The sequence below is a fragment of the Providencia sp. 2024EL-00732 genome (assembly GCF_044006275.1).
Classification (GTDB): Bacteria; Pseudomonadota; Gammaproteobacteria; order Enterobacterales; family Enterobacteriaceae; genus Providencia; species Providencia huashanensis.
In genome coordinates this window covers 115,344-173,014 of record NZ_JBIPDG010000004.1, presented here as the reverse complement: position 1 = coordinate 173,014, position 57,671 = coordinate 115,344, and the positions used below count along the sequence as shown (strand labels likewise).

56 protein-coding genes and 1 riboswitch (2 of these 57 cut by a window edge) are annotated in these 57,671 nt (G+C 39.6%); of the genes, 25 read left to right on the top strand and 31 right to left on the bottom strand.

What is annotated here, in order from left to right; translation table 11 throughout:
- Positions 1–84, top strand: partial view of an outer membrane permeability protein SanA gene (gene sanA, locus ACHB7C_RS09160; protein WP_042846578.1) — the 3' portion only. 621 nt of this gene lie to the left of the window's left edge; 84 of the gene's 705 nt are visible here — the last part of the coding sequence; its start codon lies beyond the left edge, outside the window; the stop codon is at positions 82–84.
- 41 nt (positions 85–125) lie between these two features.
- Here the strand turns inward: sanA and yeiB are convergent, their stop codons facing one another.
- The 3 genes from yeiB to ACHB7C_RS09145 all read right to left on the bottom strand — a co-directional run bounded on the left by yeiB (position 126) and on the right by ACHB7C_RS09145 (position 3,314).
- A complete protein-coding gene (yeiB, locus tag ACHB7C_RS09155) occupies positions 126–1,268 on the bottom strand; it encodes a DUF418 domain-containing protein YeiB (protein WP_042846579.1) in 1,143 nt (380 codons plus the stop codon).
- 3 nt (positions 1,269–1,271) lie between these two features.
- The gene (folE, locus tag ACHB7C_RS09150; protein ID WP_042846580.1) at positions 1,272–1,931 is read right to left on the bottom strand and encodes a GTP cyclohydrolase I FolE; all 660 of its coding nucleotides are present in this window, start codon (positions 1,929–1,931) and stop codon (positions 1,272–1,274) included.
- A gap of 201 nt (positions 1,932–2,132) precedes the next feature.
- Positions 2,133–3,314, bottom strand: a complete 1,182-nt coding sequence (locus ACHB7C_RS09145) for a YbfB/YjiJ family MFS transporter (RefSeq protein ID WP_048606549.1) — start codon at positions 3,312–3,314, stop codon at positions 2,133–2,135.
- A 261-nt stretch (positions 3,315–3,575) separates the two neighbouring features.
- Between ACHB7C_RS09145 and moeA the strand changes: the two genes are divergently transcribed.
- From moeA to ACHB7C_RS09130, 3 genes are all read left to right on the top strand, one after another.
- Positions 3,576–4,817: a molybdopterin molybdotransferase MoeA gene (moeA, locus tag ACHB7C_RS09140; RefSeq protein WP_395347058.1), complete on the top strand. Its 1,242-nt coding sequence runs from the start codon at positions 3,576–3,578 to the stop codon at positions 4,815–4,817.
- A 5-nt stretch (positions 4,818–4,822) separates the two neighbouring features.
- The gene (moeB, locus tag ACHB7C_RS09135; protein WP_370661212.1) at positions 4,823–5,575 is read left to right on the top strand and encodes a molybdopterin-synthase adenylyltransferase MoeB; all 753 of its coding nucleotides are present in this window, start codon (positions 4,823–4,825) and stop codon (positions 5,573–5,575) included.
- Positions 5,576–5,761: 186 nt separating this feature from the next.
- Entirely contained in the window at positions 5,762–6,097 is a 336-nt protein-coding gene (locus ACHB7C_RS09130) for a zinc ribbon domain-containing protein YjdM (RefSeq protein ID WP_042846644.1), read from the top strand.
- Positions 6,098–6,208: 111 nt separating this feature from the next.
- On the opposite strand, the gene ACHB7C_RS09125 is transcribed toward ACHB7C_RS09130, so the two are convergent.
- The 3 genes from ACHB7C_RS09125 to ACHB7C_RS09115 all read right to left on the bottom strand — a co-directional run bounded on the left by ACHB7C_RS09125 (position 6,209) and on the right by ACHB7C_RS09115 (position 9,125).
- Positions 6,209–7,807, bottom strand: a complete 1,599-nt coding sequence (locus tag ACHB7C_RS09125; RefSeq protein ID WP_042846584.1) for an ABC-F family ATPase — start codon at positions 7,805–7,807, stop codon at positions 6,209–6,211.
- 250 nt (positions 7,808–8,057) lie between these two features.
- Entirely contained in the window at positions 8,058–8,516 is a 459-nt protein-coding gene (locus tag ACHB7C_RS09120; protein ID WP_042846585.1) for a GNAT family N-acetyltransferase, read from the bottom strand.
- Positions 8,517–8,549: 33 nt separating this feature from the next.
- Positions 8,550–9,125 (bottom strand): TIGR00730 family Rossman fold protein, encoded by a 576-nt coding sequence (locus tag ACHB7C_RS09115; RefSeq protein ID WP_042846586.1) that lies wholly within the window; start codon positions 9,123–9,125, stop codon positions 8,550–8,552.
- 310 nt (positions 9,126–9,435) lie between these two features.
- Here ACHB7C_RS09115 and rhtA point away from each other — a divergent pair, with 310 nt between their 5' ends.
- Together rhtA and dps are read left to right on the top strand one after the other, a co-directional pair.
- The gene (gene rhtA / locus ACHB7C_RS09110) at positions 9,436–10,323 is read left to right on the top strand and encodes a threonine/homoserine exporter RhtA (RefSeq protein WP_042846587.1); all 888 of its coding nucleotides are present in this window, start codon (positions 9,436–9,438) and stop codon (positions 10,321–10,323) included.
- A gap of 326 nt (positions 10,324–10,649) precedes the next feature.
- Entirely contained in the window at positions 10,650–11,153 is a 504-nt protein-coding gene (dps, locus tag ACHB7C_RS09105) for a DNA starvation/stationary phase protection protein Dps (RefSeq protein WP_042846588.1), read from the top strand.
- A 148-nt stretch (positions 11,154–11,301) separates the two neighbouring features.
- Here the strand turns inward: dps and dinG are convergent, their stop codons facing one another.
- Complete coding sequence (gene dinG / locus ACHB7C_RS09100) at positions 11,302–13,410, bottom strand: ATP-dependent DNA helicase DinG (protein WP_131680499.1); 2,109 nt, start codon at positions 13,408–13,410, stop codon at positions 11,302–11,304.
- Positions 13,411–13,659: 249 nt separating this feature from the next.
- Between dinG and ACHB7C_RS09095 the strand changes: the two genes are divergently transcribed.
- Together ACHB7C_RS09095 and sseA are read left to right on the top strand one after the other, a co-directional pair.
- Positions 13,660–13,821: a hypothetical protein gene (locus ACHB7C_RS09095; protein WP_164975526.1), complete on the top strand. Its 162-nt coding sequence runs from the start codon at positions 13,660–13,662 to the stop codon at positions 13,819–13,821.
- Positions 13,822–13,858: 37 nt separating this feature from the next.
- Positions 13,859–14,698, top strand: coding sequence for a 3-mercaptopyruvate sulfurtransferase (gene sseA / locus ACHB7C_RS09090; protein ID WP_198861186.1), 840 nt, complete (start codon positions 13,859–13,861; stop codon positions 14,696–14,698).
- A gap of 91 nt (positions 14,699–14,789) precedes the next feature.
- Here sseA and ACHB7C_RS09085 read toward each other — a convergent pair whose 3' ends face one another.
- From ACHB7C_RS09085 to rhlE, 3 genes are all read right to left on the bottom strand, one after another.
- Positions 14,790–15,038, bottom strand: a complete 249-nt coding sequence (locus ACHB7C_RS09085; protein ID WP_042846591.1) for a GlsB/YeaQ/YmgE family stress response membrane protein — start codon at positions 15,036–15,038, stop codon at positions 14,790–14,792.
- A gap of 158 nt (positions 15,039–15,196) precedes the next feature.
- Positions 15,197–16,138 (bottom strand): tRNA dihydrouridine(16) synthase DusC, encoded by a 942-nt coding sequence (gene dusC, locus ACHB7C_RS09080; RefSeq protein WP_198861185.1) that lies wholly within the window; start codon positions 16,136–16,138, stop codon positions 15,197–15,199.
- 301 nt (positions 16,139–16,439) lie between these two features.
- Positions 16,440–17,765 carry an ATP-dependent RNA helicase RhlE gene (gene rhlE, locus ACHB7C_RS09075; RefSeq protein WP_042846593.1) on the bottom strand — a complete coding sequence of 442 codons (1,326 nt, stop codon included), beginning with the start codon at positions 17,763–17,765 and terminating at the stop codon, positions 16,440–16,442.
- A gap of 283 nt (positions 17,766–18,048) precedes the next feature.
- On the opposite strand from rhlE, the gene cecR reads away from it, so the two are divergent.
- The 5 genes from cecR to ACHB7C_RS09050 all read left to right on the top strand — a co-directional run bounded on the left by cecR (position 18,049) and on the right by ACHB7C_RS09050 (position 23,895).
- On the top strand, positions 18,049–18,747 hold the full coding sequence (gene cecR, locus ACHB7C_RS09070; RefSeq protein ID WP_173424819.1) for a transcriptional regulator CecR: 699 nt from the start codon (positions 18,049–18,051) through the stop codon (positions 18,745–18,747).
- Between the two features lie 151 nt (positions 18,748–18,898).
- Positions 18,899–19,894 carry a secretion protein HlyD gene (hlyD, locus tag ACHB7C_RS09065; protein ID WP_042846595.1) on the top strand — a complete coding sequence of 332 codons (996 nt, stop codon included), beginning with the start codon at positions 18,899–18,901 and terminating at the stop codon, positions 19,892–19,894.
- Positions 19,895–19,903: 9 nt separating this feature from the next.
- Entirely contained in the window at positions 19,904–21,643 is a 1,740-nt protein-coding gene (locus ACHB7C_RS09060; RefSeq protein WP_048606502.1) for an ATP-binding cassette domain-containing protein, read from the top strand.
- On the top strand, positions 21,640–22,779 hold the full coding sequence (locus ACHB7C_RS09055) for an ABC transporter permease (protein WP_198861184.1): 1,140 nt from the start codon (positions 21,640–21,642) through the stop codon (positions 22,777–22,779). Before ACHB7C_RS09060 ends, ACHB7C_RS09055 begins: the two co-directional genes overlap by 4 nt.
- Positions 22,780–22,788: 9 nt before the next feature.
- Positions 22,789–23,895, top strand: a complete 1,107-nt coding sequence (locus ACHB7C_RS09050) for an ABC transporter permease (protein ID WP_042846598.1) — start codon at positions 22,789–22,791, stop codon at positions 23,893–23,895.
- A 207-nt stretch (positions 23,896–24,102) separates the two neighbouring features.
- On the opposite strand, the gene ACHB7C_RS09045 is transcribed toward ACHB7C_RS09050, so the two are convergent.
- From ACHB7C_RS09045 to moaA, 5 genes are all read right to left on the bottom strand, one after another.
- On the bottom strand, positions 24,103–24,810 hold the full coding sequence (locus ACHB7C_RS09045) for a Bax inhibitor-1/YccA family protein (protein ID WP_048606499.1): 708 nt from the start codon (positions 24,808–24,810) through the stop codon (positions 24,103–24,105).
- Positions 24,811–24,944: 134 nt separating this feature from the next.
- Positions 24,945–25,397: a molybdopterin synthase catalytic subunit MoaE gene (gene moaE / locus ACHB7C_RS09040; protein WP_042846600.1), complete on the bottom strand. Its 453-nt coding sequence runs from the start codon at positions 25,395–25,397 to the stop codon at positions 24,945–24,947.
- 1 nt (position 25,398) lies between these two features.
- Positions 25,399–25,644, bottom strand: a complete 246-nt coding sequence (gene moaD / locus ACHB7C_RS09035) for a molybdopterin synthase sulfur carrier subunit (protein ID WP_042846601.1) — start codon at positions 25,642–25,644, stop codon at positions 25,399–25,401.
- Complete coding sequence (gene moaC, locus ACHB7C_RS09030) at positions 25,644–26,120, bottom strand: cyclic pyranopterin monophosphate synthase MoaC (protein ID WP_042846602.1); 477 nt, start codon at positions 26,118–26,120, stop codon at positions 25,644–25,646. The genes moaD and moaC overlap by 1 nt, the downstream gene beginning before the upstream one ends.
- Positions 26,121–26,144: 24 nt before the next feature.
- Positions 26,145–27,125, bottom strand: coding sequence for a GTP 3',8-cyclase MoaA (moaA, locus tag ACHB7C_RS09025; protein WP_042846603.1), 981 nt, complete (start codon positions 27,123–27,125; stop codon positions 26,145–26,147).
- Positions 27,115–27,254, bottom strand: a riboswitch (molybdenum cofactor riboswitch). Its footprint overlaps the gene before it by 11 nt.
- A 651-nt stretch (positions 27,255–27,905) precedes the next feature.
- Here moaA and yvcK point away from each other — a divergent pair.
- From yvcK to glsA, 3 genes are all read left to right on the top strand, one after another.
- Entirely contained in the window at positions 27,906–28,814 is a 909-nt protein-coding gene (yvcK, locus tag ACHB7C_RS09020) for a uridine diphosphate-N-acetylglucosamine-binding protein YvcK (protein ID WP_042846604.1), read from the top strand.
- Between the two features lie 188 nt (positions 28,815–29,002).
- Complete coding sequence (locus ACHB7C_RS09015) at positions 29,003–29,935, top strand: AEC family transporter (protein WP_129466766.1); 933 nt, start codon at positions 29,003–29,005, stop codon at positions 29,933–29,935.
- A gap of 43 nt (positions 29,936–29,978) precedes the next feature.
- Complete coding sequence (glsA, locus tag ACHB7C_RS09010; RefSeq protein ID WP_395347052.1) at positions 29,979–30,914, top strand: glutaminase A; 936 nt, start codon at positions 29,979–29,981, stop codon at positions 30,912–30,914.
- 82 nt (positions 30,915–30,996) lie between these two features.
- On the opposite strand, the gene uvrB is transcribed toward glsA, so the two are convergent.
- The 5 genes from uvrB to bioB form a co-directional block, all read right to left on the bottom strand.
- On the bottom strand, positions 30,997–33,015 hold the full coding sequence (gene uvrB / locus ACHB7C_RS09005) for an excinuclease ABC subunit UvrB (RefSeq protein ID WP_048606492.1): 2,019 nt from the start codon (positions 33,013–33,015) through the stop codon (positions 30,997–30,999).
- Between the two features lie 628 nt (positions 33,016–33,643).
- Positions 33,644–34,324 (bottom strand): dethiobiotin synthase, encoded by a 681-nt coding sequence (gene bioD / locus ACHB7C_RS09000; protein ID WP_071547846.1) that lies wholly within the window; start codon positions 34,322–34,324, stop codon positions 33,644–33,646.
- Entirely contained in the window at positions 34,317–35,102 is a 786-nt protein-coding gene (gene bioC / locus ACHB7C_RS08995) for a malonyl-ACP O-methyltransferase BioC (RefSeq protein ID WP_129466769.1), read from the bottom strand. Before bioC ends, bioD begins: the two co-directional genes overlap by 8 nt.
- Positions 35,080–36,237: an 8-amino-7-oxononanoate synthase gene (bioF, locus tag ACHB7C_RS08990; RefSeq protein WP_395347049.1), complete on the bottom strand. Its 1,158-nt coding sequence runs from the start codon at positions 36,235–36,237 to the stop codon at positions 35,080–35,082. Before bioF ends, bioC begins: the two co-directional genes overlap by 23 nt.
- A complete protein-coding gene (gene bioB, locus ACHB7C_RS08985; RefSeq protein ID WP_042846611.1) occupies positions 36,237–37,274 on the bottom strand; it encodes a biotin synthase BioB in 1,038 nt (345 codons plus the stop codon). Before bioB ends, bioF begins: the two co-directional genes overlap by 1 nt.
- 92 nt (positions 37,275–37,366) lie before the next feature.
- Between bioB and bioA the strand changes: the two genes are divergently transcribed.
- Positions 37,367–38,635 (top strand): adenosylmethionine--8-amino-7-oxononanoate transaminase, encoded by a 1,269-nt coding sequence (bioA, locus tag ACHB7C_RS08980; protein ID WP_166696849.1) that lies wholly within the window; start codon positions 37,367–37,369, stop codon positions 38,633–38,635.
- Positions 38,636–38,815: 180 nt separating this feature from the next.
- Here the strand turns inward: bioA and pgl are convergent, their stop codons facing one another.
- Positions 38,816–39,802 carry a 6-phosphogluconolactonase gene (gene pgl / locus ACHB7C_RS08975; protein WP_042846613.1) on the bottom strand — a complete coding sequence of 329 codons (987 nt, stop codon included), beginning with the start codon at positions 39,800–39,802 and terminating at the stop codon, positions 38,816–38,818.
- A gap of 287 nt (positions 39,803–40,089) precedes the next feature.
- On the opposite strand from pgl, the gene ACHB7C_RS08970 reads away from it, so the two are divergent.
- On the top strand, positions 40,090–40,908 hold the full coding sequence (locus tag ACHB7C_RS08970) for a pyridoxal phosphatase (protein ID WP_395347048.1): 819 nt from the start codon (positions 40,090–40,092) through the stop codon (positions 40,906–40,908).
- 65 nt (positions 40,909–40,973) lie between these two features.
- On the opposite strand, the gene ACHB7C_RS08965 is transcribed toward ACHB7C_RS08970, so the two are convergent.
- The 4 genes from ACHB7C_RS08965 to modA are packed head-to-tail and all read right to left on the bottom strand — an operon-like array spanning position 40,974 to position 43,817.
- Positions 40,974–41,282 carry a hypothetical protein gene (locus ACHB7C_RS08965; protein WP_129466772.1) on the bottom strand — a complete coding sequence of 103 codons (309 nt, stop codon included), beginning with the start codon at positions 41,280–41,282 and terminating at the stop codon, positions 40,974–40,976.
- Positions 41,257–42,324 carry a molybdenum ABC transporter ATP-binding protein ModC gene (modC, locus tag ACHB7C_RS08960; RefSeq protein ID WP_166685367.1) on the bottom strand — a complete coding sequence of 356 codons (1,068 nt, stop codon included), beginning with the start codon at positions 42,322–42,324 and terminating at the stop codon, positions 41,257–41,259. The genes ACHB7C_RS08965 and modC overlap by 26 nt, the downstream gene beginning before the upstream one ends.
- A gap of 1 nt (position 42,325) precedes the next feature.
- Positions 42,326–43,015 (bottom strand): molybdate ABC transporter permease subunit, encoded by a 690-nt coding sequence (gene modB, locus ACHB7C_RS08955; protein WP_042846620.1) that lies wholly within the window; start codon positions 43,013–43,015, stop codon positions 42,326–42,328.
- Positions 43,016–43,040: 25 nt separating this feature from the next.
- Entirely contained in the window at positions 43,041–43,817 is a 777-nt protein-coding gene (modA, locus tag ACHB7C_RS08950) for a molybdate ABC transporter substrate-binding protein (protein ID WP_131680490.1), read from the bottom strand.
- 278 nt (positions 43,818–44,095) lie between these two features.
- Between modA and ACHB7C_RS08945 the strand changes: the two genes are divergently transcribed.
- Positions 44,096–45,127: an ElaD/SseL family deubiquitinase gene (locus tag ACHB7C_RS08945; protein ID WP_166685368.1), complete on the top strand. Its 1,032-nt coding sequence runs from the start codon at positions 44,096–44,098 to the stop codon at positions 45,125–45,127.
- Positions 45,128–45,217: 90 nt separating this feature from the next.
- Here ACHB7C_RS08945 and ACHB7C_RS08940 read toward each other — a convergent pair whose 3' ends face one another.
- Positions 45,218–45,370, bottom strand: coding sequence for an AcrZ family multidrug efflux pump-associated protein (locus tag ACHB7C_RS08940; RefSeq protein ID WP_004256731.1), 153 nt, complete (start codon positions 45,368–45,370; stop codon positions 45,218–45,220).
- Between the two features lie 215 nt (positions 45,371–45,585).
- Between ACHB7C_RS08940 and modE the strand changes: the two genes are divergently transcribed.
- From modE to ACHB7C_RS08915, 5 genes are all read left to right on the top strand, one after another.
- The gene (modE, locus tag ACHB7C_RS08935) at positions 45,586–46,374 is read left to right on the top strand and encodes a molybdenum-dependent transcriptional regulator (RefSeq protein ID WP_129466774.1); all 789 of its coding nucleotides are present in this window, start codon (positions 45,586–45,588) and stop codon (positions 46,372–46,374) included.
- Positions 46,375–46,513: 139 nt separating this feature from the next.
- The gene (gene modF / locus ACHB7C_RS08930) at positions 46,514–47,983 is read left to right on the top strand and encodes a molybdate ABC transporter ATP-binding protein ModF (protein ID WP_395347044.1); all 1,470 of its coding nucleotides are present in this window, start codon (positions 46,514–46,516) and stop codon (positions 47,981–47,983) included.
- A 206-nt stretch (positions 47,984–48,189) separates the two neighbouring features.
- A complete protein-coding gene (locus ACHB7C_RS08925; protein ID WP_042846625.1) occupies positions 48,190–49,017 on the top strand; it encodes a CPBP family intramembrane glutamic endopeptidase in 828 nt (275 codons plus the stop codon).
- A 181-nt stretch (positions 49,018–49,198) separates the two neighbouring features.
- Positions 49,199–49,951: a 2,3-diphosphoglycerate-dependent phosphoglycerate mutase gene (gene gpmA, locus ACHB7C_RS08920; RefSeq protein WP_042846626.1), complete on the top strand. Its 753-nt coding sequence runs from the start codon at positions 49,199–49,201 to the stop codon at positions 49,949–49,951.
- 178 nt (positions 49,952–50,129) lie between these two features.
- Positions 50,130–50,870, top strand: a complete 741-nt coding sequence (locus ACHB7C_RS08915) for a hypothetical protein (protein WP_042846627.1) — start codon at positions 50,130–50,132, stop codon at positions 50,868–50,870.
- A 63-nt stretch (positions 50,871–50,933) separates the two neighbouring features.
- Here ACHB7C_RS08915 and ACHB7C_RS08910 read toward each other — a convergent pair whose 3' ends face one another.
- From ACHB7C_RS08910 to ACHB7C_RS08890, 5 genes are all read right to left on the bottom strand, one after another.
- Positions 50,934–51,956 carry a hypothetical protein gene (locus ACHB7C_RS08910; RefSeq protein WP_198861178.1) on the bottom strand — a complete coding sequence of 341 codons (1,023 nt, stop codon included), beginning with the start codon at positions 51,954–51,956 and terminating at the stop codon, positions 50,934–50,936.
- A gap of 361 nt (positions 51,957–52,317) precedes the next feature.
- Positions 52,318–53,373 carry a 3-deoxy-7-phosphoheptulonate synthase AroG gene (aroG, locus tag ACHB7C_RS08905; RefSeq protein WP_042846629.1) on the bottom strand — a complete coding sequence of 352 codons (1,056 nt, stop codon included), beginning with the start codon at positions 53,371–53,373 and terminating at the stop codon, positions 52,318–52,320.
- Positions 53,374–53,739: 366 nt separating this feature from the next.
- Positions 53,740–54,462, bottom strand: coding sequence for a nicotinamide riboside transporter PnuC (gene pnuC, locus ACHB7C_RS08900; RefSeq protein ID WP_042846630.1), 723 nt, complete (start codon positions 54,460–54,462; stop codon positions 53,740–53,742).
- A gap of 85 nt (positions 54,463–54,547) precedes the next feature.
- Complete coding sequence (nadA, locus tag ACHB7C_RS08895; protein WP_042846632.1) at positions 54,548–55,588, bottom strand: quinolinate synthase NadA; 1,041 nt, start codon at positions 55,586–55,588, stop codon at positions 54,548–54,550.
- 675 nt (positions 55,589–56,263) lie between these two features.
- The gene (locus ACHB7C_RS08890) at positions 56,264–57,103 is read right to left on the bottom strand and encodes a hypothetical protein (RefSeq protein WP_395347040.1); all 840 of its coding nucleotides are present in this window, start codon (positions 57,101–57,103) and stop codon (positions 56,264–56,266) included.
- Between the two features lie 403 nt (positions 57,104–57,506).
- Between ACHB7C_RS08890 and ACHB7C_RS08885 the strand changes: the two genes are divergently transcribed.
- Positions 57,507–57,671: the 5' end (the start) of an aminoglycoside 6-adenylyltransferase gene (locus ACHB7C_RS08885; RefSeq protein ID WP_272678134.1), read on the top strand. The gene runs 705 nt beyond the window's last position; only the first 165 of its 870 coding nucleotides appear in the window; it begins with the start codon at positions 57,507–57,509; the stop codon falls past the right edge of the window.

The window sequence follows — 57,671 nt, the reverse complement described above, 5'->3', positions numbered from 1 at the left end:
TCTATACCTGCTCCAATAAAAATGCCGGATGGTATTAAAGGCTATCCAGCGGTTTCACCCGAAGAAATAAATAAATTAAACTAACTGACCTAAGTGAATAAGCCATCATTAAAGTCGATAACCGCTTAACGATACAACTTTTCAGTTAACGTACGCCAGCACCATTCAAGTGGCCCTTGGCGAAATACTCGCAACCAATAATGAGAAAATAATAAGTTTATAGCCCAAATTATTGGAATAAAAAGCAGTAATTCAACACGGCTGAATACCCCAAAATACCCTAGGTGATAAAATATTGTCGTACAAATCAGGGTTTGTAAAATATAGTTACTTAATGCCATTCGCCCCACATTCTGTAGGTAATCAACCAATTTACTAGACTGGATTTTACCCCAAAAGCCATATACTAATGCGATATAACCCAATGATTGAAAAGGGGTAACTAACTCATTAATAATGTACCCTACAATTGAAGTAGCAAAATAGCTCCAATTTAATTGGCTTTGTGCATATAACGCGATAATTTGCACCACCAGCGCAGGAACAATAAATAATTTAGCTATTTTCCGGTAATGTTGTGGACTAAATTGCCCTTTAAGCCAACCATTTTTAATTAATAACGCCCCAATGACCATTAGCGCTAATAATTGCCAGCCATATTGGATGACCAGCATTTCTACCATGATAAACATTTCTGTTGTGCGGTAAATAACCCCTTCGATTCCCCCCGCAATTCTTACCATTTGCTCATCAGCTACCTGTTGCGCTGAAATTTGCCAAAAATGGCTCGGGTCAACGCCACTACCTAAAATAAATAATATAATCAAACCAACTAAATAAATGGTAACAGCGAGGTTTAACAATACTCGGTCACTATAATAATTAATTAGATACACAGCGACTAACCCTGTCAATGCATAAGCAAGAAGAATGTCTCCATCCCAAAAAAGCACACCATGAATAACTCCAAAGATAGCTAAGATAAAAAGCCGGCAATGATTCCATCTCAATGTTCGCGACTGTAATAATGCTAAAGTCGCCCCAAATAAAATAGAAAAAATGGCCAAAACCTTGCCTTGAAACAGCACATTGAAAACAACCCAGATATAGGCTTCTGAAGGAGAGGTCGTTGACGTGTAATAGGGGTTTAAATAAGCTGCTTGTGGCAAAGCAAACCCAAAGATATTCAAAAGAAAAATACCTAGAATTGCCATGCCACGAACAGTGTCAAGCTGCGCTATACGCCTTGACGATGCCGCTGTTACCATAACTTATAAGTGGCGAACAGCACGTAGAAACTCTTGCCTTGTGTTTTGGCTCGACTTAAATAACCCACCTAACGATGTCGTCGTTGTCGCGCTGGTGGCGTCGCGTATACCACGTGCTTTAACACAATAATGCACGGCATCAATGGAAACAGCAACGTTCGTCGTTCCCAACAACGTTTGTAAGGCGACTAAAATTTGCTGAGTTAAACGCTCTTGAACTTGCGGGCGCTGAGAGAAAAACTGCACAATACGATTAATTTTTGATAAACCAATGACTTTATCTTTTGGAATATAAGCAACCGTCGCTTTACCATCAATGGTCACAAAGTGGTGCTCACAGGTACTGGTTAATGTGATATCCCGTACCGTTACCATCTCATCGACTTTCATTTTATTTTCAATCAATGTGATTTTTGGGAAATTAGTATAATCTAAACCTGAAAAAATCTCATCGACGTACATTTTTGCAATACGACGAGGGGTGTCAGCTAAGCTATCATCAGATAAATCCAGATTCAGTAGCTTCATGATCTCTGTCATATGCCCTTCAATCAGTTGCTTACGCTCTTCGCCTGATTTCGGCTGGATACGCAAAGGCGTTTCTAAGCCTCTAGCTTCCAAAGCTGCATGAACTAATTCGGCCTCTTTACTCAGAGATGGCATGGGTTCCTCCACAAATGGTGTAACTATTATTATAAAAATGCAGGTGTGCGCTTTACTCTAAAACAGCAGGTACAGATAATCCAGTATAACCTCAACTGCGGGAGTGAAATATTTGCATGTCCATAGGCAACTTTCTTCACCATAGTAATCCTATGATTTAAAATCACTATCACATATATAATATGCTGAACTAAATATTTATTAACGAAGCTCACGTTTAGGGTAACGATAAACCAATAATCCGCCTACTACCAAGGCGATAAGTGCGATATATAGCGCGGGTTCCAATCGCCCTGTTAAAGACGTGGATATAAATGATAGCGTTGGCCCTATTAATTGCCCAATAGCATAAAATGTTGTCAATAACCCTGCCATAAAACGGTTATGATCGGGTGCAAGTTCACGCCCTAATTGAAGCGCTAACTGCACCGTACACATAAAACCTGAACCGACCAATACCGCAGAAAATGCTAAACCTGAAATGTCGGGAACCACTTCCGCAATCAAAATACCGAGCCCTTGTAACCACAAGCTAATCGCTAAACGATTACGGGTTGTTGACAAATTTCGTAGTAGCATAGCTAATACAATCCCAACAACCGCTGATGCCCCAAAAATAGGCCAAACAAACTGGGCAAATAAGCTATCCGGGAAACGCTGTGCTGCCATTTGCGATAAAAATGTAGCAGGTAAAATATAACCAAAACCAGCCAACCCATAACACCAAACCAAACGTTTAATTTCTGGGGTTAGTATTAATTTTTTTATTTCACCAGAAGGCCTTTCCCACTGCCCTTTGCGGGGTAAATATCGGCTAATATATAAGCTTAAGATCAGCGCTAGTACCCCATAAATAATCCAAGCTTGGCTAGCCGTTAAATGCCAACTTTGGATAGCAACAGCCAGCACACCACTAATAAAAATCCCAGCACCTGTGCCCGCAAAAACAGCAACACTGAGTGCTGGCCTATTTAACCGAGCAAGGGTTTCATTCGCCCATGCTGCGACAAGAACTAATGCTATTCCACTCGCCCAACCAATCACAAAGCGGGCAACGCTGTGTAAAATAGGCCCATTTAACAACGCGCTAAGCAGAGTTATCACTACCGCGCCCCAAACACCTAACCACATGCGCTTTTCAACGTGTGAGCGTGCTCTCATCGCATCAAATGAGCCAAGTAAATAACCAAGATAATTACAAGCAGCAACAACACTGGCAGTCGATAGTGTTAACTGATGTTCTTTGATCATTAAAGGCACTTGAGGGGTTAATGTAAATCGCCCTATCCCCATCACCACGATTAAGGAGAGAAACCCCGTAAATGCGATATGAAAAGCCTTTGCGCTATGGCTTGGAGAAAAAGTTATTGGTTTTATTGACACTATATTCACTCATATTAAGCCTGAATATTATTGTTATATAGAATAATTCAATTTCCAACTTTTAACATCATTTCAACAAATCAAGTATGCTTTTCGTGCAGTTTATTATCGCTTAATTCATTGCTCACTAATATAAATCTGACTAAAAGCTATTTGTAATCAATTTCTATTCATTCACCCAATCAGGTATTTCTGCCATAATATGCATTACCAACACATTTTTAGCCTCAAGGCATATAACAATAATGAGGGTTATTATTTATGGATCAGTGTCATACTAACGATTTGATTTCTCTAGAGCTTGCATTAGAAAAGCTACTCTCTAACACTAAAACCGTGACAGGCACAGAGATCATTCCACTGACCAGCTCAGCTCAACGTATTATCGCCACTGACCTGATTTCCCCGATTAATGTTCCACCATTTGATAATTCTGCGATGGATGGATATGGTTTATGTTTTGCTGATTGGGATGGCAAAACCCCATTGCCAGTTGCCGGTAAATCTTTTGCAGGTAAACCGATGGAGGGGGAGCTTAAAGCAGGTTGCTGTATCCGTATTATGACCGGAGCTCCAATTCCCCAAGGCGTTGATACCGTAGTTATGCAAGAATCAACAGAGCAAACTGAGCAGGGTATTATATTCACACAGCCAATTAAAAAAGGCAGTAATATTCGTAAAGCGGGGGAAGATATTGCCCAAGGTAGCGCAGTGTTCCCTGCGGGCACATTACTGACAACAGCGCAATTACCCCTTATTGCGTCATTAGGCATTTCTGATGTGACCGTCTATCGCCGTTTAAAAGTTGCCGTTTTCTCCACCGGAGACGAGCTACAGGCTGTTGGCCAACCATTAGCTGACGGGCAAATTTATGACACTAACCGTTTTACCGTTCGCCTGATGCTCGAAAAACTCAACTGTGAAATATTAGATTTTGGCGTGATCCCCGACTCCCCAGAGAAACTAAAACAGACTTTTATCGAAGCCGACCAACAAGCAGATTTAGTGATCAGTAGCGGTGGTGTTTCTGTGGGGGAAGCTGACTATACCAAACAAATTTTAGATAAGCTTGGTTCGATTGGCTTTTGGAAGTTGGCAATAAAACCGGGGAAACCTTTTGCTTTTGGCAAACTCAGCTCTTCATGGTTTTGCGGTCTACCAGGAAACCCAGTTTCTGCTGCATTAACCTTTTATCAGTTGGTACAACCGCTGATCGCCCGCCTCTCAGGGCACAGCCAATGGTATACACCGCTGCGTTTTAAAGTACCAGTCACTACACCACTGAAAAAGACACCGGGCCGCCTTGATTTCCAACGTGGTATTTTAACGGCCGACGAACAAGGGCAATTACACGTCGCCACTACTGGCCACCAAGGGTCGCATGTATTTAGCTCATTTAGCTTAGCGAACTGTTTTATCGTATTAGAAAGAGAACGCGGTCGAGTTGAAGCGGGAGAAATGGTCGAAGTTGAAATGTTTAACTACTTATTGAAAAGCGAATAATTATCGTGCAAGAACTCAGTGATGACGAAATGCTGCGTTACAACCGCCAAATTATCTTACGCGGGTTTGATTTTGACGGGCAAGAAAAACTCAAATCCAGCCATGCGCTCGTTATCGGTCTAGGTGGCTTAGGTTGCGCAGCGACCCAATACCTTGCGGCAGCTGGAGTCGGTCACTTAACCTTGGTTGATTTTGATACGGTGTCATTATCAAACTTGCAAAGGCAAATTTTGCACCGCGATGCAACTATTGGTGAGCCTAAAGTTAATTCAGCTAAATCGCAGCTTAGTGCTATCAATCCGCATATTCGTATTGACACAGTTAATATGCAATTAGATGACCAACAGCTTGATGAATTAATTAAACGCCATGATGTGGTCTTAGACTGCACCGACAATGTAGCCATTCGTGAGCAGTTAAATCGTTTATGTTTACCTCATAAAAAACCATTTATTTCCGGTGCAGCTATTCGCATGGAAGGTCAATTGTCCGTTTTTACTTATCAAGATGATACCCCATGCTATCGCTGCTTAAGCCGGTTATTTGGAGAAAATAGTTTAACTTGTGTCGAGGCTGGTGTGATGTCGCCTTTAGTTGGCACTATTGGTACCTTGGAAGCGATGGAAACGATTAAATTACTGGCTAACTATGGCCAAGTAAATTCGGGGAAAGTGTTGCTATTTGATGCTATGACTATGGATTTTCGCCAATTTAAGCTAACTAAAGACCCACATTGCGAAGTATGCGGTCAACACTAATAATCAAACCAAGTTCAATTAGGCGGGAAGTTTCTCGCCTTTCCATTACACTTGCAGTAAATTAAGAATAATCTGAAAAAATATTTTTTTTGCCCTTTCACCTTATACTATCCCTCTTTTGTGGCATTTACGGCTAGCGCTGTTACCACAGTTTATTATTTTGATAACGTTACTGAGAGTATGAATATGCAATTCCCTCCTTGCCCTAAATGTCAGTCTGAATACACCTATACTGATAATGATATGTATATCTGCCCTGAGTGTGCGCATGAATGGAATGATGCCGAGCCTGAAGCTGATATTGATGAGCTCATTGTAAAAGATGCCAATGGCAACCTATTAGCTGATGGCGATACTGTCACTGTAGTTAAAGACCTTAAAGTCAAAGGCAGTTCTTCAATGCTGAAAATCGGTACCCGTGTGAAAGGGATCCGTTTAGTCGAAGGTGACCATAATATTGATTGTAAGATTGACGGTTTTGGCCAAATGAAGCTGAAATCTGAATTTGTTAAGAAGAACTAAGTAAGCATTAGCTTTCTTTAAATAAAAAAGCCCCCCAAATGGATTGTCCAATAATTGGGGGGCTTTTTAGTGACTGAGCATACTCAATCGATACTAAAAGTTAAAATATGATTAGAGCACTACGCCTTGGCTAGTTAGATACTCATCATAACTTCCTTTGAAATCAATAACTTTATCTTCTTTGATTTCTAAAATGCGACTTGCTAGTGAACTTACAAATTCACGGTCATGGGAAACAAATATTAGCGTCCCCTTATACATTTCAAGGGCTAAGTTTAATGACTCAATAGATTCCATATCCAAGTGGTTAGTGGGTTCATCCATAATTAACACATTCGGCTGTTGCATCATCAACTTACCAAACAGCATACGGCCTTGTTCACCACCCGATAATACTTTAACTTTTTTCTTAATATCATCTTGAGAGAACAACAAGCGACCTAAAATACTGCGTACCGCTTGCTCATCATCACCTTCATTTTTCCACTGGCTCATCCAGTCAAAAACAGTTAGGTCTGTTTCAAAATCTTCGGCATGGTCTTGTGCATAATAGCCTATCTTACTGTTTTCAGACCATTTAACCACACCACTGGTGGCTGGTTGTTCGCCCATCAGTGTTTTTAAGAAAGTCGTCTTACCAATACCATTGGCACCGATCACGGCCATTTTCTCGCCCACTTCCAACAGTAAATTGACATTTTTGAATAGTGGACCTTGGTCATAACCATTTGTTACTGCTTCTAATTCAAGCGCATTACGGAATAGTTTTTTCTCTTGCTCAAAACGAATGAATGGGTTTTGACGGCTAGAAGCTTTAACTTCATCAAGCTGAATTTTGTCAATTTGACGAGCCCGTGAAGTTGCTTGCTTCGATTTAGAAGCATTTGCACTAAAACGGCTCACAAAAGATTGTAGTTCAGCAATTTGCGCTTTTTTCTTCGCGTTATCAGAAAGTAAGCGTTCGCGAGCCTGTGTCGCAGCAATCATATATTCATCATAATTACCGGTAAATAAACGCAATTCACCGTAATCTAAGTCCGCCATGTGTGTGCACACCGTATTTAAAAAGTGCCTATCATGGGAAATAATGATCATTGTGCAATTGCGGTCATTCAATACTTGCTCTAACCAACGGATAGTATCGATATCCAAGTTATTCGTCGGCTCATCAAGCAATAAAATATCTGGGTCAGAGAATAATGCTTGCGCCAAAAGTACCCGCAATTTCCAACCTGGAGCAACCTCGCTCATTGGCCCATAATGCTGCTCAACAGGAATACCCACACCGAGTAATAATTCGCCAGCTCGAGCTTCCGCACTGTAGCCATCCATTTCACCGTAAGCGACTTCTAAGTCAGCAACTCGATAACCATCTTCTTCGCTCATTTCAGGAAGTGCATAGATTCTGTCGCGTTCTTGCTTCACATTCCACAGTTCGATATGACCCATAATTACTGTATCTAGCACAGTGTATTCTTCGAATGCGAACTGATCTTGGCGAAGTTTACCAATACGTTCATTTGGATCTGTCGTACTCACATTTCCTGAAGTTGGCGTTAAGTCACCACCTAAGATCTTCATAAATGTCGATTTACCTGCGCCATTTGCGCCGATCAAACCATAACGGTTACCAGTTCCAAATTTAACTGAAATATTTTCAAACAGCGGCTTACTGCCAAACTGCATAGTGATATTGTTCGTTGTTAACACTGCTATGCCTTAAATTAAACGGTGTAAAATAACCTGCGATGAATAAGTTTATATGACAACAGCGTAAGCGAACGGAAATCCCCCAAAATGGGTATTTGGATAACAAAATAAATTTCACACGCCAGTCATTTGAGTACATAGATTACAGCAGGTATAAATAGCGGCGCATTATGCCATATTACGCCGCTTAGATCTTGTGCTGTTTTTAGCGGATTAATAACACAGAAGGAAAAGTTGATTTAACACCAAACTAAAGTTTAATCCCCATTGTCCGGCTGATCTCGGTTAATCCTTCTCGTTCATAAAACTTAATGGCTTGGCGATTTTGTGCCAGCACTGAGAGTTCTAGGTGGCTAAATTGTTTGCTCTTCGCCCACGATTTCATGCCATTTAACAATTCTTGACCTGCTTTTTTACCACGAAAATTCGGGGCAACTACCAAATCAAAGATATAACCAAAGTTTCTAGGGACGATGCAATTATAAGGATCGGCAGATTGTTGTTGAGCAATACAAAACCCTTTAATTTCACCTTCAAATTCAGCTACTAACAGATGAAATTTATCATCAGTTATTGCATTCTCAATAAACTCAAGAGCTTGCTGAGCTGGCTTAATCCGTTCAGGGTCAAATGCAGCCATTTCCGCAAATAAAATTTGATAAAGTGATGAAATAGCCCCTACATCGCTTTTTATCGCTAGTCTTATCATCGTTCTTTCCGTTTATTGCATTAAGAAGAGACGTTAGTCGTAAGTTTTAACTGGCGGCGCAATATATGATTCAAAACTATTTAGTATCCTCTCTGGGGAATCATCAACTATTGCCATATGACGATATTTTTCATGTAAAAAACCTTCATCTGCCATCTTATTAGTCATATCAACTAATGGCTGCCAATAATTATTGATATTAAACAGAGCACAAGGCTTAGTATGTAAGCCAATTTGGCTCCATGTGAAGACTTCTGCGTATTCTTCCAAAGTGCCATAGCCCCCCGGTAAAGCAACAAATGCATCCGCAAGCTCAATCATTTTATTTTTTCGTTGATGCATAGTGTCTACTTTATACAGCTGCGTTAAATTTTTATGCGAAATTTCCCGCTCTTCTAATAACGATGGGATCACCCCAACAACATTCCCCCCTAAAGCAAGGATGGTATCAGCAATGGTTCCCATAATTCCTACGCTCGCCCCACCATAAACTAACGTGATATCACGTTTAACCATCTCTTTAGCAAACTCTATCGCTTTTTGCTGATAGATTTCATGTTTTCCCATGCTTGAACCACAATAGACGGCAACGCTTTTAATTTTTCCCATTTGACCCTCATTTCCCTTTTGATTATGACTTTTTTAGAAAAGAGGATTATACGAGCCTAATATAGAAGCTCAACCCTACATTATTTGTCATAATGAAATTATTATAAATTTTTGCTTATAGCATTACTCTTAATCTAAACTTAGCTATAAAGCACTTTATCCCCTAGGGTAGAAGGTTATTGGCAATAAAGAAATATAAAGCCTCTTGTTTTTATGAGATAATCATTAAGAAATTATTTTTCATAACCAAATACTTATTTTCTAAATATTTATTACCAACTCAGTTACGTTTTCCGAGGTTTACTTATTTATGTCTGCCGACACAAAAAAGAGCGCTCTGCCGCTATTGCCTATAGGGTTATTACTGCTTGCAATGGCCTCTATTCAAAGCGGTGCATCTTTAGCTAAAACTTTATTTCCTGTTATCGGCGCTCCCGGTGTTACTGGTTTACGTTTATTGCTGGCTACAATTATACTCTTTATTATTTTCAAGCCTTGGCGCTTAAAATTCAGAAGAAGCTCACTCGTCCCATTGCTCACATATGGTTTATCCTTAGGTACGATGAACTACCTATTTTATCTGTCACTAGAGCGGATTCCATTAGGGATAGCAGTTGCATTAGAATTCACAGGGCCTTTAGCGGTCGCGATGTTTTCATCTCGCCGACCTATCGATTTCCTTTGGATAGCTCTTGTTATAACTGGGTTATTATTCTTACTGCCTATTGGCGATAATATTAATTCCATTGACCCACTAGGTGCTATTTATGCGCTAGGAGCTGGTGTTTGTTGGGGGATTTATATTATTTTTGGTCAGCGAGCAGGAGCCGGTTATGGCGCAGCAACTGTAGCTATCGGTTCATTTATCTCGGCCATGATCTTCTTCCCGATAGGTTTAATGCAAACAGGGTTTGAAGTCATGTTTGACCCTTCTATTTTGCCTCTTGCATTAGCGGTAGCCATTTTATCGACCGCATTTCCTTATACATTGGAAATGATTGCACTCACACGCTTACCAGCTCGTACATTTGGTACGCTAATGAGCCTTGAACCTTGTATGGGGGCATTTTTAGGTATTGTTTTCTTACAAGAACACTTAACAATGACTCAATGGCTAGCTTTATTGTGTATCGTTTGCGCTTCGATAGGCTCTACCTCGACCGCTACGCCTAAATCAAAAATTGAGAAAGTTTCTTAGTCTATTGTAAAATAGGCTAATTAGTACATTAGGTTAATAAAGACTGTCTTTCCTGTGTTTATTAACCTTTTTTGATGTAAAGATTTATTCATCTGTTTGAAATAATCATTTGTTATTTTTATTTTAATATTTAAATATTCATTAATTACATCTATAGCACTTATTGCAAAAAACAATTAATCCTCAACATCCACAATGAATTAAAGCATATCGGATAGACCTATTAAATTAATCGTTTATTACGCTATGACAAATACACTTTAATATTTTATATTTATTAGCAGATGAGGTTATTAAACAAATTCATATTTAAGAGAGGATGAATCATGAGCACAGCTAAATTATTTAAAGCATCTTCAACTGAACTTTTATATACCCGTAATGATATGGAAGATAGCGTAAAATTGGAAACCATTGGTATCCTTAATGTTATGGTAGTCCATTTTACCGATCTCTCTTTGATGACTAAACAAGCACATTGGAATATGCGTGGTCGTAACTTTATTGCAGTTCATGAAATGTTAGACGGCTTTAGGTCAACCCTTGTGGAACACTTAGATGAATTTGCTGAGCGTGCTGTCCAATTAGGTGGCGTAGCAATCGGTACAACCCAAGAGGTTAATCGTTTTACCTCTTTAGAGGCTTACCCTATCAATATTCACAGTGTACAAGACCACTTAAAAGCCTTAGCTGATCGCTATGCTGTTGTGGCAAATGATATCCGTAAAGCCATTGATGAAGTCGAAGATGAAGACACCGCTGATATGTTTACCGCAGCTTCCCGTGATATGGATAAATTCCTTTGGTTCTTAGAAGCAAATATTGAGTAATGTCGTACCCTAGAGTCAATTTTAATTGACCGAAGGCCACAGCAATGTGGCCTTTTATTTTTGCTTAAAAACCAATATTTACTACTTTTATATCACCATTGATATTTTTCTAAAATAGACCAATAGCGATATAAACCGAATGACTTCCCTATGGTTTTTCAGGCATTTTAGGATGCTCAATAGGGAATACAGGCAAAGCATTTAATAAACGCTTTCCATAATTTTTTGTCAGTAAGCGTTTATCATAAATAATTATTTCACCATAACATTCATGACTACGAATTAGCCGACCTGCCTGTTGGATTAAATTAAATGAAGCACTTGGTAAACTTTGTACTTCAAAAGGGTAACGTTTCAATGACTTTAGCCAGTCACCTTCTGTAATAATCACAGGGTTTGTTACCGGAGGAAATGCAATCTTATGAATATGGACTTGGGTAAGATACTCACCTTTTAAATCTAACCCTTCCGCAAAAGATTGCAAACCAACCAAAGCACTGGATAGCCCTTGGTTAATTCTTTCACAATGTGTTTCGACTAACCGATAGCGAGGCTGATCCCCTTGAACTAAAAGCTGTAACCGTAGGTCTTTAACATGCTCAAGGAACCCTTCCATTGCACGTTGGCTGCTAAACAATACCAAGACCCCACGGTGAGTATCTTTTATAAACTGCTCACGGAAAAATGCCGCCATTTCAGCTAAATGCTGAGCTTCACTATGAATAGTTGGCTCATATTCCATTTGAGGAATAATAATTTTCCCTTGCTCAATATGATTAAAAGGCGAAGAAAGGGTGACAAAACGATCATCATTTTTTTCTGATAGCCCTGTCAGTTCCATAAAACGCGAATAACTGTTTAGAGACCTAAGCGTTGCCGAAGTAATCACAATATGTGGCACATTTCGCCACAGTAAATGTTGCAATTGCTCGCTAACGCGGATCCCCGCGCAATGCATAAAGACGCGTGATTGGTTTTTTTCATAGCGCCGACTTAGCCATTTAGATATTGGCGCCCCTGAGCTTTGGTCTAAGGCTGCCAAACGCCAAAGCTTTGCCATATTTTCAAAATAACCCATAGCCCGACTAGTTGTTAAAATAGAGCGATGTAAGCGAACAATGTCTTGCTTTGCCGTTTGTTCAGTTAAATCGTTTAATATCGCTTCTGCTAACCCTTTTAGAGCATCCGTTTGCTTAAAGAGCATTTGGCAACTTAACTGCATTGGCTCTGGTAGTACCCCTAGAGGAAATAAATATTCATTCTCTTTCGACGTTTCAGGTAGTAAAGCATTCGCTAACATAGAAAAATCACGAAATGACTCTCGTAATTTTTCAGCATGTTGTTGTAGCCGCTCCGGATTAGCTAATTTTGGCGGCTTTACTGGCCGAAACTGCCCCATATATTGCCCTACATGATGAATAAAATTATCAAGCTGAGCAGTTAATTGAACTAACGTAATTTCACCTTCAACTTCAAGGGCATCCCTTGCGACATCAGGAACATGGTGCCCTTCATCAAGTACTAGTAATAATTTTTTAGGATCAGGTAGCACCGACTCGCTTTCCATCGCCGCCATCACTAATGCATGGTTTGCAACCACAACATCTGCATCTTCAATTTCCCGTCTAGCAATAAAAAATGGACAGCGCTGGTAAAATTGGCAATTTCGGCCTAAACAATTCATTTTATCTGTGCTGACTTTACGCCATAAGTTATCACTGAAAGAGCGCTTATGGTGGTCCCTTAGGCCATCCCATGCAAAACTTTGGAAATCATGGCTAAGCTGTTGGCAGATAGCCCGCTCTTCGCTATTTGCGACCTCTGTTTTATCTTCCACTAATAGCATTAAGTCAATTTGCTCGCCTTCTGCCGCACAGATTGCGGCTAAATTGCGAGGGCAAACGTAACGTGCTCGGCCAAATGCGCCAGTGTATTTCAAATCAGGAATAATTTTGCTCAATAACGGCAAATCTTTGCTATAAATCTGGTCTTGCAGCGCCACATTTGCCGTACTGACGACTAGCGTTTTACCTTCGGCTCTTCCCACTGCAATACCGGGTATTAAATAAGACAGCGTTTTCCCCACCCCTGTCGGCGCCTCAATAACAAGGTGGCGACCGTCATCATCTGCCAAATTTTTTGCTACTTCCGCTATCATCTGACGTTGTGGTGCTCGGGGAATAAACCCATCAATTTGTGATGACAGCCCCTTATACCACTGGGTTATTTGTTCTTTAATTTTATTCGACAGGGACATAAGTTATGCAGATGACCAAAGTTAAGATAAAAGATAATGAATCTGAAAACAGAAGGGAACGCCAAAACAATTTGTTTGCCAAGCGCTTCGCAAAACTACTGTATTAAACACCATTATACATAAAAATTGGGAAGCCTTTTGCAAAACACCAACTCATACGCAGAAAAAGCAGCTTTTAACTTGTTTGCAACACTCATCCAGTTATACTTTGTGTTCTTATTACTACTATGATTACGCAGGCCACAGAAAATGAAAAAGGTTGTTATCGCACTTTGCGCATTATGTGCTTTTGGCTCAGTAGGCGGCATTGTTTTAGCTGGCATGAATATTTACACTCGTTCAACGACACCTATTGAACAGGGGCAACAACAATCCCCCTCAGTATTACCAGCACCTAATCAAGTGCAATAATTTAGAGTCATTTATCAAACCAGCATGGAGATAGCTTATGTACAACGACTATTTTGTAACCCCTCAATGGTTAAACGCACATCTGTTTGATGGCAATATCATTGTACTTGATGCCTCATCTCCCCCACCAACCGCTCCTTATGACTGCCGTCAACGTTATCTAGAAGAACACATTCCTAACGCTCAGTTTTTTCATCAAGATGAAATCGCCGATAAATCCTGTGACTTACCTCATATGCTACCAAGCGCTGAAGTATTCAGCCACGCCGTTGGAATGATGGGTATAGGCAATGAGACGCAAGTTATTATTTACTCACAAAATAATTTATTTTCATCGCCTAGAGCATGGTGGACTTTCACCACTATGGGCTGCAATAACATTAAAATTTTAGCGGGCGGTATCGATGCATGGAAAGCTGCAGGATTTACTGTTCAATCTGGTGAGGTTCCCCCTCCTGAAACTAAAAAATTCACAGCCTCACGTAAAGACAGTAATGCACTGAACCAGCAACAAGTACTTGATATTGTTCATGATGGTAAAATCCAAATTATTGATGCCCGTGCCACTGCTCGCTTTCTAGCTCAAGCACCAGAACCTCGCCCAGGGTTACGTATGGGGCATATTCCCGGCAGCAAAAATGTCCCGTGGGACCTACTGGTTGAAAATGGTATGTTTAAATCCCCAGAACAACTGAAAGCCATTTTTAATGAGCAAGGTGTTGATATTAATGCACCATCAATGACAACATGTGGCTCTGGGATGACCGCAGCTGTAGTGTTGATGGCCCTTACACTTTTGGGTAACCATAATGTACGGTTGTATGATGGTTCATGGGCACAATGGGGGCAGGATAATGGCCTTCCTATAGAGCCATAACTAATCAACCTTTTTCGATACCCCATAAAAGATATAAGCCACTAACTTGTCTGAGTGGCTTATATAATAGATTTTACTAACTAAGAAAGCGTTATTTTACAAATATACCCGCTAAGAACAGCACCACAATTGCCCCGATAACAGCGACAACAAAACTACCAAAGTTGAAGCCGTCAACCTTCCCTTTGCCAAAGAAGGTGCTAATGTACCCACCAACAACCGCACCAACGATCCCTAGCACAGTGGTCATAATAAACCCCATATGGTAAGTACCTGGCATTAGCCACTTAGCTAAGATACCTGCAATTAAACCAAAAATAATCCAAGCAATAACTCCCATCTTACTCCTCCTAGACTAGGTTGTTGCACAGTAATATTCTAAAAATCTTATATAATAGTAGTAAATAAGTTAACTAAACCACTACCATATCAAATAAGTAAAGACCCTATAAGCCAATTTAGCAACTATTAACTCCTGATAATTATTCGTGTTCATCATCAATGGCTAACTATTTCCGTTATGACCTGTGCTATCTGTTGAGCATTTTTTAAAGACCTTACTTGGGAAAATAATTCGTCTGCTTGCCGGTACTCTTTACGTAAATAACCAAGCCATTGCTTGATACGAGCTGCATGGTAATTACCTGTATCCCCTTGTTTTTCTAACTCCGTATATTTTAATAGTAATAACCCAACCTGCTCCCACGGCATTTTTTTATGGTTATGCTTAATCACACAACTCAGGTTCGGGGTGATCAATGCTCCACGCCCAATCATTACTGCATCACAACCTGTAATATTAAGGCAACTCTGAGCACTGGTATAATCCCAAATTTCCCCATTAGCGATAACAGGGATCGTAAGTTTCTGACGAATTTCAGCTATTGCATGCCAATTAATTCGCTCTGCTTTGTAACCATCTTCTTTCGTTCGCCCATGAACAGTTAGTTCTGTTGCACCTGCTTGTTGAACCGCATCTGCAATTTCATAAGCAAGGTCACTATTATCCCAGCCAAGACGAACTTTAGCCGAAACCGGTAACGGTTTAGGTACTGCTGCTCTCATCGCTTTGACTGCGTTATAGATTAAATCAGGCTGTTTTAATAATGTTGCTCCACCGCCATGGCCATTCACTGTTTTAGAGGGGCAACCACAATTTAAATCGACACCATATGAACCTAGTTCTATAGCTCTAGCCGCATTTTCAGCTAACCATTGTGGGTGTTGCCCTAATAATTGCACCCGTACTAAAGTCCCAGAAGGAGTTCGGCTTTTATACTTTAGTTCAGGGCATAGGCGATAAAAGGTTTTTGCCGGCAATAAAGTATCAACTATTCGAATAAATTCGGTAATACAAAGGTCATAATCATTAACTTCACTAAGTAAAGTGCGAACTAGAGGATCTAAAACCCCTTCCATCGGAGCTAATAAAACACGCATAAATTACTCACCCAAAAACGCCATAAGGTAAAAAGAAATTTCATACATTTAATTGCCTTAAATAAAGCACCTTTAGAATATTAATATTAACGTGTGACATAAAACTTAACCTAATCAATTGCCGCCTATAATACATTTTCGTTGGTAAATAAGCAGAAGAATTATCATAAGAATGAGCGTCTTAATGGGGAAATGGCAACGAAGAGTTTTAGCGAGGGGAAAGCTATATCAAAATAAGTAGCTCAACCGATGTAATAAACATCGTGCTGAGCCACTTTTTTAATACGACTAGTTAAATCAGTTAACCTTCGTGACGACCTTGTTTAGCTTTTTTCTGTGCATTTTTCCATGGCGAACTCAACGTTTTCCCCGTACTAGGCTTAGCCGTGGATACATTGGTACGACGAGGTTTATTGCTAGAAGCCCCACTCGAACGGCGCTCACCACGTTGTGGTGTTTTTTGAATAGGTTCCGCTTTAATAGAAGGGTCCGGCTCGTAGCCCTCTACAGACATTCTTGGAATCGGCTTTTTAAGTAATTTTTCAATATCTTTAAGCAATTTAGCTTCATCAATACACACTAATGAAACCGCCATACCTGTCGCTTCAGCACGGCCAGTACGACCAATACGATGTACATAATCTTCAGCAACATTAGGCAGCTCAAAATTTACAACATAAGGCAGTTGTTCAATATCTAAGCCTCGTGCTGCAATATCGGTTGCAACTAAGACTCGAATATCCCCCGATTTAAAATCGGCTAAAGCACGTGTACGAGCACCTTGGCTTTTATTACCATGAATAGCCGCAGCCTTAATACCGTCTTTATTCAAATGCTCAGCTAGACGATTAGCCCCATGTTTTGTCCGAGTAAAGACTAAAACTTGTTGCCAATTCTCACGACCAATCATAAAAGAAAGTAATTCCGATTTACGTTTTTTATCAACTAAATGAACATACTGAGTAATTTGTTCAGAAGCTGAATTACGAGGAGCCACTTCAATGGTCACTGGGTTATTCAGTAACTTATTTGCTAACTGCTTAATTTCATCTGAAAAAGTAGCAGAAAATAATAAATTTTGACGTTTTTTAGGTAATTTATTAATAACTCGGCGGATATCATGAATAAACCCCATATCTAACATGCGGTCAGCTTCATCTAACACAAATACTTCTACTTGAGAAAGATCAACCGCATTTTGATGAGCTAAATCTAACAAGCGCCCTGGGGTCGCGATTAAAATATCCACGCCTCCGCGTAACTTCATCATCTGAGGATTAATACTTACACCGCCAAAAACCACAAACGAACGAATACGTAGATGACGACTATACTCTTTTACATTTTCAGCAACTTGTGCCGCAAGCTCCCTTGTTGGCGTCAAAATTAATGCGCGAATTGGCTTACGATTATTCCCAGCACGAGGAGTAGTAACCAGTTTTTGTAAAATTGGCAACGTAAAACCCGCAGTTTTACCGGTGCCTGTTTGTGCGCTGGCTAAAAGGTCGCTTCCTGCAAGCACTGCTGGGATCGCTTGTTGTTGAATTGGCGTTGGGCTTTCATAGCCTAATTCATTAATGGCAAGCAAGATTTCCTCGTTTAATGCGAGGTCTGAAAAAGTAGTCAAATTAAATTACTCCGGGCTTCACCGCTTTCAATAGATTTTGGCAGTTATGGGGGAAGTGAGTCAGAGGAAAAAGCGCAAACTGCCGTGCGACATCACCAAATTCTAACATTATTTGCAGATGATAAATATATTAATTTAGTTTGGTTAATAAATTAATATAAAATCCCCCCTATATAGTATATATACTTACACAATACTATGAGATGTCGTTTTTTGTCCCTTATAAACATAAAAGCCAATTAAGAGCTTATTGGGTGTTATTTAATTCTGATTTTTAAAAGGAATGTTTATGAATACAGGTTCATCGCAAACTTTGCGGGGAGAAAACGCAAAAACACAACTGCTGCACACAGCTGCTGATGTCTATGGAGAGCAAGGCCTTGATGGCGCAACAACACGGAAAATTGCACAAGCTTCAGGGCAAAATATCGCCGCAATATCTTACTATTTTGGTTCAAAAGAAGGGCTTTACTTAGCCGTTGCCCACCTTATAGCCAAAAATATCAAAGATGATTTCAGTGATGTTTTCTTGGCAATTGATCAATTTTTAGAAAAACCGATAGCAACTCAAAAACCTGAGGATGCTTTAGATTTACTGCAACGGACTGTAATTGCGTATAACTATTTTCAACTCGAAAAGAAAAATTTGAGTTTTTCGCGTATATTAGCGCGCGAACAGCTCAATCCAACTGAAGCATATACCATCATTCATGAACATGCTTTAGGCCCAATACACTCACGATTAAACCGGCTTATCGCCCTCTATATTGGTGCAGACCCCAACCATTTAACGACGCTTATTCACACCCATGCTATTCTTGGTGAAACCCTGTCATTTCGTATTGCACGGGAAACATTGTTACGGCAAACGGGTTGGAAACATATCAATGAAAATGAATTTGAAATTATTAATCAAGTTCTTATTGAGCATACTAATATACTTTTAGCTGGTTTACGTCATCGCAAACAACATGAAAAGTGATATCATTAATTAAAGTGAAATATTCACGTTGATTATCACTAGAGGCTGATGATTTTCGCCGTCTTTCAAACAGAAACCGAGCATCAAAAATCAACAGCCTCTAACACCAATATCCGTTTTTCATATCACAGGCTCTTAAGTAAGGTTAGCTATGAACAATAAAAACCGTTCCGCAGTTGTTCTAATTATTGTCATATTAATCGGTATTGCCGCTGGAGGTTATTACTATTACCAATCTCAGCAAGAGAATACATTGACACTCTATGGTAATGTTGATGTTAGAACCGTTAACCTTAGTTTCCGTGTACCTGGAAAACTGGCGTCTTTAAATGTCGATGAGGGTGCACACGTTGTTGCAGGGGATAAACTAGGTCAACTTGATGATGCCCCTTATATCAATGCATTAAATAAAGCTAAAGGGGTACGTGATAGCGCGAAGGCTCAGTTAGCATTAAAAGAAAGTGGTTACCGTACTCAAGAAATTGCTCAAGTTGAAGCTGAAGTCGCACAGAAACAAGCCGCTTGGCAATATGCGGATAATTTTTATAAGCGCCAGCAAGGGCTAGCAGCTTCACGCGTTATTTCAGCCAATGAGCTAGATAATGCAAAAAATAATCGCAATCAAGCTTTTGCCGCACTCCAAGCCGCACAAGATAAACTCAATCAATATCAAAGTGGTTTTCGCCAAGAAGAAATAGCCGCCGCAAGGGGCGAATGGTTGCAGGCTGAAGCTGCTGTTGCACAAGCTGAATTGGACTTACAAGACACTCTTTTAACCGCCCCCTCCACCGGTACAATATTAACTAGGGCTATTGAGCCTGGCACTATCATTAATTCAGGCAATACCGTATTTAGCGTGACACTCACAAACCCTGTTTGGGTCAGAGCCTATGTCAGTGAACCCCACCTTGGTGAGGCAGTACCGGGCAAAGAAGTACTTTTACGTACTGATAGCCGGCCAGATAAGCCTTACCACGGTACCATTGGTTTTGTCTCGCCGACCGCCGAATTTACCCCTAAAAGCGTACAGACACCTGATTTAAGAACTGATTTAGTCTATCGGCTACGCATTGTTGTCAATGATGCAGATGAGGCATTACGTCAAGGAATGCCTGTAACCATTCAATTCACTGATCATAAGCAATAAGAGTTTGCAATGAGTGATAATTACAGTATTCACCTAGTCAATGTCGAAAAAACGTTTGTTGGCCTTAGCGCCCCTGCGGTTGAAAGCTTAACAATCGATATTCATGGTGGCTCTGTGACAGGTCTTGTTGGCCCTGATGGCGCAGGTAAAACCACATTAATGCGAATGCTTGCCGGCTTATTAAAACCAGACTCGGGGAAAATTCGAGTTATGGGGCTTGACCCCATTGAAGACAGTATCGCGATGCGTGCAAGTCTTGGTTATATGCCACAAAAATTTGGGCTATATGAAGACTTAACAGTCCAAGAAAATTTGGACTTATATGCTGACCTTAGAGGCATAGTGGGTGAAGAACGCATATCTACTTATCGGCAATTACTTTCTTTTACGAGCCTAGCCCCTTTTACTAAAAGGTTGGCGGGTAAACTTTCTGGCGGAATGAAACAAAAGCTCGGTTTAGCTTGTACATTATTAGGTAAACCTAAAGTGCTGCTATTAGACGAACCGGGGGTTGGTGTAGACCCAATCGCACGACGCGAGTTATGGCAAATGGTGCATACCCTTGCAGATGACGGTATGTTAATCCTTTGGAGCACATCATATTTAGATGAAGCCCAACAATGTAAAAATGTACTGCTTTTAAATAAAGGAAAGCAGCTTTACTCTGGCGCACCTGAAGTATTAACCCAAAAAATGGCTGGGCGTTCCTATTTACTTGATGCCCCTGCTAACCAAAAACGCACAGTGCTACAAAATGCGCTCGTATTACCCGAAACCACCGATGGAGTCATCCAAGGCCGTTATATTCGCCTAATTTTAAAGCCTAACGCATCCCAAGCAAATTTATTAGCAGCTTTAGATATGAGCGATAAAAAGCTGATTGAGGCACAACCCCGCTTTGAAGATGCTTTTATTGATTTGCTTGGTGGCGGGCCATCCCATCGTTCCGAATTAGCGGCTATCGTGCCACAAATACCTGCTAACCCGCAGGAAACTGTTATAGAAGCTCGTAATTTAACAAAAAAATTTGGTCAATTTGCGGCAACAGATAGGGTCAACTTTCAGGTCAAACGAGGGGAAATTTTTGGGTTACTAGGGCCTAATGGTGCAGGTAAATCGACAACATTTAAAATGATGTGTGCTTTAATGAAGCCAACCGATGGCCAAGCATTGGTACTGGGTATGGACTTAAAAACGAGTTCAAATAAAGTTAGGCAACATCTTGGCTATATGGCTCAAAAATTTTCACTATATGGCAATTTAAAAGTTGGGCAAAACCTAAAGTTTTTCTCTGGTGTTTATGGTTTACATCACAAACAACAATCAAGCAAAATTCAAGAAATGGTCGATGCTTTCAATTTTACTCCCATAATTAATCAGGTCACAGACTCTCTTCCCTTGGGTTACAAGCAACGTTTAGCACTGGCCTGCTCGTTAATGCATGAACCTGATATTTTATTTTTAGATGAACCGACTTCAGGTGTTGACCCGTTAACCCGTAGGGAATTTTGGTTACATATTAATGGTATGGTTGATAAAGGCGTCACTGTCATGGTCACCACACACTTTATGGATGAAGCAGAATACTGCGATAGAATTGGGCTGGTTTATCATGGCAAAATTATTGCTGCGGGTACCCCCGACGAGCTAAAACAGCAAGTTGTGACTAACGATAACCCAGACCCATCGATGGAAGATGCGTTTATTGGTTTGATCAACCGTTATGATAAACAGCAGGAGGCTCAATGACTCAATCAGCTTCCCATTTTTCATGGCGTAGGCTCAAAGCGCTATGTTGGAAAGAAACTAAACAAATTGTCCGTGACCCAAGCAGTGCATTAATCGCTGTTGTTATCCCACTAATGTTATTGTTTATTTTCGGTTATGGTATCAATCTAGATTCAAGTAAATTACGCGTTGGTATTTTGCTTGAGCAGCAAACCCCACAAGCACGTGAATTAGTCGATACCTTTACAGGCTCGCCATTTATTGATGCAACTATTAGTAATAATAGAAACTTATTGATAGACAAAATGCAAGCAGGTGAGATCCGCGGCATTGTCGTGATCCCTGTTAATTTTTCAGCACAATTATTGCAAGCACAAGGCCATGCGGCTATCCAAGTTATTACCGATGGTAGTGAGCCAAATACCGCGAATTTTGTGCAAGCATACACCAAAGGTATTTGGCATACATGGCAGATGCAACAAGGGGAAAACCAAGGTAAACCCATTTTCCCCTTGATTGAGGTCGATATGCGTTATTGGTTTAATGAGGCGGCCATTAGTCAGCATTTTATTATCCCAGGGGCAATCAGCATTATCATTACTGTTGTCGGGGCTATTTTAACCTCTCTAGTCATTGCTAGGGAGTGGGAACGTGGCACAATGGAAGCGTTACTTTCTACTCAAATTACTAAAACTGAATTATTACTTTCAAAATTACTGCCATACCAAGTGCTTGGCTCATTTGTGATGGTTTTATGCATGTTTGTCACCACTTTTGTGTTAGGTGTGCCTTATCGAGGTTCATTACTGGTGTTATTTGTGATCACCAGTCTTTATCTTGCAACCGCACTTGGAATGGGCTTATTAATTTCTACCATCACTCGTAATCAATTCAATGCTGCTATGGTGGCTCTAAATGCCGCATTCTTACCTGCAATAATGTTATCTGGTTTTATTTTTGAAATTGATAGCATGCCAGCAATCATTCAGGTAGTGACTTATTTTATCCCAGCTCGCTATTTTGTCAGTAGTTTACAAACACTATTTCTTGCTGGGGATGTCTACCTCGTTTTACTGACCGATTTTCTGTTGTTAATCGCATCAGCCATCTTATTTATTGGCTTAACGGCGCTTAAAACCCGTCGTCGTCTTGATTGAGGTGTCACTATGTTTTATCGCTTATACACCTTAATTATGAAAGAACTTCAATCATTACTTCAAGAACCACAGACGCGGATGATTTTGATTTTACCTGTGGTTTTTCAGATGATTTTATTTCCCTTGGCTGCCACATTAGAAGTCACTAATACCACGATTGCTATTTTTGACCAAGACAGTGGTAAACACTCTATAGAACTAACCCAACGGCTCGCCAAAGCCAGTGCTTTTTCTCATATTTTATTAGTGAAAAATGAGAAAGAGGTTCGCAAAGTACTTGATAACCGCCAAGCACTACTCGTCGTTCGTTTTAGCCAAAACTTTAGTGCTGATATTGCGACACAACAAAATGCCAATATGTTATTACTGCTTGATGGACGTAATTCAAATAGTGCGCAAATTGCTGCAAACTATGTTGAACAAATTGTGATGCAATACCAACAAGAATTGGCACAAACACAGGTCTCCCTCAATAACAGTGAATTAGTTGTCCGTAATTGGTATAACCCTAATTTGGATTATAAATGGTTTATCGTTCCATCATTAGTTGCTCTGATAACCACTATTGGCGTTTTGATTGTAACATCGCTGTCAATTGCAAGAGAACGCGAACAAGGAACCCTCGACCAACTATTAGTTTCCCCACTAACAACTTGGCAAATATTTATCGGTAAAGCGGTCCCTGCTTTGATTGTGGCTACCGCGCAAGCAACTCTAGTACTTGTCATTGGTATTTTTTGCTATCAAATTCCGTTTGCTGGCTCCCTGCTGCTATTTTATGCCACCATGTTATTTTATGGCTTGTCATTGGTCGGGTTTGGGCTATTAATTTCGGCATTATGTTCAACGCAACAGCAAGCATTCATTGGTGTATTCGTGTTTATGATGCCAGCAGTCTTGTTGTCAGGGTATATTTCCCCAGTTGAAAATATGCCAATTTGGCTACAAGAAATAACGTGGATTAACCCTATTCGCCATTTCACAGAAATAACCAAGCAAATCTACCTTAAAGATGCAGATTTCTCCGTGGTTTTTCATAGCCTTTGGCCATTATTTATCATTGCGATAATCACCAGTTCAGCGGCTTATTATTTATTTAGGAAAAAAATAGCGTGATCATAAAGATATAACATTACGTTTTAGAAGCACAATTGAACATGCTAGAGACACCAATAACGCCTTGAATTACAAACAAACTAATAATATTCAAATCATATTTTACGATAGTATTTAGATCAAAAAACCCTTGTTACCGAAGTAACAAGGGTTTTGAATTTTTACGGCTAAAGCGACCACATGTTAACTAATGGATAGAAACATGAATTATCGACGGTCACCGAAGATACGCAGTAACATTAAGAACAGGTTAATGAAGTCTAAATACAGAGATAATGCACCCATAATAGAGTACTTACGCATGGTTTCCCTGTCATCTTCATCAATTTGTGAACCCATTTCTTTCAGTTTTTGAGTGTCATATGCGGTTAACGCAGCAAACAGTAGCACACCACCGTAAGTGATCACCCAATACATCATTGTGCTTTGCAGCCAGATGTTAACTAAAGAAGCAACAACGATACCAATTAGAGCCATAAACAGGAAGTTACCCATCCCAGTTAAGCTACGTTTAGTGGTATAGCCGTAGAAGCTTAATGCACCGAACATCACTGCGGTAATTACAAACGTACCCGCGACGGATTCGCCCGTATAAGCAGCGAGGATCACTGAAATAGTTAAACCCGTTAGCAGTGAATAAAGCATAAACATGCCCGTCGCTGCCATTCCGCTAATTTTTTGCAGTAAGAATGATATCCCCATGACCAAACCAAGTTCAGCGATAATCATTCCAAAAAACAATATTTTATTCGTTGCAATGGTGTAATACAAACCACTGCTTACTGAATACCACGCAACAAATGCTGTCAGCAATAGACCGACTGTCATCCAGCCGTATACTTGCGACATAAATGCCTGAACGCCTGTATTGGCCCTCTGGACAAGAGAATCATTACGTTGATCAAACTGACCCATGATGGTTACCCTTTCGCTAAAAGAAAAATCGACCCAGTAAAAATACTGCAATCGGACAAAATTAACCAAAGTCTAACACATTATTTTGACAATACCATTCGGCAAATTCGTATTTTTTAGGGAAAAAAATGCGATTACCAACGGTTTGCAGACGTTTCATCGCTCTCTTTCGCTTCCACCCAGCGCTCGTTTTCTGGCAAGGTTTCTTTTTTCCAAAATGGGGCTTTTGTTTTTAAATAATCCATTATAAATTCAGCAGCTTGAAATGCAGCATTACGATGAGCACTGGTGACGCCAACAAACACGATTTCGTCTCCCGGTTGCAGTGTACCAATACGGTGGATAACACTGACCCTTTGGAGTGGCCAACGGCCTCTCGCCTCAGTGACGATGTTTGTTAAGGCTTTTTCAGTCATGCCAGGATAGTGCTCTAAAGTTAAGGCAGCTACACTGTCCCCTAAATTATGGTTACGAACCTTGCCTGTAAAGGTCACCACCGCGCCATCACTATCACATTCAGCAAGCCATTGATATTGTTCGCCAACACTAAAGTTATCTGTCTGTACTGCGATATGGGTATTTTCCATTTTATCCCCCTGTGACTGGAGGAAAAAATGCCACTTCATCGTTATCAGTAAGCGGATGAGTAAACGGAACAAACGATTGATTAACAGCCGCCAGTAACTTGCCATCCTCAAGTGCCAATGCCCAGCGTTCACCTTTTTGAGAGAGCGCGTAGCGTAAATCTTCAACTGTCTGATAGTGTTCAGTAATGTCTAAACAGTCTACCCCCACTAACTCACGTACTTGCGCAAAAAATAAAACTTTAATCATCATTCCACCTTAAAATGTCCAGACTTCCCGCCTGTTTTTTCTAATAAGCGAACAGGGCCGATGACCATGTCTTTTTGTACAGCTTTACACATGTCATAAATAGTCAGTGCCGCTACCGAAGCGGCGGTTAACGCTTCCATTTCCACACCCGTTTTACCTGTTAAACGACAGCATGTCTCAATACGAACACGGTTATATTGCTGCTCTGCAGTAAGTGTCACTTCGACTTTAGTGAGTAATAATGGGTGACACAAAGGAATAAGCTGCCAAGTATTTTTTGCAGCTTGAATACCTGCGATACGTGCCGTAGCAAACACATCCCCTTTGTGATGGCTTCCATCAACAATCATCGATAACGTTTCGGGGTTCATCGTGACATAAGCTTCAGCACGAGCTTCGCGGATAGTTTCAGTTTTTGCAGAAACATCAACCATATGCGCCTCGCCCGACGCATTGAGGTGAGTCAGTTGGGACATATTTTCTCCTGAAATCTAAAAGGGTTAACCGCCAATAACAGATAAATTTGGTGTAATGCCGCTATCACCCATATGTAGGAAATGAGTTTCACGTTTATGGTGTAATCCACGCTGTATGCGGGCTTTTAGGTCTTCATTTTGGCTATCATCTGCCAACAAATCCCGTAGAGGAACACCATTTTCACCGAATAAACATAAATGTAAATTTCCTAGTGAGGAAACACGTAGGCGGTTACAACTTTGACAAAAATCTTTTTCATACGGCATGATAAGCCCAATTTCACCTTGATAATCAGGGTGACTAAAGACTTGAGCTGGGCCATCGCTACGAGAGCGAGGCAACATATACCAGCCCTCTTCAATCAAGCGAGCACGAACCGTTTCACCGGAAACATGGTAACGTTGGAAGATATCGCTGCCATCCCCCGTTTCCATTAACTCAATAAAACGTAATTGAATTGGGCGATGTTTAATCCAATTTAGAAATGATTTCAACGCAATATCATTGATATTTTTCATCAGTACGGCATTCACTTTGACTTTCTCAAAGCCTGCTTCAAAAGCAGCATCAATGCCTTTCATCACTTGGAAAAATTTATCTTGCCCTGTAATTGCAGCAAATTGACGAGGATCGAGACTATCGACGCTGACATTAATCGCGTTCAGACCAGCCTCTCTCCATGTTTGTACATCCCTCGCCATGCGGTAACCATTAGTCGTCACCGCTATTTTTTTGATGGCGTCATTTTCATTAATTGCGGCAATAATGTCGCTGAAATCTTTACGCATTGTTGGCTCACCACCAGTAATACGCACTTTTTCCGTTCCCAGTTCAGCAAATGCTGTACTGATGCGACGTATTTCATCTAGTGTTAGAAATTCATGGCGGCCACTGGGTTTATAGCCATCAGGTAGGCAGTATGTGCAACGAAAATTGCAAACATCTGTTATAGAAAGCCGAAGATAGTAAAATTTCCGGTCATATTGATCGACGAGTTGTTGCATAATCACACCTTTCCAAATACGGGAGATGCAGACATTTCTATCTTACACCCTGGTGGCTGTATGCCACGGCCAGTGCATCATATTTGTTTATGCAAACTTAGACGCAAAGGCTAGGAGTTTTATTTGGAACTTAGCCGCTGATTTTGAAAAATAAAATTAGCCACTCTGTTCACTTAATTTCTGTATGGATTCTAGCTGATAGAAATTGAAAAAGCGAATCAGAATTCGATATATATTATATTATACAGCGGCTTACATAAGATGAGGTAATTGATTCGAAGCCATTATTATTACTGATAATTTTTTGTTTTGAGCTATAACAATGAATACAATTTCTCATAAAATGATTAACACACCTTATTATTTAATTAAACATTTATTGATGTAGATCTAAAATAAGAGCCCAGTTAGCCATTAAACCAGTGTAAACAAAACTCACACGGCCATTTAATTGCAATTCAATACCTCAAATGCAGTTGCAATTATGTTATGACTCCCAATACCGAAGCCTATCATTTCCAGTTTAGTACGATTTATAGCAAGATTATCTGGTGTATTTTTCCGCATTAAGCACACTTCAATACGGAATGTTCTCTTTTATTGTTTTTTATCACAGTACTTAAGCTAAGAATGATGTTTTATGATAGATTAATGCCCAATTTATTTAGAACCCTTTTTAAGTGCAGCATAAAAAATAGCAGTGGCATATCGGATGAATTTTGCCGTTGTAAACGATTTGGTTATTTTTTGGTGCTAAAAATTAATTGATATAGGAACACTATGCCGAATTGCAGTCTGGCGGATCTCAGGCATGTTGTCGCTCTCGGTGGCGGGCATGGGCTTGGTCGCGTGATGTCTTCTCTTTCCTCTTTAGGTTCTCGTTTAACCGGCATCGTTACCACCACTGATAATGGCGGTTCTACAGGTCGAATTCGTCGGTCTGAAGGTGGGATCGCTTGGGGAGATATGCGTAACTGTTTGAACCAATTGATCACTGAGCCTTCAATTGCCTCTGCCATGTTTGAATATCGTTTTAGTGGTAATGGTGAGCTATCTGGCCATAACTTAGGTAATTTGATGCTAAAGTCATTAGATCATCTGAGCGTGCGACCTTTGGAAGCCATTAATCTCATCCGTAATATGCTAAAAGTCGATGCGCAGTTAATCCCGATGTCAGAATCGCCTGTTGACTTAATGGCTGTTGATGAGATGGGTAATGAGGTTTACGGTGAAGTGAATGTCGATGCCCTGAGTGAAGTCCCGAAAGAACTTCGTTTATATCCAACAGTCAAAGCGACAGGCGAAGCTTTAGAGGCTATTCACCAAGCTGATTTGATCATCATCGGCCCCGGTAGTTTTTTTACAAGCCTGATGCCACTCTTATTGTTAGAAGAAATTGCAAGTGCATTGCATGAATGTAAAGCACCAATGATTTATATTGGTAACTTAGCAAAAGAAATAAGCTCCCCTGCCGCTAACCTTTCTTTACCTGAAAAGTTACAAATGATGGAGCATTATATTGGCTGTAAAAAAATCGATGCATTGATCCTTGGGCCACGCACGCAAATAGATAATATTAGTGGAGAGCGTAAAATCATCCAACGTGTTCTTGAGGCAGATGACATCCCTTATCGTCACGATAGAAAGCTACTATTACAAGCCATTGAGGCTGCCATCCAATTAATTTAATTAAGCATTTAAGAATTTAGTTCCTCTTTTTAAGGAGGAATTAAATTCTATTCCTAAAAACTTCGTAATTATTTTTCTCTTTTCCAAGGTTTTCATCTATATTATTAATATATGATTTTATAAAGATAACTTTTTAATATTTATGACTAGCAAAATGTGGTTCCATATAATGACATTGAGGAACGTAAATGCTAAATGATTATTCAAACATTTTAATTCTTTTTCTGATTGTTGGGATAGGATTTATTTTAGGTAAAATAAAGTGGTTCAATGAAAATAGTAATAGTGCAATGACAAAGTTATTACTTAATATCACATTGCCTATAACGCTCATTTTATCTATCACTACTGACTTTTCAAAAAAAGAATTTTTAACATTAATTCCAGCTATTATACTCCCATTTAGCACTATTTTACTGTTAATGTTAATTTCCTTTATAGTTGCTATTATAATGAAGATCCCAAGGGGAGAACATGGCTTATTTATTGGCCTTTGCTCGATGAGTAGCACTGTTTTTTTTGGTATTCCAATCACAATGGCCGTTTATGGTTCCCATCAATTACCTTATGCATTAATGACATACATAGCACAAACCATTATCTACTGGACATTAGGCATCTATTTACTTAAGAATGATAATAATACCGAAAAATTTAACGTTATAGATACAATAAAAAATATTTTCACACCGCCTCTAATCGCATTTATTATTGGTGTATTTCTATTATTAACTCATATAAAGATACCCAGTTTATTAACATCGTTTTTTGACTATTTAAATGGCATGACTTCACCTCTCGCAATGCTGATTATTGGGGTCATTATTTATCTTACTGGCTTAAAAACATTAAAAATAACCATACCTATTATAGTGATTATTATTTTTAGGTTTATTGTTACACCTTTAGTTGTTTTATTACTTGGCCATTTATTGAATATGCCAATAATGATGATAAAAGTCACAATACTAGTCTGTTCACTACCTATTCCAAATACGACTGTTATCTTAGCAAATAAATATAAAGCCGATATAACACTTGCAACACAAGCTTTAACATTTTCTATTCTTACTTATTTATTATATATCCCTGTTATTTTATATTTTATCCATACAATATAACTGAGCTTAATAATTAACTTATATTTATTAAGGAATAACACTTATGCTAGATCTAAAAAAAATGCGCATTACTGTCGAAGATATTTACCAAGAATTCCGCCATGATACGGAAGGAGCAAATGCAGACTATATTCCATTTTTAGCCAAAATTGATAGTCAACTTTGCGCATTAGCCGTGGTGACGGCTCAAGGGGATATTATTTCAGCAGGTGATACCCAATACCGTTTTGCTATTGAATCGATTTCTAAGGTGTGTACGCTCGCCTTAGCACTCGAAGACTTTAGCCCTGATGTAATTCAAGAAAAGTTAGGGGCATCTGCGACAGGGTTGCCTTTTAATTCTGTGATGGCATTAGAATTACATGGAGATAAACCTTTGTCCCCCTTAGTCAATGCAGGTGCAATTTCAGCGGCAAGTATTATTAAAGCGCAATCAATAGATGAGCGCTGGCAACGTATTTTAGAGATGCAACGAAAATTAGGCTCTAAAGAGATTACTATTTCTGAGGAATTAAACCAGTCCGAACAAGCGACTAATTTTCATAATCGTGGAATTGCTTGGCTATTATATGCCGCTGGCTACCTTTATTGCGATACAATGGAAGCTTGTGATGTATATACTCGTCAGTGCTCAACACTTATTACCACGGTAGAATTAGCCACTATGGGTGCAACTATTGCAACCGGTGGGAAAAACCCAATAACCAAAGAGCAAGTCCTTAACCCTGATAACTGCCCGAAAATACTCGCTGAAATGACCATGGAAGGGATGTACGACAGTTCAGGCAATTGGGCCTATAACGTTGGGCTACCTAGCAAAAGCGGAGTCGGAGGCGGTATATTAACGATAATACCTGGAGTGATGGCTATTGCGGCATTTTCTCCACCTTTAGACCCAATAGGAAACAGCGTTAGAGGGCAAAAGATGGTCGCAAAACTCGCCAAAAGTTTAGGCTATAATTTATACAAATGCCGTTAGCCTATAATACCCCGCCTTGATTGAACAGCCCCGCTGCCAATAAGCGGCGGGGTAATCTTAACAAATTGTTTTTAATCAATATTTATGAGTTAGCAATAAACTGAGAGCGTATCGCTTGCAGTTCATCTCGCACCCTTGCCGCAGCTTCAAACTCCAAATCTTGCGCGTGTTTATACATTTGGGCTTCGAGTTGCGAAATGCGTTGTTCCAACTGTTTTGTCGACATAGATTGCACATCAGCCATAACATCATTTTTGATGTTATCTTTGGCTCGATTCTTGCCCTTGCCCCCCACTTTGTGACCAATTTGCAAGATATCGCCGACTTTCTTATTAAGCCCCTGTGGAGTAATGCCATGCTCTTCATTGAAAGCCATTTGTTTAGCACGGCGGCGTTCCGTTTCGGCAATCGCTTTTTGCATTGAATTTGTGACCCTATCGCCATACAGAATAGCTTTACCATTCAAGTTACGGGCGGCACGGCCAATAGTCTGAATCAATGAACGCTCTGACCGCAAGAACCCTTCTTTATCTGCATCCAGAATAGCGACAAGAGACACCTCTGGCATATCGAGGCCTTCTCTTAATAAGTTAATACCAACCAACACATCAAACTCACCAAGACGCAAGTCGCGAATAATTTCAACACGCTCAACTGTATCGATATCAGAATGGAGATAACGTACTCGCTCGCCATGTTCCTCAAGATATTCGGTTAAATCCTCTGCCATCCGTTTTGTTAGCGTAGTGACTAACACCCGCTCATTTTTCTGTACACGAATACGAATTTCAGAAATTAAATCATCAACTTGAGTTGCAACAGGACGAACTTCAATTATTGGGTCAAGTAACCCAGTTGGGCGAACAACCTGTTCGATAACCTCATGACCAGATTTATCAAGCTCATAGTTACCTGGTGTTGCAGAGACATAGATTGTTTGAGGTGCCAGTGCTTCAAACTCTTCAAAGCGCATTGGCCGGTTATCCAATGCGGAAGGTAGACGAAAACCATATTCAACCAGAGTTTCTTTTCTCGAACGGTCACCTTTATACATCGCCCCAATTTGCGGGATAGTAACGTGAGACTCATCAACCACTAATAAACCGTCAGCAGGGAGGTAATCAAATAAGGTTGGAGGGGCTTCACCCGGTGCTCGCCCTGACAAATAACGTGAATAGTTTTCAATCCCTGAGCAATAACCGAGCTCATTCATCATTTCTAAATCATACTGAGTGCGTTGAGTTAACCGCTGCTCTTCTACTAATTTGTGGTTTTCCAATAGAACTTTACGTCTATCAACTAACTCAACTTTTATCTGTTCCATCGCTTCAAGAATACGTTCTCTCGGCGTAACATAGTGCGTTTTAGGATAGACGGTGAAACGAGGAACACGGTGTTGGATTTGGCCGGTAAGTGGGTCAAACAAGGATAACCTTTCGACTTCGTCATCAAATAATTCAACACGTAAAGCATATTCATCTGATTCAGCTGGGAATATATCAATAACTTCACCGCGTACACGGAACGTACCACGGGTAAAGGCTTGGTCATTACGTGTATATTGTAGATCTGCCAAGCGACGGAGAATCGACCGTTGATCAATAATCATACCGTCCGTCAAATGCAACATCATTTTTAAATAGCTATCGGGATCACCTAACCCATAAATAGCAGATACCGAAGCGACAACAATGACGTCTCGACGTTCAAGTAAAGCCTTAGTCGCAGACAAACGCATTTGCTCAATATGTTCGTTAACAGAGGCATCTTTCTCAATAAAGGTATCCGAGCTTGGTACATAAGCTTCTGGCTGATAATAATCATAGTAAGAAACGAAGTACTCAACCGCATTTTCAGGAAAAAACGCTTTCATTTCACTGTAAAGCTGAGCCGCTAAGGTTTTATTATGCGCCATCAACATGGTTGGTCGATTTTCTTTTGCGATGACGTTAGCTATCGTAAAGGTTTTCCCCGAACCTGTTACCCCTAATAGGGTTTGATGAGCGAGACCATCTTGTAGCCCTTCCCTTAATTTTCGAATAGCTTCAGGCTGGTCCCCCCCCGGTTGGAAATCAGAATGCAGTTTAAAATCCTTACTCATATTAACGCCCCTTAGCTTATCTCTTGCGTTATAATACTGGATAAAAAACCAGCTTCAAGCCCTGAGATGAAATTTTCTGTAATTAACCATTCCAATAAGTTTATAAAAATGTTATCCCCAAAAAAGTACTTGACCTTTTCTAAACTTTATATTTTATGCTATTGCCTTTTTGCGCCCTATGTTAAATACAAATTGAAGGCTTGATTTTATTTAACCAATTGAATTTAAAATAAATTAATTTCGAGTCCAGATTCACATCAAATAAAGGCAAAGCCGCTTGTCACCTAGCATAGAACTTGTTTTATAACGTTAATACACAAGGTTATCCACAGAAATAGTGGATAACTCTTGAAGCCCTTAGGGCTCATGCTTTCACGCAATATCTAAAATTTGTTAAATGATAGCTAAATGACAATAAGATGGCAGTTCGATGAAAAAATTTTTACGTAGTATCCGCTACGAAAAAGGGATTTTATCTTTTTTACGAAGATCCAGCAGGTATCTCAGGTGAAAAACTTGACAAAATTTAGGTTGATCACGTTAAAAAGATCGCCAATATAATTAACAATTATTACAGCCCACTATCGCTTTCTATATAGGGGCTGATTCATCATTTTAAAATGTTTGATCAAGATGTTAGTAAAGAAAGATCTAAAAATTGCCCTAATGAGCAGCCCATTATATCTTTGCGATGCGGGATCACACCTAAGCAAGGTGCTTTAATCATATGTTTAAGTGTCTCTAAATACTGTTTTTGGTAATCCCCAGGGGTTTCTACCTCATTAGCAACCCAACCAACCACTGATAAGCCTGAAGCGATAATCGCTTTCATCGTTAATAATGCATGGTTAATACAACCTAACTTAACGCCCACCACTAGAATCACTGGTAATTGCTGTTCGATAACCCAATCAGCGTAAGTCTGTTCATGGGATAACGGTGTATACCAACCACCAGCACCTTCAACTAATACCCAATCCGCTTGCGATTGTAGATGCTGTAAGCCTTTATTGATCACTGAAAATTCGATCGGTTGCTGCAATTTATCACTAATTATATGCGGGGATGTTGGTGCTTCAAATACAATCGGATTAACTGCGCTATAAGGTAATGTTAACCCGCTATTTGCTTGCAATAGTAATGCATCACTATTTCGTAAACCATGTGGTGTAATTTCACTGCCTGATGCAACTGGCTTGTAACCTGCTGTTTTAACACCTTGGCAATTTGCAGACTGCAATAAAGCACAGCTTACGACCGTTTTACCAACTTCGGTATCCGTTCCTGTTACAAAATACGTTTTAGTCACGATAAAGTACCCCAAATACCGTATAATAAGTTAAAGGTAACCCTTGTTCTGTTATCGGATATACAGCCGCAAGCTGTTTTAGGCGCTGGCGTGTCATTAACCCCGTTTTGCGCCCAGCGGTTAAATGAGTTGCCCCTATCCCTTTTAATGAATGAAGTAACTCTGTAATTCCAGAAAAATACAATGTATCTTTTTGAATAGTTAGCTGATTTCTCCATCTTTGGCAGCTATTGCGCATTTGCTGAACTCCCAAAAACACATTAACATGAGGAGCATCATCTAATGCTTTCCAAGCGCTCGATAATTCACTTAATGAATGTTCTCCCAGTGTGGTAAATACCACTATTCCCCCACGTTTAGTCACACGGTATAATTCGCTTAATGCTTGAGTGATATCTTGGCACCATTGGAGTGCTAAATTGGAAAACACGACATCAACACTTTGATCCGCTAATGGGATCGTTTCTATATCTGCACAGATATAATGATCCGCAGCACACTTCCCTTCTGCAACATCTAACATCCCTACAGAAATATCTAACGCTGTGACTTGGTAACCTTGAGCTGTAAGTTTTTGACTGAAATACCCCGTGCCACACCCCGCATCCAACACCCGTAATGGCGCTGAATGTGGCATTAATGCTAATTCGGATGTCAGTTGCTTCAACAGCTGTTCTCCTGTTGCTTGCTGGTAGCTAGCAACAGAATCGTAATTTTTCGCAGCGCGGCCAAAAGCAGCCGCTATTTTATGCTTTTCACGACATAGAGACGAAATCATCTAAAGTCTCCAATAATTGATCAATATCTTGACGTCTATGGGCGGCACTTAATGTGATCCGTAGCCTAGCACTTCCCACTAGCACTGTGGGTGGGCGGACCCCGTGAACCCAAATATTTCTATTACGCAAAAAATTTGCGAGTTGTTGGCTAGCTTGGTTATCACCAACAATTAATGGTTGGATAGCCGTCTTTGAGTCGGCTAGTTTCATCCCATTGAAATTCGCATTATTTCTAAAGTATTCGATATGTTGGTTAAGATTAAAACGCGCTTCATCTGCTTGCTTGATTTGTTGCATCGCCGATAAAATGGCGACGGCCTGTGCAGGCGGCATTGACGTGCTATAAATTAAGTGGCGTGCAGATTGCACCAAAAAGTCAGCGGTTTGCTGGCCACAAAGTATTGCTGCCCCACTTAAACCGAATGCTTTACCAAACGTCACCACTAAAATTTCAGGCTTAACTCCCTGCTCAAAGCAGCTTCCACGTCCTTGCTCACCTTTAACTCCAATCCCATGAGCATCATCAACCATCAGCCAAGCTTTGTGTTTTGTGGCGATTTGTTGTAATTGTCGCAAAGGCGCACTATCGCCATCCATGCTGAATACCCCTTCAGTGACAGCAAGAGTTTTCCCTGTAATAGGTTTAGTGATTAGATGTTCTAGAGATAATGTATTATTATGATGAAAGCGACGTAATTTAGCCCCTGAATGCATCGAAGCTTCGATGATTGAAGCATGACTTAATTTATCTGCTAAAATACGGTCGTTTTGTGTCATCAACGCCGTGATCACCGCATGGTTGGCAGCAAAACCCGAAATAAACAACAATGCCTTTGAATACCCCAACCACTCAGCAAGTGCCGTTTCGAGCTCATCATGTGCTTTGGTGTAACCAGTAATATGGCCTGAGCCACCGCTACCGACCCCATATTGATTTGCTCCTCTTTGCCAAGCTGCAACAACCTTAGGATGGTGAGTTAACCCTAAATAGTCATTGGATGAGAAGTTAAGATATTCTTTGTCTGCCAGATAAAGTGACCGGCCATCAGCCCGGTCAATACATTGACGTTGCCGCCAGATCGACGCTTGTTTACGCTGTTCAATCTGTTCTTCGATGAATGATTGCCAAGACATTATACAACAGCGTTATAAAATTGTGGGTTATCTGCGGTTAGCAACGTTTCGGCTAGTTTAGCCGCTTGCTGGTTATCTCCCTCATCTGTTTCAATTCGCTCTGGGTTAATGTTTAGTTTGTTAAACAATGCGAGGTCTTTGTTCTCGTCTGGGTTAGGCGTTGTCAGTAATTTACAGCCGTAAAATACTGAGTTCGCTCCAGCCATAAAACACAGCGCTTGAGTCTGCTCATTCATATATTCTCGACCAGCAGAAAGCCTCACATAGGAGGTTGGCATCATGATCCGAGCCACTGCGATCGTGCGTATAAAATCAAAGGCATCAACATCTTCATTATCCGCCATCGGCGTCCCTTCGACTTTCATCAGCATATTGATGGGAACACTTTCTGGGGGCTTTGGTAAATTGGCAAGTTGCACTAAGAGTGCAGCACGATCACTCACTTTTTCCCCTAACCCTAAAATCCCGCCTGAACACACCTTGATACCCGCATCACGCACATTTTCTAAAGTATCTAAACGGTCTTGGTATGTACGTGTTGTAATAATATTGCCGTAATATTCAGGAGAAGTATCAAGGTTATGATTGTAATAATCCAAGCCCGCTTCTGCTAAACGCTGGGCTTGGGTATTATCAATCATTCCAAGTGTCATACAGGTTTCCATCCCTAACGATTTAACCTCTTTAACCATCATTTCAAGATAAGGCATATCCCGTTCTTTAGGGTTACGCCATGCAGCCCCCATACAAAAACGCGTTGAGCCTGCTTGCTTCGCTTTCTTAGCTGATTCTAAAACTTGTTGTACTTCCATTAAACGCTCAGTTTCTAGCCCCGTTTTATAACGAGCACTTTGAGCACAATATTTACAATCTTCGGGACAAGCCCCTGTTTTAATTGATAGAAGCGTACTCACTTGCACTTGTTGGGGATCAAAATTTTGCCGATGAATTTGCTGCGCTTGAAATAACAAGTCAAAAAAAGGCATTGAAAACAGTTCATTAGCTTGTTTTATTGTCCACTGTTTTAATTGGCTCACGGGAACTCTCCAGTTGAAAAAGTTGTTGCCAGTTTAAATATTGCGATTATCATGTCAACCAAAATGATCATAAAAAGTTGACGAAGATAAAAATGAACAATGCTGATATTACTTTTGATGCCAAACATATTTGGCATCCTTACACATCAATGAGCCAACCCATTCCAGCCTATCCCATTGTGGAAGCGCAAGGAGTCGAACTCGTGATGCCTGATGGAAAAAGATTGATTGACGGCATGTCTTCATGGTGGGCTGCAATCCATGGCTATAATCACCCTGAACTCAACCAAGCTGTTACCACTCAGTTGAGCAAAATGTCTCATGTCATGTTTGGGGGGATCACTCACCCACCAGCAGTAAATCTATGCAAACAATTAGTGGCTATCACTCCTGAACCACTGGAATGCATATTTCTCGCTGATTCAGGCTCTGTCGCAGTTGAAGTGGCACTAAAAATGGCACTGCAATATTGGCAAGCCAAAGGCGAAAAACGCCAGCGAATTTTGACATTACGCCACGGATATCACGGTGATACCTTTGGTGCTATGGCCGTTTGTGACCCAGATAATTCCATGCATGGACTGTACAAGGGGTATTTGCCCCCCCACGTGTTTGTGGAAGCTCCACAATGTGGTTTTAATGATGAATGGAACCCCGCAGATTTACATCCACTCGAAGCACAATTAGCAGAAAATAGCCATGAAATTGCTGCGATCATCCTAGAACCCATTGTTCAAGGTGCTGGGGGAATGCGCATCTATCACCCTGCCTATTTAAAAGGCGTACGTGATTTATGCGACCATTATGGCCTCTTACTAATAGCAGATGAAATTGCGACAGGATTTGGCCGCACCGGTAAACTATTTGCCTGTCAACACGCAAATATCTCACCTGATATTATGTGTATCGGCAAAGCATTAACTGGGGGTTATATGACGCTATCAGCAACCCTGACAACTCGCCATGTCGCCGAAACCATAAGCAATGGCGAGGCTGGTTGTTTTATGCATGGACCAACATTTATGGGCAACCCCCTTGCCTGTGCGGTTGCAGATGCAAACCTATCACTATTGCTCAATAGCCCGTGGCAACAAACCATCGCCAATATTGAGCTACAACTCAAAGCTGAATTAATGCCTTTGCGCTCTCACCCTAGCGTCGCAGATATACGCGTCCTCGGTGCCATCGGCGTTATTGAAATGAAGCAGCCAGTGGATACAGCGGCATTACAAAAGGTATTTGTTGAAAATGGCGTTTGGGTTCGCCCGTTCGGCAAACTGATTTATGTGATGCCACCGTATATCATCACTCCCGAGCAACTCAGTAAAGTGACGAATACGATGGCAAAAGTGTTGGGATAACACAATAAATTCAATGATAATCGAAGTGATCCTTACTGAGTTTTTAATTAGATAATCTTCTAAATACTTCGAGTTATAGCAAGGCGGCAATCGAGGGTATCTTGGGGAGCATACATAAGTATGTGACCCAAAAGTAGCCGAGTGAAGCCAACACCGCTATAGCTCGAAGTATGACGAAGATTAAAGGATGACTGAAATAACCCACATAGGGCCTTTCCCAACCGCATACCTTCCTATTTGCGTTAGTTTCCCTGTAATTGGGTCAATTTCAGAAACTGAAATATGGTCTGACTTTTGCCCACTGGAAATTAAAAAGCGGCCGGTGTTATCAATATTAAAACCTCTTGGATGCGCTTCTGTCGGGTAACGCGCTTCCAAAGTGAGTTCGCAGCCATCATCAGAAATAAGATAGTGGCTAATATAGCTTTCTGACCGTTCACTGGCATACAAATGGCGGCCATCAGGCGTCACATGGATATCAGCGGCCCAACGCTGGCTTTCATTTCCTGCAGGATAGTTTGCTAATGTTTGCATGGTGCGATAACGGGTAAACTTACGGTAAACACCAATGGTTGAGTCTAACTCATTGATACAGTAGATCACTTTCTCACTAGGGTGGAATGCAAGGTGACGAGGCCCTGACTGCGGTGCTGTCGTAATTTGATCCGCGGTCGCTTCAGTTAGATAGCCATTTTCTTGCAAATCAAACAGGCGAATATGATCTTCCCCTAAGCACGGCACCCAAAGCTGTTGATTATCAGTATCAACATGAGATGAATGAGGGTTACGCAACCCTTCAATAACCTGAACAACTTGGCTTGGAATGCCCTCTTTATTGATCGTCAATACAGATAAATTGTGTTGATGATAAGAAGGAACAAAGAGATATTTGCCATTGTTATCAAGTGATAAATGAACCGGTGTACCTGGAATGGATGTTTCCGCTTTTAAACGTAATGTGCCCTTTGGCTCAATTTCATAGGTCACAACACGAAAATTTGGGCGAACACCGATATAAAGGTGTTTTTTATCATGGCTTAATACCATTGGTTGTACCTGACCCGGTGTTTTTACTGTCTGTAAAAGCGTGAGTTCCCCAACTTCGTTCATCGACCATACGTGGATCTGCTGGCTTTCGGGGCTGGCAATATAAACAACCTGATTCATTCTGACTCCTTAATTCATGACAAAATACTAAACAGCATCTATAGTCCACTACATTGGCTTAACTATACCCTATATTAAGTAAATTGCTGCGAGTAAATAGCACCACCGTTTCAGCCAAAAGGATCGATAATAATGGTACTAAAACGGTTCAGTTAACGCTATGATGATAAAACATACTAAGCTAATTATTTTCGAATGGATAATTTATAGCTGTAATTAATTCATCTTCCCTCCTATCTTTATACTTGATTAAGATAGGCAACCTGTAAAATCACGTGGAGCCGTTTATGTCATACCGCGTTATTGCGCTCGATCTTGATGGAACATTGCTAGATCACCAAAAAAAAATCCTACCTGAATCTTTAGCTGTCTTACAGGAAGCTCGACGCCAAGGCGTTAAAGTTATCATAGTAACAGGTCGCCACCATGTTGCGATCCACCCGTTTTACCAAGCCTTAGACCTTGATACCCCCGCAATTTGTTGTAACGGTACATACCTATATGATTATTTGGGTAAAAAAGTGTTAAAGTCTGATCCGATGCCGCTCGACTCTGTCACTCAAATGATCGATAAATTACGTGGAACCGATATTCAACATCTAATGTATGTCGATAATGCCATGCTCTACAACGCACAAACTGAAGGGATTAAACGTACCTTAAATTGGGCGGAGTCATTACCTGTAGCACAACGACCAACTATTGAGTTTGTGGAAGACTTTGCTGATGTTATGCATGACTATGAATCTATATGGAAATTCGCCGTTAGCTACCCAGATACAGAACGATTAAAACAAGTCGTTCATGAAATTGAAACGGACTTTGGCTTAGACTGCGAATGGTCATGGGTTGACCAAGTGGACATTGGTCTCAAAGGTAATAGTAAAGGCCAACGTTTGAAAGAATGGGTTGAATCTCAAGGTATGACAATGCAAGATGTTGTTGCTTTTGGCGATAACTTCAATGACTTAAGCATGCTTACTACCGCCGGTTTAGGTGTAGCAATGGGCAATGCCGTGGATGAAATCAAACAACAAGCAAAACTGGTGACACGTATAAACACTGAACCGGGTATTGCCGAAGTCATTCGTAAGTACGTTTTATAAGCCATTAGCCGAATAAAAGGAGGCACACCGGCTCTTTTTATTCGGCTAGCTAATAATACGTTAGGCTATTGAGCAAGTAACTCTATTAATGTTTGTTCCAAAACAGGTAAAGCCGCACCATAAATCCGTGAGTTACGGCTAATTTGGCTCATTGAAAGTTCAGGTAATGCCTGACCAAAAAAACGGTTTTGCTGTTGAAAACTATCACAAAATGCAGCCCAAATTTGTGGGTTTTTCACAAATGGCCCTGAAACAATCAGCCGTGAAGGAAAAAATACCCGACAAATATTGGATGCTGCATGTGCCATATGTGAAATAGCTTGCTGCATTGTCGAATTATTTGCCTCACTATAGCTGACGAGAAAGCGAGACACTTTTCACCTGTGCAAACACCTTTCTTCCTTTACGAATAGAAAGCTCGTCCCTCGCCCAGCGGGTGATGCGAGCCCATAGATAATGTTCTTCACCTAAATCTAGCTTCACATCAACTTGCTCACCATCTTCAATCCATTCAATAACTTCTGCCGCTAAAATATTACGAATACTACTCACTTGCGGCTTTTCTAAAACCAAAGAAACATCCGAAGCATCGATACGTATACGTACTTCAGCCCCTTGCTGCGTTTCAACTCGCGGAACCCATAACTTTTGACCACCGACAATTACCGCTGTCATATCGTAATCAGGGTGTTGACTATGTACCTTTGCACTCACCACACTGCTCAATGTTTCTTGCTGTAACCAAGGACGTAATGCACTGCTCGCCCAGACGTCTTCTAATGGGCCAAATGCTTTAACTTTCCCTTGAGCCATTACAATGACTTTATCCGCTAGGCGCAATATTTCATCAAGACTATGACTGACATATAAAATAGGGATTTTAACATCTTGAGAAAGCTTTTCTAAATAAGGTAATAACTCACGTTTGCGGGGGAGATCCAAAGAAGCAAGGGGTTCATCCATCAGCAGAATTTCTGGCGCAGTTAATAAAGCACGACCAATCGCAACGCGTTGTTTTTCACCACCAGATAATGTTATTGGATAACGGTTGAGTAACTTTTCGATACCCAGCAACTCAACGATATCATCAAAGCGTGTTTTCATTTTTGGCGCCATGCCATAACGTAAATTACTTTTGACACGGTAATGTGGAAATAACCGCGCATCCTGAAAAACATAACCTATGTGACGCTGCTCTGGCGGTAAACAAATCCGTTTTTCGACATCAACCAATGTACGACCATTTAACACTATCCGCCCTTTATTTGGCTTAGTTAAACCGCCTATCACATTGATTAAAGAGGTTTTACCTGCACCAGAAAGCCCGAAAACCGCAGTAATGCTTTCTGTTGGTAATTGTGTATTCACTTCCAGCTGTAAGTCCCCTAACTTTTGGGAAAAGTCGAGTTCTAACATATCAGGCTACCCCCAAACGCTTTTTACCCCAACGGGTCAGCCATTCTGAAATTAATAATGAAATTAATGCAAGAACGATCGCAATAATACATAAGCGTGCAGCATCAACCTCTGCACCCGGCGTCTCAATTAAGGTATACATCGCTAATGGAATGGTTTGAGTTTCTCCAGGTATATTTGATACAAATGTAATCGTGGCACCGAATTCCCCTAAAGAACGGGCGAAAGCAAGCACTGTGCCTACAATGATACCCGGTAAAGAAAGCGGAATGGTGATGGTGAGAAAAACGCGCAATGGCGTGGCACCTAATGTTCTAGCCGCTTGCTCTAGCTTTCTATCTACCGCTTCTAATGCTAAACGAATTGCTCGTACCATCAACGGAAAAGCGACCACGGCCGAAGCAAGCGCAGCCCCTCGCCAACTAAAGGTGAAGCTAAAACCAAACCAGTTATATAACCATTCACCAATAAAACCGCGTTTTCCCATACTGATCAATAATAAATAACCCACTACCACTGGTGGCAATACCAGTGGTAGGTGGATAATACTATCGAGCAATGTTTTGCCAGGAAAATTACAGCGAACTAATACCCATGCAACTAATATCCCAAGCGGTAAGCTGAATAATACCGCTACGCTTGATACTTTTAGGCTTAAGTAAATTGCTTCCCATTCATAAGGACTTAACATCTGCAACAATATAATCTCTTAATGTTTATTTGGTACGTGGCTCGAAACCATAACGTTTAAAAACCTCAGAAGCTGCTGGAGTTTTCAGATACTCATAATAATCACGAGTCGCTTTATTATCTTGGTCTTTAACTATTGCCATTGGGTATTCAACAGGTTTATGCGTATCTGCAGGGAATACACCAACCACTTTTACTTTTTGGCTAGCGACCGCATCAGAACCATACACAATGCCTAAAGGTGCTTCTTGGCGTTCAACTAGTGCCATACCACTACGGACATTGTTAGTACGCGCTAACAGTGGATCAACCGTTTCCCATGCTCCTAAATTACCCAATGCTTCTTTAGCATAAATACCAACAGGTACATGATCAGGATCACCAACGGCTAAACGACCGCCATCTAATAATTTTTTCCAATCTGTTTGCTTATTGATTTCCACTTTATCCAATTTAGAATCTTTTGGTGCAATCAACACTAATTCATTACCTAATAATGTATAACGAGTATCATCCACCATCAATTTTTTATCAATTGCATAATCCATCCACTGCTGGTCAGCGGAAATAAATAGATTAGCAGGTGCTCCTTGCTCAATTTGACGCGCCAATGTTGAAGAAGAGGCATAAGATGCCACAACGTCTACTTTCGCCTCTTGCTTATATTGCTCAGAGATTTCATTCAGCGCGTTAGTTAATGAGGCAGCTGCAAAAACCGTTATTTTATCCGCAGCAAAACTATGGCTAGCCATAGTGAGTGTCAGTGTTGCACCCGCGAGAAGTGATACCAAACTTTTTTTCATTTTTATTCACCATAGTATTAATCAACACGCTATATATATCAGGATACAGCGATAACTTAAAGTCAAACTCGTGATAAAAGTGTGCTGGCTCAAGAAATGATGTAATTTTTCTGCATGTTATCCTAAATGGTAAAGAGACACGCCATGTTTTTAGTTTAAGAAGAATCGTTTTTGTATAGTTTATAACTTATTTCCCTTGTAACTTTATCGGCACAAATCGTGTGTCTTTGAATATTTCATTCAACTTTTTACAAGTATATAAAAGCAAAGGAGATAATATGGCAATTCAACCTACAGTACATTCTCCAACTAATGCTCATTACTCAGGCAGCTTAACCACTCAACAATTTTATGGGCTATTTGACAAAGATATTCCCCAAGAAACCTTAGATTCTTTAGCTAAATCGTCTGGAGAAGGGAACTTAAATAGTATTGATTTATTACATAACCTAGCTTTACGACAAGACAGTGTAGGAAAACAAGCACAAAATATCTTGTTTGATTTATTTAGCGGAAAATTGCCAGCGAAGAAAGGTGTAGATAAAGAAATACAAGAAACGAGCAAAGTTTTATATCAATCAGCACATCACCAAGCCGTATTGTCTAAACCATCTAAATTACTGTATATCATTGGCTCCGCATTAAACAATATTGCAGATAAATTAAGCCTAACGCGTTTATTTATGGAACCCGATAATATAAAACCGGCAGCGCCGAAACCACTCGCTGAGAGTAATTTATGGTGTGATAACCGAATGCAGCAAAGTGATGAGCTTTATTCAAACTTAATCAGTGATGATTATTTAGCTTTATTTTCAGTTAACTACCCTTTAGATATCAGCGAGGACAACGCGGCTTTGCTAAAAACAACTATTGAGGAAATAAAAAGACAAAGCAACTTTCTAAATAAGCCCGAAATATTTCCAATAAATACAGGGGCTCATTGGGTGCTATTTATGCTCTATCACGACGTCACTGACAATAAAGTTAAAAGCTTTGTTTTTAATTCATACCATCAATTACCATCGGAAATTAAGCAAACTATAACAGAATGCGCTAAAGAAGCTGGAATACAGAGCGACATTGAATATATTGAAGGGAATATCCAAGAAAATGTGCCAAATGGCTGTGGCCTTTTTGTCATTGAAGCCGTTAAACAACTCGCTGAAACAGCAACAAAAAATTATGTCGAAACACTGAAAAATTTCAAAAATAATTTTTTAGCGTTACCTTTAGCAGAACAACAACAATTTAACCAGTCTAGCCGCAGACAACTCTATGGAAATTACCATGATACATTATATCCATAGAGGGGAACTTGATTAAACGAAAAACTCCCTGATAACTCATTAAGCTATCAGGGAGTTTTATAATCCGTCAGAAAAGAAACTCGCTAAAAGTTACTTGTTCTCTGTATTGTGGTGATGTGGCACATGCGCTTTAGATAACAAGTTAAAAAACGCACCAAGACCATAAATCAGGCCCATGATTAAAAACATCACAACAGGAACCATCATCAGGGCGAAACCTAAACTTTTAATCAATTCTAACATAAAAAAGCCTCTTCAGTGATACTGTACCCACCAGCCTACAAGATACGCTGACGAGGGAAATTCGACTCTCAATTTTTTGATTATAAATCAAATCAAAATAATAACGCATAATAGCGTTATAATGGAGACTATTTTAGACAAAATATTATACTAACGACATACTAAACGTGCTTTTTACCTCTGTCACCACCAACCAAGCCGGAAGGGAGAAAAATATGCAGGCAGAAATCTTACTCACACTTAAATTGCAAGGCAGTTTATTCGCTGATCCACGCCGTATCGCGCTACTCAAACAAATTAAAGCGACGGGTTCTATCAGCCAAGGGGCCAAACTTGCAGGTATCAGTTATAAAAGTGCTTGGGATGCCATTAATGAGATGAACCAACTCACCGATGATATTTTAGTCGACAGAGCAACCGGTGGCAAAGGAGGCGGCGGTACGACATTAACCCATTATGGCGAAAGACTGCTCCAGTTATATGACTTATTAGCTCAGATCCAACAAAAAGCGTTTGATGTCTTAAAAGAAGATAACCTACCTTTAGACAGCCTGCTGGCAGCGATTTCTCGCTTTTCACTACAAACCAGCGCCCGTAATCAATTTTTTGGCACCCTTATCACTCGCGACCACATGCAAGTTCAACAGCATGTACAAATTCGTTTAGCGGACAATAGTACCGTGATTAATGCAGCATTAACCGAACAAAGTGCTAACCGTTTGGGGTTAGTTGAAGGTAAAGAAGTACTTGCTCTCATTAAAGCGCCTTGGGTAAAACTAAGCAAACAACCACAAGCAACCGAGTTCGATAACTGTTTAGCAGGTAAAATTACCATGTTAGAACGTGGTAAAGATAATAGTGAAGTTATTGTAACCCTGACTGGCGGGGAAACACTCTGCTCAACCCTGCCAAATAGCGAGGTTGATACACTGTCACTCAATGTTAATGATGCTATCACTGCCTTATTTAATGCAGACCAAGTTATTGTTGCCACCCTGTGCTAACCACCGCTGCTTACTTACCAAATAAGTAAGTAAGCATTTACCTTTTTTTCATCCTCCCACCTACAGTTGTTGACTTTATCTTCAATCCTGATTATTTGTGATAGATGACAAGGTAAATAAATGATGATAAGGAAGCTTAATGAGCTCAATAACTATACAACATGGCAGCTTTAAGCTCAGTGAAACACAAACACTTGAAATTCAACAACTCAATATTGAAAAAGGTGAAAACTGGGCTTTTATTGGTTCCAATGGCAGCGGTAAATCCTCTTTAGCTCGCGTGCTATCTAATGAACTAAAACCCCTTTCTGGTATTGTCACCAATACCTTTCTTTCCCCTATCCGCCTTTCCTTTGAACAGTTACAGAAAATTATTACTGAAGAGTGGCAACGTAATAATACGGATATGCTGAGTGAAGACGAAGAAGACACTGGATATACTGCGGCTGAGATTATTCAATTTAACCATAAAGATAATGAATATTGCCTAGAGCTTGCTGCTCGCTTTGGCATCAGTGACTTGCTCTCCCGTCGCTTTAAATACCTTTCAACAGGGGAAACCCGCAAGGTATTGTTATGTCAAACATTAATGGGTAATCCTGACTTATTAATCCTTGATGAACCCTTTGATGGTCTGGATGTCTATTCCAGAAGCAACCTCAGTGAATTACTCTATAGTTTGTCTGAAAAAGGCTTAACTTTAATCTTAATTTTAAACCGTTTTGACGAACTCCCTGAGTTTGTTGAAAAAATGGGGGTCGTCGCGGACTGCAAACTGTCCCTTTCAGGAGATAAAGAGTCAGTACTCGCTAACACGCTAATTAACCAATTACAGCACAGTGAAAAAATAAAATTACTATCGATTCCCGAAACGGAAGATCCGACTGCTGATGAAAAACTAGATGATACTGTTCCTCGTATCATTTTGAAGAATGGGACTGTTAGCTATAACGACCAACCTATTTTGCATGCCCTAAACTGGCAAGTTAACCCAAATGAACATTGGCAGATTATTGGCGAAAATGGGGCGGGAAAATCCACATTATTAAGCCTAATTACAGGGGATCACCCACAAGGCTATAGTAATGACCTCACCTTATTTGGCCGTCGCAGAGGTACAGGAGAAACAATTTGGGATATCAAACGCCATATAGGCTATGTCAGTAACAGTATCCATCAAGAGTACCGGGTCGCAACCAGTGTACTAAATGTCATTATATCTGGCTTTCATGACTCCATCGGCTTATATCAAGCCCCGTCTGACCGTCAAATTCAATTAGCTAATGAATGGTTAACCTTATTAGGTTTTTCAGCCCAAACTGCACAGCAACCTTTCCATAGCCTGTCTTGGGGGCAGCAACGTTTAGTCTTAATTGCGCGTGCTCTGGTCAAACACCCTGCAATGCTAATTTTAGACGAACCATTACAGGGGCTCGATGGGTTGAACCGCTTGTTAGTCCTTAGGTTTATTGATGTCATGCTAAGCCAAGGCAACACACAATTACTGTTTGTCACTCACCACCAAGAAGATGCTCCAGCCTGTATTACTCACCGGTTAACCTTCGTCCCTGATAGCGGAAAATACCGCTACGAAATTGATGAACTTTAAAATTTGATCACTTCGCCAATAAGCTCTATTTCGGATTTATTGGCGAAGTTAATCTAGTGATTAACCAACCAACCACCAAAATAATAATATAATGAATTGATTATTAATAATATTTTTATTTTTAATTCTTTACGATTAGCAAACTCATTAAAAATGATTAAACTCTGCCGCCCATAATAGTTTAAAGATTAATATAGGTATTATTTATGGCTTGGTTAATATTAGCCTCTTCACTTGCAACACTTGCTACGCATCGATTGATTTCATTCATACTGTTGTTGCTTGGGGTTGTTACCGCAGTATTGTCTGGAATTATGAGTTGGCCGGCCCTTTTACTTTGTATTGTTGTCGCAGCCGTTTCTTTTATTCGCATACACTACCAACACCATTTAGCGCTGAAAATAAGCAGTGAGATTGTGTTAATTGCCTGTGCTATAGGGCTATTTATTCACTTATTTCCTGGGTTTAATAACCTGAAATATCTCGATAAAGTCACCGTAGGCACACATAGCGCCCCTTTTACTATGTATTTTAATTTTGATAAGGCATTAGTCCCTTTTATTTTACTCGCCTGCTTACCAACGTTATTTGTCTGCCGTCCAGCCAAGCATGCAACTAAAGTTCAATGGGTACTGCTGGTTATTTCTGTGCCTCTTTTATTGCTGGTCGCGACTACTGCTGGCGGATTAGCCTTTGAATGGCATTTTCCTAGTTGGTTACCTGTTTTTGTGCTCTGTAATCTACTTTTTGTTTCACTAGCTGAAGAAGCGCTATTTCGTGGTTATTTACAACAAAGACTCACCCAATGGTTCGGTTCCCCTTACCTTGCTTTAATACTTACAGCTCTCTTATTTGGTGGGGTGCATTTTGCCGGCGGCCCACTCTTAATTCTCTTTGCGGCCATTGCAGGCTTAATTTATGGCTTAGCATGGATGTGGAGTGGAAAATTATGGCTTGCTGTATCGATTCACTTCGGGTTAAATTTAGTTCATCTGTTATTTTTTACCTACCCTGTAAAAATGGTAACTGGATAATAAAAAGGCAACTTTCCCCTTACAAACCAAATTATGGCTTGAATATTTCCATTGTTTATCCGTTTTTTGATTTGGTTTCGATAAAACGTAAGTTGCTACTAGCGTTCGAGTTGACTATCCCTATAATGTAGGTCAGCAATAATTCATTTTTAATTTGAGTGTACTGATAGGAGTTTTAGCTATGGCTGTAACTAAACTGGTTTTAGTAAGACACGGTGAAAGTGAGTGGAACAAAGAGAACCGCTTCACAGGTTGGACTGATGTAGAACTGTCTGATAAAGGTCGTGAAGAAGCAAAAATTGCAGGCCAACTGCTAAAAGATGAAGGCTTTGTTTTTGATTTCGCTTATACCTCAGTTCTAAAACGCGCTATCCATACTTTATGGAACATCCTTGATCAAGTTGAACAGCAATGGCTGCCAGTTGAAAAAAGCTGGAAATTAAACGAGCGTCATTATGGTGCTCTGCAAGGCTTAGACAAATCAGAAACTGCGGCCAAATATGGTGATGAGCAAGTTAAACTGTGGCGTCGTGGTTTTGCCATCACTCCACCAGATTTAACTAAAGACGATGAACGTTATCCTGGCCATGACCCACGTTACGCAAAACTTTCTGAAAAAGAATTACCGGTTACTGAAAGCTTAGCAACCACTATCGAGCGTGTTGTTCCTTATTGGGAAGAAGTGATCAAACCTCGCGTTGCTAGCGGTGAAAAAGTGATCATCGCAGCTCACGGTAACTCTCTGCGTGCCTTAGTTAAATATTTGGATAACATGGGTGAAGATGAAATTCTGAACTTGAATATCCCAACTGCGGTACCAATGGTTTATGAGTTCGATGAGAACATGAAACCTATCAAACGTTACTACTTAGGTAACCAAGACGAAATCGCGGCTAAACAAGCAGCTGTTGCGAACCAAGGTAAAGCGAAGTAATTACTTACTTTATCTATAGTACGAAAGGGTTAAGCCGTTTGCTTATCCCTTTTTCTTTTCAAAATACCTTTCATTTCCCCCTCTATCAAAAATAAAAAATACAAACAGTTAGTGTTAGAAATAGGAATAACGGATTATCATAGGGAAATACACATAAAAAGGTGCATAGAGCAAAGAAATGAACAAATTTAATATTTACGTGTGGGTAGGGCTGGTTCTTAGCGCGAGTATTTTGGGCTCACTCCTCTATATGATCAATGCAGGTGAGCTCGCCATTGATGGTTCAAATGGTGCAGCAAACCATGAATTAATGAAAACCTTGATGACGATTGCTTGCATCAGCTTTCCTATTCAAATTGTCAGCATGATGGTCATGAAATATAAACCAAGGCTCGCCATTGGCCTTGCTATCATCAGTAGCGTTGCACTCATGCCTATCACAATAGTGTTTGTCATGGGGATGATTTTTTCTGCGATCCGCTGGCGTTATCGCCAATTAGAGCCATTCGATACCACCATCAATATCGACTTTGCAACAAAAATCGAGTTTAATAAACGTAATAATCGTATTGTTGTCATTGCTCTAGGTATTATCAGTGTTGCCTTTATCTTACTTAGCCAAAGTTTAGGTATGTTTCTATTCGTCTTAACCATTTTCCTTGGTTATTTTGGCAAGAAAGCAGCTGATAGCGTTTATTTAGCCATTAAAGATGCACACTTGTATATTCGCCCAAATATTTTCGCTCATTGTTACCGTATTCCACTAAAAGACGTTACTTATACCAAGGGTGAAAAAGGGAAAGTGCATTTTAATGTGCAAACATCAAATGAGGTATTGCAGCTAACCGCTACTCCAGCAAATGCAACCCCTGAAGAGCAAAAGAAACTAGAAGAACTATTAGCCAAAATACCAAAGTAAAAGAGACTGCAATTTATTCGTCCCCTTTACCTACTTTAATATGTAGGTAAAGGGGATAATGACTTAAAATACTTTTATAGGGCTCAAGGGCGTCAGCGTTGATAATCTAGGAACTAAATTATTTATATTCATCGCCTCCATCAAGATAGTATTAGTAGCATTAAACACAGCCACAGCGCAAACTAAGCTCATTGAATCACTAGAAAAATCTTTTTCTACAAAAAACATATATTGAGCTTCAATAGAATATCTTTTTAAAGCATCCTCAGTATGAACAACTCTATATTGTAAATCTTCACGAGCCTGTTTCATGGCATTAATTTTACTTTCACTCTCTGTATTTCTTTTTTTACCCTGTGAAACCGCGTTCTCTTTCGAGATTAATTTATTATATTTCTGAATCATTTTTCTGGTGCCATCTAGGTCACTGATAAAATCAACACCATCATATATTTCATTTTCTTCAAACGATTGAATATTATTCAAAAACTCATTTAAGTTATCAACTAGCTCTTTATATGTGTTAGTTAATAAATTAACTTCACTATATTCTAACCCTTTTATATTTTCATTAGGTAGAGTTGAGTTAAACTCACCAACCAAATTTTTATCTAGTTCATCAACTACACAAATTGGCTCTTTTTTAATTATCTCATCGACCTCCATTAACTGTTTATACATATCAACTCTATTATCCTTTTCTACAATATATTCCTTCATTGCATAAATCATACTCTGATAATACCCATGAGCCGATTTAAGTTTCTCTATATGTTTATAAACAACTTTTAACGTATTTAGTTTTGATTCCAATTCTTTAGCATTACCCTGAGAATTTTTATTTTTAATCTCATATTTTTTTATCATTAACCCTATTTTATATTTTCTTTCTTTAATGGACTCATAGAGTGAATCTGATTTTTTTAGTGATTTTAACAATTGATAATTTAAGTTAATTTCATAATTTACTTTCTCCATAAAATTCTTAGAATTAGAATAACCAAGATCAACCGTGATACCATCTGATTTTTTATACTTAGTCGTTTGATATTTTAATTCTTCTCTAATTTCTTTCTTAATAATCATTTCATACTCCATTATGTTAGTTTTACAGGTGATATCCTTGCATCCATAAAATAACAAGCTATTACTTTACTATAAAAAAAACAAATTTTTATTTTATATAAATAAAAGAATTCAACAGAAAAATCACTTAAAATTAAAAAAAGGAAAAAAACATTAAACAATGAATTAATATAAAATTATATTAATAAAAACATCTATATTGTAATGGTAAGGTGTTTTTTGGTACAACCCTTTGATTCTATCTGCAAAACCGATAGTTTTTATTTAAGGTGCTAACCCAACTTAAATGGATTGATATCATAAAAAAAGCGAGTTTAATAAATAAACTCGCTTTAACTTTATTGAGTGAACGTGGTCTTGATTACTTGTTACGACGGGTAATCACTGCATCTGCTAATTGGCGTAATACTTTTTCTGTATCATCCCATCCAATACAAGCATCAGTGACACTTTTACCATAAATTAATGGCTCACCGGACTCTAAATTTTGATTACCCTCTACAAGGTTACTTTCAATCATAACACCTGTAATTGAGCGGTCACCATGACTAATTTGTTCACTTACATTGGTAGCCACTTCCATCTGTTTTTCAAATTGTTTACAGCTATTCGCATGGCTAAAATCGATCATAATACTGGGTGCTAAGCCGGCTTTTTCTAAACCTTCACAGACTTCTTTTACATGCTTAGCACTGTAGTTGGGTTCTTTCCCGCCACGCAAAATAATATGGCAATCAGGGTTACCACTCGTATTGACTATCGCAGAGTGCCCCCATTTGGTGACTGATAAGAAACAGTGGGCTGAACGGGCAGAGTTTATTGCATCAATCGCAATTTTAATCGTCCCATCTGTCCCGTTTTTGAAGCCAACAGGACAGGATAAACCTGATGCTAATTCACGGTGAATTTGTGATTCAGTGGTGCGAGCACCAATCGCTCCCCAACTCATTAAATCAGCAACGTACTGAGGGCTAATCACATCCAAAAATTCACCTGCGGTAGGTAAACCTTGGTTATTGATCGTTAATAATAATTCACGAGCTATACGTAAACCTTCGTTAATATCAAAGCTATGGTCCATTTTAGGGTCATTAATTAGCCCTTTCCAACCCACAGTTGTACGCGGCTTTTCAAAATACACTCGCATGACAATCTCAAGTGAATCTTTTAATTCTTCGCGTAGCTTACCTAAACGCTCTGCATACTCTAAAGCCGCTTTAGTATCATGAATAGAACAAGGGCCAATCACCACCACTAAACGATCATCTTTACCCGCTAAAATATTGTGGATTGCAAGTCGTGCTTCATGAACGGTAAACGCAGCTTTATCAGTTGCTGGAAATTTTTCAAGTAAAGCAATTGGTGGTAATAATTCTTTTATTTGTTTAATTCTGACGTCATCGTTCTGATAGTTCATACCCGTATATCCAATGTTTATTATTTTTTACTGTCGTTGATTTGCATGCCAAGTTTCTTCAAGTTACCCGCGCTAGAGCAAAGCATTAAGCAAGCAGATGAAAGCCTTCACTGCGCTTCAAAAGTTAACTGAAAATTGAAAAGATAATTAGCATCGAATTTTTAATCTAACTGTTCAACCGACGTCTGTAAACAGGCAAACGCACGATAAAACCATGGTTTTACCGTGGGCTGATTATAAAATGAGGTTTAATGTTGATATTTAGCACGATAAATAGGTTAAATACCGATTTTACAGAGCAAAAAATAACTAAAACGGCTAAACGACGATAATGTCACTTTAGCCGCTTTAAGCGATTTTTTCTGGTTAAGTTCGTGATATTGGTGAGGAGCCGTTCTCTTTGGCTGATTTTATCCAAAGCCTAGAGCCATTAACCGCGATACCTAATAAAATTAAGTATTCTAAAGACATTGCATAAACACCCTGAATAAAGAAAATCACGATACTAATCACGTTAATAATGACCCACAATAACCAGTTTTCAACATACTTACGCGTCATCAAGATCATTGCTACAACCGAAAGTACTGTCATTGCAGAATCCCAAAATGGAAATGCATCTGGTTCTATGGCTGGCATTGCTAAGTTTGCGCCAAATAAATTCAATAATTCAACGGCCCATATCGCTAACACACCAAATACAGCATCAATATTAAATGTTAAGTAAACGATAGCTAAAATAGAAACCACGAGTGTGACCATGGCTTTTGGGAAGCTCAACCAGCGAATTTTTAACTCCGCTTGTTGTGAGCTGGTCACTCGGGTCCATGCGTACCAACCATAAATATTCGCAACAAAGAAAAATATCTGTAAGAGCAGGTTTGCATATAATTGGATTTGAAAAAATATGACAGCAAACAATGAAACATTAATTAAACCAAATAGATAGTTAATCGTTTTTTCAAAACTAGCCAGTAAGATACAGAGCAGCCCTGCAACCGTCCCCACCGCTTCAATATAAGACAAATCATAAACAGAACCCCAAAGTGGGATTTGCACTAATGTATTGGCTGTACTAAAGAAATCCATCCCAAAACCCTTTATGATTGATAGTTAATGTTGTATTGCTCAGTACTGAATTAGAATATAGCTAACATATCACGCTAACTTATTTTTATTTTAGACTCTCGGCAAACTCTAGCATCTTATTCAAAGGCAGCAATGCTTTTTCGCGTAAACTTGCACTTACCTCAATTTGATGATTTTGAGTATGGCCTTCTAGAGCCTCTGCAATTGCCTGTAACCCGTTCATCGCCATCCATGGACAGTGTGCACAAGTACGACATGTTGCGCCTTCACCAGCAGTTGGAGCAATATATAGCGCTTTATCAGGGCATGCTTGCTGCATTTTATAAAAAATGCCTTTATCCGTCGCTACAATCATTGAAGGGTTAGGTAGTGCTTGTGCCGCTTTGATTAATTGACTTGTTGACCCGACGGCATCAGCAAGGTCAACAATAGCTTGTGGGGACTCAGGATGAACTAACACTGCAGCTTCTGGGTAAAGCGCTTTCATTTTTTCCAATGACTGTGTTTTAAATTCATCATGAACAATACACGCACCTTGCCAGCACAAAATATCAGCCCCTGTTTGTTGCTGTACATAGCGACCTAAATGACGATCTGGAGCCCAAATTATTTTTTCACCTAAGCTATCAAGATGCTCAATCAATTCTACCGCAATACTGGATGTAACCACCCAATCGGCACGCGCTTTGACCGCTGCTGAAGTATTTGCATAAACGACAACAGTTCTGTCCGGATGTGCATCACAAAAACGAATAAACTCTTCTTCTGGGCAGCCAATATCAAGAGAACATTGGGCATCTAGAGTTGGCATTAATACGTGTTTTTCAGGGCTGAGTATTTTAGCGGTTTCCCCCATAAACTTTACCCCAGCCACGACTAAAGTTGAAGCTGGGTGCTTAGCCCCAAAACGTGCCATTTCTAATGAATCAGCAACGCAGCCCCCCGTTTCTTCCGCTAACGCCTGGATTTCTGGGTCTGTATAGTAGTGCGCAACAATAACTGCATTTTTTTCAACCAAAAGAGATTTGATCCGTTGGCGATAAAATGCTTTTTCATCCGAGCTTAATAGTGCCGGTTTTGCTGGAAATGGATATACTGACTGATCAAAATCGATAAACACGCTCATTTCTTGCCTCTGTTTAGCATAAAGCGATTTTAGTGCTTCAAATAAGTTAAGACCGCAAAATTAGCCGATTTTTGTTTTATATACTAAACAAGATACCCCACTTTACGAAAGAAGTCTCCACCCTTTTTCAGTTATCAAGCATCATTTTCCCCTTACGGTTGCTTTTCTTTAAAAGATATAAAAGTGAAAATTATTCTTTAATTAGATAGAAGCCGATAACGCTCTACTTGATTGGTCATTACACTTGTACTTTTGGTAAGAATTGCAGTGAACTATAAAATTCGACTACAGTTTTAGCATATCGCAAAATAATCGTTCTGATTCATCAGTTTTAAACTGCCATTATATTGAAGTAACTAGAACTCATTGCTTCACTTGATACTCTAATATGATGATACTGACGCATTTTTGGGATATCTAGAATGGTTCAGGGTTGCCATCCCCATTTATCTGTGATTGATTTACCAACGCTGATGTTATGAGCACAGGCAAATCAACCACAGAAAGTTGTGGTAATGATTAGTTAGGCGGCTTTAAGTTTTAATTTACTTTGCCATAATATTACTTATAAACCCTTAGGTGTATAATACCTCCTCTATTCAGGTGGCTAAATTAGCTATGTGACTTCAATACCACGACAAGTAGAGTAAAAATTTATTTTCACCACCCGCCGAGTTACATTGTAGGTAGAAATGAAATTAGTACTTTAGCACCATTACTAATATTTATATTATCACTTATTTTATTTAACAATGCTTGTTCACTGCTATATAAACTAACAATATTTTCTATCAATTTAATTCCTTCATTATAAAAACCTAAATTCTCCATATCTTTATCTTTGATTGATTTGTCTTGTTTTAATGATTCTTTTTTTAAACTATCATTTGGCGTATCAGTATTACCCAAATTTTCAGTCATTATTTTAGGCTTATATTCAACAAACTCACCAACTTCCCCTCCTGTTTCTTCATAATCTTTTATTTCATTTATTTTTCTAGATATTAATGCTACTGGCTCCCTTATTTTGGCCAAAGAGGTATGGAAATCTAATGTATAATCTTTAGCTTGATTTGTTTTTTTTGGGGAGTTTTGTTTAAACTTAGATGGCAGCCTATACAAAGAATAGTTAATAGTAGGATAATTACGAATACTTAATGCCACATTACTATAGATTCCTGTTATCTCTGATGGAATATTTTTTATTTTCACTGGTTCATCAAGATAAGGTTCCAACTTACCTTTTAGTTCCATATATGTGTCCAATCCCCCCTTAACTCTATCAATATATTCATTAACCCTATCAATATATTCATTAGCTACATCATGTTTATCGATTGTTTTTTTTAGATTTGATATTTCTTCAGTTAATGATTTTAGTTCTTTATAATAAGCTGGTATTTTTTCATAGATATATTCAAAATTCTCCTTCAATTCTAAATAACTTTCATTCCTTCCACGAATACCCTCTTTACGATCTTCCTGAGTATTGTTCCCCTGAAAAATAGCATTCATTTCAATTCCTTTTGAAAAAAAACATGATACTGATTAAATTATATTAACCTAAAATAAAATACAAATTTTATTTTATTATGTTAAATAAAGAAGAATAATTTTAAATTATATACATGACTTAAATTCAATTTAAGTCATGCATTATCCTAATGTAAATTTTTCTCGTAAAAATGCGAATAGTCGAGAAAAACCATATCACTTTTTCAACAAGTCCACATTAATACTTGAGATGACTATACAATAAGGTCTCCTCTACTTTGCTCTATAACCTTCGTTTTTCACTTACTAAGCAGAGACTTTAATCATTTTCGTGCCTTTTCTACACTTTTTACGTTTGTCCTTTAGCTTTTCACTCATTTTATCGGTATCGTAGCCATTCTTATCAAATTTAATTAGGCCAGTTATGGAATTACCTGTATCTATTATAAATAAAATTATATCCATTTCATTACTCGACCCAAGAATCGAAGCTGTGGTACTCACAGGCTCACGAGGAAGAGAGCAAGATGTTGATAATTACTCCGACATTGACATTGAGTTAATCGGTCACGGTGTGACAGAAATATTT

Bases quoted from the DNA above. Each gene is read 5' to 3' on its own strand.
- modF (WP_395347044.1), top strand. From the start codon at position 46,514: ATGAGCTCAATAACTATACAACATGGCAGCTTTAAGCTCAGTGAAACA.
- moaA (WP_042846603.1), bottom strand. From the start codon at position 27,125: ATGCAACAACTCGTCGATCAATATGACCGGAAATTTTACTATCTTCGG.
- rhtA (WP_042846587.1), top strand. From the start codon at position 9,436: ATGTCTGCCGACACAAAAAAGAGCGCTCTGCCGCTATTGCCTATAGGG.
- ACHB7C_RS09045 (WP_048606499.1), bottom strand. From the start codon at position 24,810: ATGGGTCAGTTTGATCAACGTAATGATTCTCTTGTCCAGAGGGCCAAT.
- dinG (WP_131680499.1), bottom strand. From the start codon at position 13,410: ATGTCCCTGTCGAATAAAATTAAAGAACAAATAACCCAGTGGTATAAG.
- ACHB7C_RS09060 (WP_048606502.1), top strand. From the start codon at position 19,904: ATGAGTGATAATTACAGTATTCACCTAGTCAATGTCGAAAAAACGTTT.
- ACHB7C_RS09120 (WP_042846585.1), bottom strand. From the start codon at position 8,516: ATGATAAGACTAGCGATAAAAAGCGATGTAGGGGCTATTTCATCACTT.
- ACHB7C_RS08915 (WP_042846627.1), top strand. From the start codon at position 50,130: ATGAACAAATTTAATATTTACGTGTGGGTAGGGCTGGTTCTTAGCGCG.
- bioC (WP_129466769.1), bottom strand. From the start codon at position 35,102: ATGATTTCGTCTCTATGTCGTGAAAAGCATAAAATAGCGGCTGCTTTT.
- yvcK (WP_042846604.1), top strand. From the start codon at position 27,906: ATGCCGAATTGCAGTCTGGCGGATCTCAGGCATGTTGTCGCTCTCGGT.
- moaC (WP_042846602.1), bottom strand. From the start codon at position 26,120: ATGTCCCAACTGACTCACCTCAATGCGTCGGGCGAGGCGCATATGGTT.
- nadA (WP_042846632.1), bottom strand. From the start codon at position 55,588: ATGAGCGTGTTTATCGATTTTGATCAGTCAGTATATCCATTTCCAGCA.
- ACHB7C_RS08970 (WP_395347048.1), top strand. From the start codon at position 40,090: ATGTCATACCGCGTTATTGCGCTCGATCTTGATGGAACATTGCTAGAT.
- modA (WP_131680490.1), bottom strand. From the start codon at position 43,817: ATGAAAAAAAGTTTGGTATCACTTCTCGCGGGTGCAACACTGACACTC.
- ACHB7C_RS09015 (WP_129466766.1), top strand. From the start codon at position 29,003: ATGCTAAATGATTATTCAAACATTTTAATTCTTTTTCTGATTGTTGGG.
- cecR (WP_173424819.1), top strand. From the start codon at position 18,049: ATGTTTATGAATACAGGTTCATCGCAAACTTTGCGGGGAGAAAACGCA.
- moaE (WP_042846600.1), bottom strand. From the start codon at position 25,397: ATGGAAAATACCCATATCGCAGTACAGACAGATAACTTTAGTGTTGGC.
- ACHB7C_RS08925 (WP_042846625.1), top strand. From the start codon at position 48,190: ATGGCTTGGTTAATATTAGCCTCTTCACTTGCAACACTTGCTACGCAT.
- pgl (WP_042846613.1), bottom strand. From the start codon at position 39,802: ATGAATCAGGTTGTTTATATTGCCAGCCCCGAAAGCCAGCAGATCCAC.
- ACHB7C_RS08910 (WP_198861178.1), bottom strand. From the start codon at position 51,956: ATGATTATTAAGAAAGAAATTAGAGAAGAATTAAAATATCAAACGACT.
- ACHB7C_RS08940 (WP_004256731.1), bottom strand. From the start codon at position 45,370: ATGTTAGAATTGATTAAAAGTTTAGGTTTCGCCCTGATGATGGTTCCT.
- ACHB7C_RS09115 (WP_042846586.1), bottom strand. From the start codon at position 9,125: ATGGGAAAAATTAAAAGCGTTGCCGTCTATTGTGGTTCAAGCATGGGA.
- dusC (WP_198861185.1), bottom strand. From the start codon at position 16,138: ATGCGTGTTTTATTAGCTCCGATGGAAGGGGTTTTAGATCCTCTAGTT.
- ACHB7C_RS09085 (WP_042846591.1), bottom strand. From the start codon at position 15,038: ATGGGAGTTATTGCTTGGATTATTTTTGGTTTAATTGCAGGTATCTTA.
- uvrB (WP_048606492.1), bottom strand. From the start codon at position 33,015: ATGAGTAAGGATTTTAAACTGCATTCTGATTTCCAACCGGGGGGGGAC.
- modE (WP_129466774.1), top strand. From the start codon at position 45,586: ATGCAGGCAGAAATCTTACTCACACTTAAATTGCAAGGCAGTTTATTC.
- modB (WP_042846620.1), bottom strand. From the start codon at position 43,015: ATGTTAAGTCCTTATGAATGGGAAGCAATTTACTTAAGCCTAAAAGTA.
- ACHB7C_RS09055 (WP_198861184.1), top strand. From the start codon at position 21,640: ATGACTCAATCAGCTTCCCATTTTTCATGGCGTAGGCTCAAAGCGCTA.
- gpmA (WP_042846626.1), top strand. From the start codon at position 49,199: ATGGCTGTAACTAAACTGGTTTTAGTAAGACACGGTGAAAGTGAGTGG.
- bioF (WP_395347049.1), bottom strand. From the start codon at position 36,237: ATGTCTTGGCAATCATTCATCGAAGAACAGATTGAACAGCGTAAACAA.
- aroG (WP_042846629.1), bottom strand. From the start codon at position 53,373: ATGAACTATCAGAACGATGACGTCAGAATTAAACAAATAAAAGAATTA.
- ACHB7C_RS08890 (WP_395347040.1), bottom strand. From the start codon at position 57,103: ATGAATGCTATTTTTCAGGGGAACAATACTCAGGAAGATCGTAAAGAG.
- sseA (WP_198861186.1), top strand. From the start codon at position 13,859: ATGTACAACGACTATTTTGTAACCCCTCAATGGTTAAACGCACATCTG.
- bioA (WP_166696849.1), top strand. From the start codon at position 37,367: ATGAACAATGCTGATATTACTTTTGATGCCAAACATATTTGGCATCCT.
- yeiB (WP_042846579.1), bottom strand. From the start codon at position 1,268: ATGGTAACAGCGGCATCGTCAAGGCGTATAGCGCAGCTTGACACTGTT.
- ACHB7C_RS08945 (WP_166685368.1), top strand. From the start codon at position 44,096: ATGGCAATTCAACCTACAGTACATTCTCCAACTAATGCTCATTACTCA.
- pnuC (WP_042846630.1), bottom strand. From the start codon at position 54,462: ATGGATTTCTTTAGTACAGCCAATACATTAGTGCAAATCCCACTTTGG.
- hlyD (WP_042846595.1), top strand. From the start codon at position 18,899: ATGAACAATAAAAACCGTTCCGCAGTTGTTCTAATTATTGTCATATTA.
- dps (WP_042846588.1), top strand. From the start codon at position 10,650: ATGAGCACAGCTAAATTATTTAAAGCATCTTCAACTGAACTTTTATAT.
- glsA (WP_395347052.1), top strand. From the start codon at position 29,979: ATGCTAGATCTAAAAAAAATGCGCATTACTGTCGAAGATATTTACCAA.
- moeA (WP_395347058.1), top strand. From the start codon at position 3,576: ATGGATCAGTGTCATACTAACGATTTGATTTCTCTAGAGCTTGCATTA.
- moaD (WP_042846601.1), bottom strand. From the start codon at position 25,644: ATGATTAAAGTTTTATTTTTTGCGCAAGTACGTGAGTTAGTGGGGGTA.
- ACHB7C_RS09130 (WP_042846644.1), top strand. From the start codon at position 5,762: ATGCAATTCCCTCCTTGCCCTAAATGTCAGTCTGAATACACCTATACT.
- folE (WP_042846580.1), bottom strand. From the start codon at position 1,931: ATGCCATCTCTGAGTAAAGAGGCCGAATTAGTTCATGCAGCTTTGGAA.
- modC (WP_166685367.1), bottom strand. From the start codon at position 42,324: ATGTTAGAACTCGACTTTTCCCAAAAGTTAGGGGACTTACAGCTGGAA.
- ACHB7C_RS09050 (WP_042846598.1), top strand. From the start codon at position 22,789: ATGTTTTATCGCTTATACACCTTAATTATGAAAGAACTTCAATCATTA.
- ACHB7C_RS09095 (WP_164975526.1), top strand. From the start codon at position 13,660: ATGAAAAAGGTTGTTATCGCACTTTGCGCATTATGTGCTTTTGGCTCA.